Genomic DNA, 57,671 nt, shown 5'->3' with positions numbered 1-57,671 from the left:
TCTGAAAATACCTGTTCCGCCGCGTCCAGCAACTTATCGATTCGACGCTGCCCCCGCGCCTGCTGGGGCATACGACGAAGAGAGAGTTCCTTAGCCACGTGAGACCCTGCCTCCTAACGTCAATGTGTTCTATCCTCTTGACAACGTGAGTAAATGCTCATATTCTTAAGAGAGAAGAAGTGAGCTTCTACTCATATTTTAGCGCTCCTATTGTAGACCAGGTATGGGTAGCTTGTCTACGTTATAGGCAAGGAAAAGAGGACCGTTCTTATGCAGCAGTTCAACGCGCTTCCAGGCCCTAGGGGGCTTCCTCTCGTGGGCAATGCCCCTCAGCTTCAACGCAATCCACTCGCTTTTATGCGCTCTACGCATGCGCAGTATGGGCACCTTGTGCGCCTCTCCCTGGCTGGCACACCTGTCGTCTGCGCCTATGCGCCAGAGCATGTGCTCTACTGCCTGACAGAACATCCACGCGACTTTACCTCCCTTCAGAGCCAACAACGCAGCAATATGCGCGAGGTCCTGGGCGAGGGCTTGCTGACGACCGAGGGCGAGATCCATCGCCAGCAGCGTCGCCTGGTCCAGCCAGCCTTTCATCGCCAGCGCATCGATCAATATGCCGATGTGATGGTGCGCTATACCGAGCAGATGCTTGAGACCTGGCAACCGGGACAGGAGCTTGAGCTCGCCTCCGCCATGCAGCACCTGACCCTGCGTATCATCGTGCACACCCTTTTCAGTGTTGAAGAGCTCTCCCAGGCCAATCAGCTCAGCGAGGCCTTTACGGCGGTTATTGGGCGTCCGCCTCAGGGTCTGGGCAGGCCGCGCGTGCTCTCACGCTTCTCAGCCCAGACACGCGACTTCAATCGCGGCAAGAAGACATTGGACGACTTTGTGTACGGGCTTATTCAGCAGCGGCGCGCAACGGGTGGCGATAGGGGAGACATCCTCGATATGCTGCTCACTGCCCAGGAGGAGGGCCAGGGCATGAGCGATTCCCAGGTCCATGACCAGGTGATGACACTGGTGGCCGCAGGCCATGAGACGACCCAGAATAGCCTCTGCTGGACATTCTATCTTCTGGCTCAACACCCAGAGATTCGCCAGAAGCTCCTGCTGGAACTCCACACGGTACTCGTTGGACACACCCCAACCGTCGCCGACCTAGCACGCCTCCCCTACCTGGAATGGGTCATGAACGAATCCTGGCGCGTGCTACCTCCCGTCTGGCGCATGGGACGACGCGCCATCCACGACTTCACGCTCGGAGACTACCACCTGCCCGCAGGGACTATCGTCCTCTTGAGCCAGTGGGTCACCCATAACGACACGGAGATCTGGCACGATCCCCAGGAGTTCCGGCCCGAGCGCTGGGACCCTATCCAGGGCGAGAAGGTGCCACGCGGCGCCTACTTCCCCTTCGGCCTGGGACCACGCATCTGTATCGGCATGCCCTTCGCGCAGATGGAGACCAAACTCTTGCTGGCCACGATCCTGCAACGCTACACACCGGAACCTGTGCCAGACCACCCCATCGAACTGCTGCCGAGCGTCACCCTCCGCCCAAAGCATGGCATGCGCGTGACGCTCAATCCGACCAGTATCCAGGAGCAGATGATAAAAAGTGTGTAGGATCCATGCTGGCATGGACTCTTGCGCGCACCAGTTCAGGCTCAGCCGCCGGGAAAATCGCTGCGCTCGTAAGTCTATGCCAGCATAGACCCTACAGGTTATGAGGTTGCAGGTACTGTTGCAGATGGCTGCGTTCCCACGCGAACCAGCGTTTGAGCGCTGTCCGTAGCACAAAAATTGCTGCGAACATGGCTATCTGTCTCCATGACCGTAGCTCAATGGTTTTGAGCAGCGTTCCGGCCAGTTTAAAACTTAAGCCCGTAATGATGCCATCGGCCACTATCAGCCGCGCTACGGTCACCTGTCCGGTCTTGAAGAGAACCACAAGACTCTTAAGCAGATACGCGATGATGAGCAAAGCGCCAATAAACTCAATCATAGCTGCCCAGAGGCTAAACGTTACAAGATGGGTCAGGTTCATTGGGGCTTTCTCACCTCCGTTTTGAGCGGCACTGGCGGCTGTATATGAGTTGGCGGGCTGTGCCCCGGTGCTTGCGGATAACGTTGCGCTGCTCGATCTATTTCCTGCTGTAAGAAGTAGTTCAGGAGCGTACGTATCGTCGCGATGGCGGCGAGTTGACCAATTTCGGTCCAGGAAGGGGCAATGGCGGTACGCAGAATATCCGCACCCAATTCAAACTCCAGCGCCAGCGCCAACCAGCGGCCCAGTCCCAGGCGGATATACTCTGTGTATGGCTCCTGAACTCCTATCTGCTGGCCTGGTTTGTGTAAGATCAGGCGCAGAGCATGAAAGGTGGCTTGTAGAGCGGCAAAGGCAACAAGGAGACCAGCGATGGCCTCAACGCCTGAAGCAAGGTACCACGTCCAGATTTTAAACAGTTCTTCCATACACAAACACTACATTCTACAGTAGGCAAGGCAGCCCAGGCCTGCCTGCTACGCGCCTGGACTCCGTTTAGCCAAAGCCAGGAAAACAGGGCTGACTCTTCGATATTTACTGTGCGATCACCAGGTCGCTATAACTTACACGTTGACGGAAGACTCAGTAGTTCCAGATCTGGTAGGCGTTTGCGCATCTATAAAGCAATGTGAGGTATTTTACCGCCTTCAGCAACGGTTTGATATACAGCAAAGGTGATCAGATCATCCCTCTCCGCTGGGAGCACGTTACAGAGAACGCGGCGAGAAAGCCCCGGGGTCATTCATGCCGGGGACGAATCGCCGCCTCTGCTGGATGAGAGGAAAGAGAGCAGGGTCAGATACCTAGAACTTGCGTTCTTCCCGTTCCTCTGGTACAATAGACGTCAGTGGATCGAGATCACGTGTATGTTCGAAGAAGGGGCCACAATGCCGAAGAAGTGTCAGGGACAACACAAACAGAAGGAACAGCAGGAGAAGCGACCTGCGACCCCCACCTTTCTGCTGGAACTGCCCCTGGCCGTCGATGCAGAGCAAGCCGCCCGCCTGCGCGCTCATCTGGAAGCCGCTCGTCAGCTCTACAACGCCATCCTCTCCCAAGGACAACAGCGCCTGCGCCGCATGCGCGCTGACCCCGCCTGGCAAGAGGCCCGCGCCCTTCCTCGCACCCACAAAGCGGAACGAGCGGCAGCCTTCTCCGCCTTGCGCAAGGCGCATGGCTTCTCCGAAGCCGCCCTGCATGAAGCCGTCAAGGGGCTGCGCGTGGGCTGGATTGCCGCGCACATCGAGGCCGTGCTCGCCCAAACCCTGCCCACTCGCGCCTACCGCGCTCTCAACCGCGTCTGTCTGGGCAAGGGGAAACGGGTGCGTTTCAAGAGCCGAGGACGTGGCCTCTCCAGCATCGAGAATAAGCGCAACGATACCAGTCTCCGCTTTGTCCTGCAGCCCGCCTCTGAAGGCAACGCCGGCTATCTGCTCTGGAACGGAGACCAGTTGCCCGCCCTCATCAATTGGAAGGATGAGGTGGTGACCCATGGCTTGAGGCACCGCATCAAGTACGCTCGCCTCATCCAACGTCCCGCCAGCAGCCCCAGAGCGGCCGGAGCCGATGCACAGGGCTCTCGCTACGTCGTGCAGTTGGCCCTGGAGGGCAAGCCCCACCACAAACCCAAGCACACGATTGGCCAGGGCATCGTTGGGGCTGACCTGGGACCCTCGACCCTGGCGCTCGTTCCCCAGCAAGGGGAGGCGAGCTTGCAGGTGTTCTGCGCGGAACTGGCTCCTGATACCAAAGCCATTCGCCGTTTGCAGCGGCAGATGGATCGGCAGCGGCGAGCGGGCAATCCAGAGCACTACGACGAGAAGGGGCGCGTCAAGAAACAGGGGAAGAAGCGTCTGCCCTGGAAGAACAGCAAGCGCTACCAGGCGACCCGGCGGCGCAAGGCGACCAGAGAGCGCAAGCTGGCGGCGCACCGCAAGAGCCTGCACGGCCGCAAGGTGCACGAGGTGGTCGCGCTGGGCAGGACCATCATCCTCGAAAAGGTCTCCTACAAGGCATGGCAGAAACGTTTCGGCAAGAGCGTGGGACTGCGAGCACCAGGGATGTTTGTGGAACTCCTGAGACGCACCGTTGCAAGCACGGGCGGCACCCTGGTCGAGGTTCCCACACGCACGACGGCGCTGAGCCAATGGTGCCACGGCTGTGGCAGACGGGTCAAGAAGCCGCTTTCTCAGCGCTGGCATCACTGCGAATGCGGCGTAGGACCGGTGCAACGCGACCTGTATTCGGCCTTCCTTGCCGCCTATCTCGATCCAGCAGAACCCACTCCCTCGTGTGCCCGGTACCAAGCCGTATTGGGAGGGTGCGGAAGCGCGCCTGCGGGCAGCACACGAGCGTCTAGCACAACGCGCGAGAGAGGGGCAGTCCTTGCCCCGAAGCTTTGGCATCCCCAGAGCCGGAGCGCGTCTGTCCAAAAGTCCAGGGAAACCACCACAAGAGCCAGCTTTCCTGCATCAGTGGGAAGGACTGGAAGCGTGGAACGAATCCCTGGAACCCCCAGCGCTTTAGCGCGGGAAGCTTCAGGAGGCGTTTCAATCCAGATGCTACATGCTAAATATGGTCGAAAAGCTTCTCTTGATGAAGATACTCCCTCAAGTAGAAGGTACTCGGCTGGCTGTATTTCGTGCCACTCTGCCAGACGTTTTGTGCCCCAATCATAACGTTGGTAGCGTGCTATTTCATTGTGAGAGAGTGGTTCAAGCACTTGCTCAAGCAAACGAGGCCACCAGTTGAGCGGATTATCCCAACTTGCAAAATCATCAGTGTGAATAATTGGTGCGTTGCCTAATTTTTGTGACAACTGCTCAGCAAGCGAGCTTTTGCCAGCACCGCCTGGACCATCAAGGGCGATAATCTTTGTTGTCATACCATCTGGAGTCTGTGCAGTCTGAATTGCCTGTATGATGCTTATTTGTTTTTTCATAATTTTCCTTCTTGCTTGTTCCTGGTGTTACTGAACTAGAGGGAGGAAATATGTCGGGCCCCATTACCAATGTAAAAAAGCGTGTGACCGGTTCGCATCGCGAACCGGTCACACGCTTTTTTACATCTATTTCTCGAAGGGCTGAAGGTACTCTCTCTCTGCCTCCCACATCTCATCAAAGAGTTCGCTCAACTCAGCAGGAGAGCAGACAGCCGCGCTCAGTGGATCAAGCATCAGCGCATAGCGGGCCGCCTCCTTGTTCTTGCTGAGCAGGGCCTCACACATTAAGGAGTGAACGGCCATGTGGCTACGATTCAGAGCCGCAAGCTGCTCTGGCAGTGCACCAAAGTGGGTGGGCTGGACGCCATTGCGGTCGACGAGACACGCGACCTCGACACTGCCATCCGGCAGGTTATCAATGAGGCCAGTATTACGCACGTTTCCATAGATCACCTGGGGCCGGTTCAATGTCACGCCCTCAATGATGTATGAGCCATATTCATGGCTGCGATGGAAAGGTAGCTCGGCGCTACCATCAAGCATTTTCTGAATGCTTTCATCGTTCTTACGCCGCCACTCCGGCCAGTTGTTGGCATAGAAGCCGGTCTCGCCCAGATAGCCCGCGCGGCCATAGCGCTCAATCAGCTCTGGCCGCTTGCGGAAGTAGGGCACATACTCAGAGAAATGGCCGCTGCTCTCCGTGACAAAGGCGCCAAAGTAGCGCGTCATCTCGAAGCGCACGGGGTCCTTCTCATAGATCTCGCTCTGCTGAATGCGCTCCAGCAGCAGTGGATAAGCATCCTTCCCCTGGAAACGCAGCTCGGTAAACCAGGCATTATGGTTGATGCCCGCACACTTCCATTCCAGGTCCTCATATGGCACGTCCAAATAGTTCGCGAGCTGTTTGGAGCTTCCCTGCACACTATGGCAGAGACCCACTGTACGCATCGAAGTCGCCTTGAGAGCCGCGTAGGTCAGGATCGACATAGGATTGGTATAGTTCAAAACCCAGGCCTCGGGGCACAACTCTTCCGCGTCATGCAGAATATCCAACCAGGCGGGACCAGTGCGCAACGCTTTGAAGATGCCGCCGGGTCCGATGGTATCGCCGATGCACTGGTTGATCCCATACTTCATGGGAATATCGAAGTCATGGCGTACATTCGCCAGGCCTGCCACTTCAATCGTATTGACGATAAAATGGCTGCCGGGCAGCATTTCGCGCCGCTCGGTAGAGCTCTGCACACGCCAGTGCTTGCCACTCTGCGCCACCAGTTTCTCTGCGATATTGTGAGCCAGTTGCAGGCGCGTAGCATCGATATCAACTAGCGCAATCACACCCTCGTCCAGTCCCTCAATATGAAGAACATCTGTTATCAACTGACGCGCAAAAACGGCACTGCCCGCGCCAATAAAAGTAATCTTTGGTGAACGTATAGGCATAGTTGTTGCCATTTCCTTCCTTGGGAAAGCGTAGTGAATATTCATTGCCCCCACCTGGTACAAGAGCGGCCTCCCCACTCCGCTAAAGCGCACACGTGTGCGCAAATCACTAAAAAAGAGAGCCTAGACCGACGGGGCCGGACCCGTCGATTGGCGCGCAATGAGCTGGGTTGGCAGGACGAACGGAGCAAGATGTTGCTCGCCCTGAATCAAGCGCAACAGCAGTTGGATCGCGCTGCGTCCCATCGCGACGCGGTCCTGGCGCACCGTCGTCAAGCCAGGATCAATGTAGGACGCAAGCTCCAGGTCATCAAAACCGCTCAGGGAGACATCCCCTGGCACATGCAGGCCCCGCTCACGCAGCGCTCGCAAAATCCCGATGGCCATCAGATCACTCCCCGCGATTATCGCGGTAAAATCACGCCGCTCAGAGAGCAGCTGTGCTGCCGCTTCGTAGGCTTGCTGCATGTTCCAGCCCGACTGGCGTACCAGGCCGGGATCGAGGCTACGGCCCGCTGAGGCAAGAGCCTGTTGCGCACCAAAGAGACGCTCCATACCAAACATATTGCTCGACGGACCAACAAAGAAGGCCATACGCTTATGGCCCAACGCAAGCAGGTGTTCTGTAACCTGGCGCGCTCCGCTGACATGATCACCCTTTACATAGGTCGCGCCTGGTCCCTGACCCACAGCATCGATAAACACCGTTGGGATGTGAGCTTGAATCAGGGCTGGAATACGCGGGTCCGTGGAGCTAAGCGCTAGCATAACTGCACCTGCAACCTGCCGCGTTTGCAGCGCACGCACATAGCTCTCCGGAGTACGCCCCAGCGGACGCGAGGGCTGAAGCAGGTCATAACCGGCATTCGCCGCTTCCTCTTCGATATACTTCAGTACATCGAGGTAGAAGTAGTGCTTGGTTTCGCCCAGGCGCGAGAACGAAAGCCCTTCTTCTACGTGAAACAGACCTAACGCAATCGTACGTGAGCGCTGGCGCACCATACTCTGCGCCACCACGTTTGGTTCGTAGCCCAGCGAGGCCGCAGCCTCTAACACGCGCTGGCGCACCTCTTCACTGATACGACCCGACCCACTGAGCACGCGTGAGACCGTTGTTCGCGATACACCAGCCAGGCGCGCAACCTCATCACTGGTCACCATGCTCAACTCCTCCTGCTAATTGCGCACACGTGTGCATCGATATATGGCAATTATGTCTTTTTATAGGCCCGCTTGTCAAGGGATAAAAAGAAGGTATGCATGGGAAAATGGGCTCGAGCCCATTTTCCCATGCATACCTTCTTTTTATCAGACCGAACATAAGACCCCTATCTTGAGGCATGGGGATACAAGCGAGTCCTTTTGTGGCGGATAGGGTGGTTGGGAATATTCCCTCCTTGACACTTTCCACCCCTCATCCTATACTTAGAACACGTGTTTTGCACATACACAACGAAAAAGTGTTTCCCAGGTTGCAAGGGGAATTCGTGTCCTTGCGTAAAAATGCTTGCGTGCATGTGTCTCTGTGCCTCTCGAAAGGTCTTTAAGAGCCCACAAGCCGCCTTTCATCCAAGAGAGCAAACACGTTTTGGCTCGGACGGAGCCATCAGGAAGCTTTGGCTTGCTGAGAAGCCCCACGGCTTTAGCTGTGGGGAGTCGTCACCTAGCGACCCGCGACCTGGATCGTCTCTACCACTGGCACGATATCGTTCGCCAGGATCTCGAAGGCTTCGGGTTCATGCACATTGGCCAGGCTGAAGATGGCGTGATCAATGCCCAACTCGGCCAGTTTGCCAAATTGGTCGATGGCGGCCTGGGGACTCAGTGTACCATCGCGTCCATCTTTAGTAAGCGCCATCTGGTCGAGCGTTGTTTTCTCAATCTGCTCATAGGGGCGATTAAGGTTGGCACAATGCTCGCGCAGCACATTCAGCTTATGCTTGAGCGCCTCATCTCCCATGCGCGCGAAGAAGTTGCAGGCATCGCCGTATTGGGCGATCATACGTAGGGTCTTCTTCTCGCCAGTCCCGCCGATCAAGATGGGTGGATGTGGCTTCTGCACCGACTGCGGCGAGTTCAGCGGACGCGTAAGCTGATTATATTTGCCTTCAAAGGGTCTCTGATCGCCCGCCCACATCTGGTGCGCAATCTGCAACGTCTCTTCCAGGCGCTCAAAACGCTCCTTCAACGGTGGGAAGGGGACGCCTAGGCCCAGGTGCTCCTCTTCGTTCCAGGCCGCGCCAATGCCTAAATAGGCACGTCCCTGAGAGAGAACATCCAGGGTCGTCGCAGTCTTCACCAGAATGCCAGGATACCTGTAGGTGACACCAGTCACCATCGTTCCAAGCTTGATCCGCTTGGTGCGTCCAGCCGCGAAGGCCAGGGCGCTCCAGCCCTCTAGCATTTCGTTCTCTGCCGGGCCAACGAAACCAATCTGGAAAAAGTGGTCCATGACCCAGAAGCTATAAAGGCCCGCCGCGTCAGCGCGCTCCGCGATCTGACCAAAGGTCGCACCAAGCTCACTCTGCTCATTGGGCCATGTAAAATTAGGAACCTGTAAACCCAGGCGCATGTTATCTTCTCCTTAGTTTTATGCGTAACGCTTCCGACTCTTCTTGTGAAGAATCCTCAGCGCCGTAGGTGGCCAGCTATTTTGTATGGGTAGCTACAACCTTCATAATGAATGATATAACTATACTCGGTGCGCAAGCAAAGCGCACTGGCAAAATCAACAGCATTAAACTGGGAAAAATAGGCTGCCTGTATACCTGTTTATTTCTACAGGTAAGCCCTCATAATTCACTATAATGAAACGCCTAGGTAATGTATACAGTAATGTATACATAGGAGGACGCTTAGCATTTTGTTATGAATTCATGCTCGGAAGAAAGGTTGGCAGGAGCGGGGAAATGGTATACGATGCGATCATTATTGGCGCTCGTTGCGCAGGATCATCCATTGCCCTTTTGCTAGCACGCAAAGGGTATCGCGTTCTGCTGCTCGATAAAGCCAGATTTCCCAGCGACACCCTTTCCAGCCATTTTATCCATCCACGTGGACTCGTCTATCTTCAACGTTGGGGAGTTCTGGACACGTTACTTGCTACTGGCTGTCCTCAAGTACATGGGATCTCTCTAGACACGGGACGCTTCACTCTCTCTTCGACAGTTCTGCCTTTAGAGGGCATTAACTTTGGCCTCGCTCCTCGTAGATACGTTCTTGACACATTGCTGACCCAAAAGGCGATTGAGGCGGGTGCTGAGCTACGCGAGGCGTTCAGAGTCCAGGACGTGACAAGAAATGGAACACGCGTCACTGGCATAAAGGGTCATACAACTACAGGCACATCGGCGGTCGAAAAGGCCTCACTTGTCATTGGAGCAGATGGTCTGCACTCCCTGATTGCACGCGCGGTCGAGGCGCCAACCTACTATAGGTATCCAGCATTAACATGCATCTATTATGCTTATTGGAGTGGGCTAAAGGCAGATGAAACCTCTCTCCACTCGCGCCCCCAGTGCGTATTTTTGTCCTTCCCCACTCATGAGGGACTTGTACTCATAAGCGTTACCTGGCCGCGTCACCGTTTCCCCGAGGTGCGCTCCGACATTAAGAAACACTTTCTTGAGGCGCTGGCGCTCGCCCCCGCTTTTGCGGCATGCGTCCGCCAGGGAAAACAAGAGCAACGCTTTATGGGTACTGGTGATACAACCAACTTCTTCAAAAAGCCCTATGGTCCGGGCTGGGCATTATTGGGAGATGCTGGCTATCATAAAGATCCACTTCTCGGGCATGGCATAGCCGATGCCTTTGCAGACGCAGAACGGCTGACCCAGGCCATTGACAGCAGCTTTACAGGTCAACAACCTCTAGAAGAGGCTTTAGCTGGGTATGAGCAGCAACGCAATAGAGAGGCCCTTCCCCTCTATGAGCTAACCGTTCAACTCGCAACCCTGAATCTCACATCCGAGATACAACAGGTACAGGAGGCATTACAGGGAAATCCAGAGGCAACTCAGCTCTTCTTCGCGGTCCTGGAAGGCACTATTCCTGCTGCAACCTTCTTCGCGCCCGAACACATCCGGGCTATTCTTACCAGGGCATAAACGAATTTGAGCAGGCCTGAAATAGTTAGCTAGCGTCACACCAAGCACACCAGTGTCCTCGCGGGAGGAAATAAAAAATGGCAACCGTGGTATTTTTGAGTTTGCCTGCACAGGGGCATATCAATCCTACTCTTCCACTCGTTACTGAGCTGGTCCGCCATGGTGAACAGGTCATCTACTATACAAGTGATGAATTTCAAGCAGCAATTGAACTGGCAGGAGCGACATACCGTTCTTATGGCAAAGCTTTTCCACTCGACCTGGTACACAACCAGTACAAGTTTGAACACCATCCCTTGCTAGCAGTTGAAACGCTTTTGGAGACAAGTCTCTGGGTGCTGGCACACTTGCAAGCAGAGATACAGGCATCTTGCCCAGATTACCTCATTTATGACGCATGCTGCCTCTGGGGCAACTTCCTGGCACAACTTTTACATCTACCAGCCATCGCCTCGCTTTCAACCATGGCGGCCAATCAACGTATCCTGAATGAAATACACGCTTCCATTCATGAGAACGTCACGCAGACGCCGTCCAGAGAATATGAATATCTTCAGCGATGCCTGATACTACTCGCTATCCTATGCGACCACTATCACCTCAAGCCTCCTCAAGACATTTTTGCCATATTCCACAATTATGGGGACCTGACCCTTGTCTATACCTCCAGAGCATTTCAACTCGACGCAGACTCCTTCGACGAAGGCCGCTTTAAATTCGTTGGGCCCCTCATAGCGTCACGCTCTCAGGCTCCCCCATTCCCTTTCACCAATCTAAGCAGACAGCCACTCATCTATATTTCGCTAGGAACCATGTACAGTGACCGTGCCGCCTTCTTTCACACGTGCCTCGAGGCTTTAGCTGAGAGCCCCTGGCAAATAGTCATGGCTACTGGTCATAACCTTGATCCTGCCTCATTAGAACCACTGCCTTCTAATATCATCATGGAGAGATTTGTGCCACAACTCGAGGTACTTCAGCATAGTGCGCTATTTATTACCCATGGTGGCATGAACAGTGTTAGCGAGGCATTGTATTATCATGTGCCGATGGTGGTTATTCCCCAAAGTATGGACCAGCCATGGAACGCGGCACGCGTCGCTGAACTGGGGGCCGGCAAGGTGCTTACCAATGCCCAGGTCACTCCCGAGAGCTTACACCACAGTGTCGAAGAAATTCTAGCTAATCCCAGCTTCACGAGAGCAGCCACATCTATAGGAGAATCGCTTCGCCAGGCAGGAGGCGTGCAAAGAGCCATAACTGAGATTCTAGCTTTTAAACGTGCAAGAAACATTCCCTAACAAACTTTCGGGACCATGACTTTCGACATACTCCGAAATATGTCTTTCCATCCTTCCTCTCAATCACTGTATAAAGCTATACTTTTCTTGATCTCGACAATACACAAACCTTCAGCGTGCAAGGAGCCACTCATATATGGAAGAAGCACTCAAAACGTCACTAGAGACCTGGACTGGGAACACATCACAAAGTGGGATAGAGGTTGAGGCGCAGCATCTAGACAAGACCTTTGGCAAGCATCACGCGGTCAAAGATGTCTCGTTCACCATCGGCAAAGGTGAAATCTTCGGCCTGCTGGGTCCCAATGGAGCAGGCAAAAGCACAACCATCAATATGCTCTGCGGCTACCTCGAACCGACATCTGGCGAAGTCCTTATCAATGGCCGCGCTATTACCAAAGAGACACGGAAAGTAAAGCGTATGCTCGGTGTCGTGCCTCAAGAGATAGCTCTCTATAAAGACCTCACAGCCTTAGAGAATCTCCATTTCTTCGGCGAGATTTACGGTCTCTCCTCGCAGCAATGCCGACAGCGAGCCGATGAGCTATTGCGCTTCGTCGGCCTCTATGACAGGCACAAAGACCAGGTAAAGACCTTCTCTGGCGGCATGCAACGCCGAATCAATATCGCCATCGCACTCATGCACACACCCACCTTCTTGATGCTGGATGAGCCAACAGTGGGCGTTGACCCCCAGTCTCGGGAGCACATCTTCGCCCTCATTGAACGCCTGCGCGACCAGGGGACAACTATTCTCTATACCACCCACTACATGGAAGAGGCCGAACGGCTCTGTAACCGCATCGCCATTATGGATGAAGGTCAGATCATCGCCCTGGGCACGCTAGAAGAACTCCTGGCCCTGCGCCAGCAGAACCGCGAGATACAGCGGCCCCACGGACTCCAGGAATTGTTCATCCAGCTCACAGGAAAAACTCTGCGCGACTAAATTTCATGGAAGAGGAAAAGTATGAAAACGCTCTGGTCCATTGCCAAAAAAGACCTCTTGCAGGTCATGAAAGATAAAGGCTCTCTGGTGCTCCTGCTCCTGGTCCCCCTGATACTTATCACGACGGTCGGGCTTGCCTTTGGCAATCTCTATAGTAATAGCTCTACTCAGATCACAATTAAAGTGGCTATAAGCAACCAGGAGACAGCCTCTGACGCCTATCTTGGTAAAACGCTTGTAAACGCGCTTAAGATCAACACATCACAACTCCAGATCACTGTCAATGAATATCACACTTCAGCTCAAGTTATCGACCAGGTCAAAGCCCCGGATGGGGCGACAAATGTCGGTATCATCGTTCCAACCGGGGCAAGCCAGGCCTTGATAGGCGGCACGCCTCAGCATATCGCTGCCACAAAGCAGGTCCAATTCTATACTCTGCCTAACAATAACGATGCGCGTATTACGATTGTACGCAACATCGTAAATGAGGTCGTTCAAGCTCAACTGACGGGAAACGCAGCGGTAAATCAGGTCTATGCCGTCTGCAATCAGCCTGGCAACCACTGCACACCAGGCACTATTCATCCCATAAGCATCGCGGCAAGCGTTGTCAGCGCTAATCGGGGAAGCGACCAGGCTATTCAAACGCTCTCCGCGGGTGAAGCCACCAAAGTGAGCGCGTTCGACCAGTTGGTGCCTGGATACGCTGTCTTCTTCGCGCTCTTTGGCCTCAATGCTGTGGCGGCAACCATCTTGCAGGAGAAAGAGGATGGCACCTTCCGCCGCCTGCTGGTCGCTCCAATTCAGAAGTATGCCCTGTTGGGCGGCAAGTTGCTGGCACAGTTTCTCCTGACCCTGACTCAGCTTGTGGTACTCTTCGCGATTGGCTACTTTGTGTTCAAAATGCATATTGGCTCCTGGCCCTCGGTCATCCTCTTACTGGTTAGTACCAGCTTTGCCACGACGGGCCTGGGAACACTGCTCGTATCACTGGTACGCACCCGCCGCCAGGTCAACCCGATTGTCAGCCTGGTAACCCTGGTAACCTCCGCAATTGGCGGAGCCTGGTGGCCCCTCTTCATCGAACCCAAATGGATGCAACAGCTCGCCAAGATTGGCATTACGGCCTGGGCCATGGAGGGGCTGAACGGGAGCATGATCTTCGGCAAAGGCTTTATGGACATCCTGCCAGATATCCTGGGCCTGCTCGCCTATGGCGCGATCTGCTTCATTATCGCCCTACGCTTCTTCCGCTTCCAGGAGAAAGTCGCAACTGCGTAAGGAAAGGGTAAGGGTGTGAGAATGTGCCTGGGCAGCCGCAGGCTGCCCAGGCACATTCTCACACCCTTACCCTAGATTTGACAGCGCCGGCGTTTGCGCCATAATAAGGATAAAACACAACATCTGATTGCCAGGAGGAGAGCAGGCATGACTGAGACGATTCGTATCTTGCTTTGTGAAGATCAGACACTCATGCGCCAGGGGCTGCGCACTATTCTTGAACTGGAGCCTGGTATACAGGTAGTCGGAGAGGCCGGCGATGGCGAAGAGGCCGTCGGGCAATATGCGTCGCTACGCCACCAGGATAAGGGGCCTGACGTGGTCCTGATGGATATTGAGATGCCACGCATGAATGGGGTGCAGGCAACCGCTGCCATCGTCCAGAGCGATCCCCAGGCTAGCATCATTATCCTGACGACCTTCGACTATGAGGACTATGTCTTCGACGCCGTTAAAGCCGGGGCCATGGGCTACCTCCTCAAGGATGTTCCCGCCAACGAGCTGATGGCCACGATTCGCCAGGTCTATTCAGGAGTGCCATCGATCCAGCCCAAGATCGCCAGCAAGCTCCTCGTTGAGTTCGGGCGCAAAGAGCGGAGCGCCACGCCTGCCCGTCCCGCACAAGAAGAGACGCTGAGCCCACGTGAGATAGAGATCCTCAAACTCCTGGCTGAGGGGGCCAGCAACCGCAAGATCGCGGAGCAACTTGTCCTGGCCGAGGGGACCGTCAAAAATCATGTCTCGAATATCCTGAGCAAGCTCCACACCGGGAACCGCACTCAGGCCGCTCACCTTGCACGTGAACGTAAATTGCTCTAACTTGGGTAAAACATCAAAAAGGGGCGAGGTATACGCATGCAAAGGAAAACATCATTGAGCATTGATATAGCCAGGGATGACGCACGCTTTCAGCGGAACTTCAGCCGTATGCTGATTGGTTTTGCTATCTTCACATTTTTCTTCCTCACCACACTCACCTATACTATTTTAAAGACCGCGCCAGTCTACATGCACGATTGGCGTGGCCCAACTTGCATTCTACTCATGGTGATCGCTTTCTCGTTCTATATCTTCCCAATTCTAATATCAATCGATATAATTCCATTCAGTTATGGCTGGCCTCCACCCTTATTATATTCTATAATTATCTGGGGAAGCTTTTACACTATCATATTCCTGCTCACCCGAATCGATCAAAGCTTCTTTTTGAGCTTGTATATCCTTTTTGGACTGAGCTTCAGCCTGTTTACGTCGCGACGCTTGTTTCTCGCCATTGGTATTATGGCTCTCACAATCTTTGGTTATGAGGGGTTACTCACCTGGCCGTTCAACCAGATTGCGCTCTTCGGCATCGCAAGTCAGTGTCTGACCTTCTTTAGCATCACAGGCTTTAGCATCCTCATTCAAAACCTTATAGCCGAACGCTTTAAACGTAATCACCTTTTTCAACAACTGCAACTCGCGAATACCGATCTAGAGGAGGCGCATCGCCAATTAGCGCAATCAGTGGAGCAGGAACAGGAGCTGGCGATCCTACGCGAGCGCACACGGTTGGCTCGTGAAATGCATGATACTCTCGGTCATGCCCTCGTGCTTATCACAGTCAAGCTAGAGGCGGCCCAACGGCTCCGCGAGCGTGATCCCGAGCGCTGCGACCAGGAATTAGAGTCCACCAAAGAGATCACGCGCGAGAGCATGAGCGCGCTGCGAGCCTCCATCGCGAACCTGCGTACACCTGCCTTACAGCATAAGGGAATCAAGCAAGCACTCATCCACTCACTCGATGAACTGAGGCAACGCGCTGGCCTGGATGTTAGCCATACTCTTCAGGGAGAGCTTGATAGCCTGGCAGATACATTGAAAGAGACGCTCTGGAAAGTAAGCCAGGAGGCATTCGCCAATATTGAGAAGCACGCCCACGCACAGCACGTAACGCTCTCCCTCAGACAAGAAGAAGGGAACCTCATCTTGATCATCCAGGATGACGGCATCGGGCTACCAACTGCCTATTGCCAGCATCAAGAGGATGGTAGTCTGGCATGCCACAGTCCAGAAGGCCACTATGGCCTACGGGGCATGCTCGAACGCGTCGAGAGCGTCGGCGGCCGCCTCTCACTCCGCTCTGGCGAGAAACAGGGCACAACCATTGAAGTCACGCTCCCCCTGTAGGGTCCATGCTTGCATGGACTCTCTGTTTGTATGGACCCTCTCAGACCCACAGGCCGATTTCCTGACGCTGGGAGGTCGCTCCGCTCGCAGTCCAAGCCAGCTTGGACCCTACGCGCTCTCTGGCTTCTTTTCTCGCTCAATTAAAAAGAGGCATCCCGGATAGTGTATCCGAGATGCCTCTTTGCCTGCCCTCTATGAGGACTAGCGTTCCGACTTACTTGTACGAATTGGTGTTGGCACAAGAAGAATCGTTGGTCTTGTAGATGTTCGCCCAGTCATCTGGTGGGGTCATGTTCTGCGCGTTGTCTACCCAACCCTTCACGCAGGGCTTGAGCACATAGCTGACCGCTGACTGGTAAGTCGGCGCCCAGGCAACATCATTGATGAGCTTCTGCTCAATCTGGTTGTACTGTGCCATGCGACTGGTCTGGTCGACAATGGTATTGGCTTTGACCATCGCGTCCTGGTTGGCCTGCTGCGCCACAGCGGTTTTGTTGCTGCCCAGGCCATAGTTGACCTGGTTATTGCTTGATCCCTTGCCAAAGAGCAAGTCGGTCCAGTCCTGGGGATCGGGATAGTCGGCAACCCAGCCCGCGCTCCAGATCTGAAGGCCTTTGGCGCTGCCAACGGTCTGCGCCTCATCGTCGAGAAGCTTGTTAAAGTCTTCGTCGTTGATGGTGACATTGACGCCCAGGGCATCTTTCCACTGCTGCTGCACATACTGGAACTCGTTCTTGGCGGCGGCTGAACCACTAGTGGCAACCGTCAGAGAGACCTGCGGGAAGTTAGCGGTGGTGTAACCCTCTTCCTTCATACCTTCCTGGAACAGCTGCTTCGCTAGCGTCTTATCGCCCTTGGTGCTTGACACACCAGCAGGGCCAGTCAGATTCTGATCATAACCAGGCATGCCCTGAGGAACGATATGGTTGGTTGGCGCCACGCGATCTTTGTAGATGCTATGGGCAAGTGTATCGCGGTCGATAGAGAGCGCGAAGGCCTGGCGGATTTTGATATTATTGAAGGGTTTGGCCAGGTAGTTCATGCCATAGTAGTAAATGGCCAGGATGGGCGACTGGTGGTACTGCTGGTTAGGCATGGCACGTGCCTCATCCAGGTTGGGTCCGGGAACGCCCGAGAGATCGACCTGGTTGGACTTATACGCCTTGTAGACCGTCTGGGCATCTTTATAGAAGGGGAAGACAACCTTCTTCAGCTGCGGCTTGGCATTATAATAGTTCTCATTAGGTACAAAGCTGATCTGCTGACCGCTGATATGCTTCTCCAGCTTGAAGGGGCCAGAGGCGCCACCCTCATTCAGGTGAGCAGTCCATTTCTGATCGCCATACTTCTCGACGAAGCTCTTCTCCACAACGTAGGAGGTTGGATAAGTCAGCGCGTCCAGGAAATACTGAGCCTTCTGGCTGGTCACGATCTTCACAGTTGTGGGATCGGGAGCAAAGAGGCTATCGCCGATCAGGGTAGGCACCTTGCCAGCAAAGCGCTTATCCGAATCTTTGACCAGGGCCAGATACGAAGGCGCAACCGTCGACTTCAGCTCAGGCTTGAGCGCGCGGTCAATGCTATAGACCACGTCGTCGGCGGTGATGGGATTGCCATCGCTAAATTTAGTGCCCTGGCGCAGCTTAAAGGTCCAGGTCACGCCATCGGAGGCAACGGAATAAGACTCAGCCAGCTGAGGCTTGACCTTGAGGTTATCGTCCAGCTGTACAAGACCCGTGAACATCATCTGAATAGCTTGTGCAGATGCAGTATCCGTAGAGAGACCCGGGTCCAGGGTTGCGACATCAGATATGCCTCTTTGTGGATAGACAAAGATCTGCTTATCATCAGAGAGTTTAGTGCCTGTACTCGAACTACCTGTACTACCGCCACAGGCAGAGATGAGTACCGCAAGTAAAACAAACAAAGCGGGTAGGAAGCGGCCAGCCACTCGCTTGCGAGAAAACATAAGTCATTACTCCTTGTTTTAGAAACGCGAAAAACCTTTGCTCACTTATATTCTATAAATAGAAGCAGAACAAAAAACTATAAAGCACAATGAGCAATTATGCCCGATGGAAGGTGTCATAGTTTGATAGCGTCGGAGCTAAGAAGACTATGCTTATGTCTATCTTCGATGAATTAACAACAAGCATCAATCAACAAATACAGATATCTCGAAGAAGTTTGCTCTGATAGATCTATAGCTTGATAAGCGACAGAAGTAGAATCCCTTCTTGCGACCTCTGTAATATATTACGTAACCTCAATAAAAAATCTCACAGCAAATTGCTGTATTTTAAAAAATTCGCAATTTCTTGCAAATTCACTCAACAATAATGTTAAAATAAAGTATGTCTGACCGTTATCTTTCTTAATTAAATCGACTAAACGTGCTTATTCTTCAGGAAAGCCTTCTCACCTGCGGCGCACATCACCCATTACTCTCTTAAGGGAGTGGAAAATTAGTGCGAGTGGCGGTATGATGAAGGAAGTAACCTCGCTTAAAGACACAATGTGCAAGAGAGCGCGCCGCAGGCGCGAGGTATCACAAAAATCTCAGGCGAAAGGAACCCTCTATTTATGAGCGTTAAGCAACTTCTTCTCCCGGTGGCGGCTGAACACTTTCAGGTGCGACCCGATATTACCTTCTTGAACCATGGCAGCTTTGGCGCATGCCCTCGCCCCGTCTTCGCGACTTACCAGCAGTGGCAAAGCGCTTTGGAGGCAGATCCCGTTGAGTTTCTGGGTCGGCGCATAGATGATCTGTTACGCGAAGCCCGCCTACCATTGGCTGCTTACCTGGGAACACAGGCCGATCACCTGGTCTTTGTGCCCAATACAACGGCAGGCGTCAATATCGTCGCGCGCTCGCTTCAGCTTGGACCTGGAGATGAGGTGCTGGCGACCGATCACGAGTATGGAGCTTCAGATCGTACCTGGCGCTTTCTCTGCACCCAGAGAGGAATGAGTTATATCAATCAGCCAATCCCACTCCCGCTTGAGAGCGAAGAGGAGATGGTTGAGCAGTTCTGGCAGGGGGTAACACCTCGTACAAAGGTGATCTTTATCAGCCACATCACCTCACCCACGGCGCTGATCTTTCCCATGGCAAAGATCTGTCAGCGCGCCCGTGAGGCCGGTATCCTTACCGTCATCGATGGGGCACACGCGCCGGGACAGATTCCCCTGAACCTTGAAGAGATCGGCGCGGACTTCTACATTGGCAACTGCCATAAATGGCTCTGCGCGCCCAAGGGGTCCGCGTTCCTCTATGCCTCGCCCGAGCACCAGGCCCTCCTGCAGCCTCTAATCGTCAGCTGGGGCTACGAAAGCCTGAAACCTGGCATCTCAAGCTTTCAGGATTATTTTGGCTGGGTCGGCACGGATGATCCTGCGGCCTTCCTTAGCGTCCCCTCCGCCATCGCCTTTCAGCAAGAGCACAACTGGGACGCCGTACGCGCCGCCTGTCATGAGCTAGCGGCCTCGGCGCGCCAGGAGATTGCTTCTTTGCTTGGTACCCAGCTTATTTGTTCCGACACCTGGTGGAATCAGATGTGTACCATCCAGGTGCCCGATGGCGACTCTCTGGCGTTACAACGCACCCTGCGCGAGACATGGCACATCGAGATGCCCGTTGTCGTCTGGAATAACCATCGCTATATTCGCCTCTCCATCCAGGGCTACAACAGCCCCGCCGATGTAGAGCGCCTCCTGACTGCCCTTCACGCCATTTTTGTACAGTAAATTGTAGGGTCCAAGCTAGCTTGGACCCTACAATTGTTCAGGCCTACGCTTAAGCGAGCAGGGTGGTATCCAGTTCGGGATAGAGGGGATACTGTGAGAGGAGCCCATCGACGCGCTTGCGCGCCACGGCCTGCACGTTCTCATCCAGGACGTACTTGGCGAGACTGGCCTTGCCACTGGCGGTCACACTGGGCTTGGTGTGTGACAGCACGTATTTGATAATGCTCGCGATCTCGCGCATCTCTGTGCCCCCCATGCCCAGCGTGGTCAGGGCTGGCGTACCTAGACGCAAACCACTGGTATACCAGGGACCGTTGACGTCAAAGGGCAGCGAGTTGCGATTGAGCGTGACCTGGCAATCCCGGAGCGCCGCCTCAGCCTGGCGGCCTGTGAGACCAAAGCTCTGCGCCACATTGAGGAGCAGCAAGTGATTGTCGGTGCCACCGGTAGGTACCTGGAGGCCCTCATCGATGCACGCCTGGGCCAGGACCTGAGAATTCTCGACAATGGCATGCGCATAGGTCTCAAACTCTGGCTTGCTTGCCTCGCGGAAGGCGACTGCCTTGGCGGCCAGTACATGCGGGAGCGGACCGCCCAGGATCGCGGGACAACCCTTGTCGACCCACTCGGCGAACTCTTGCTTACACAGCACCAGGCCACCACGCGGGCCACGCAGGGTCTTATGCGTGGTACTAGTCACAACATGCGCGTAGGGAATGGGATTGTACTCACCGGTAAAGACCTTGCCCGCCACCAGGCCCGCGAAGTGTGCCATGTCTACCATCAGGATCGCGCCCACCTCATCGGCCATCTCGCGCATCTTGGCGAAGTTCAACTTACGTGGATAAGCGCTGTAGCCCGCCAGCAGGATCAGTGGACGCACCTCGTGTAGCTGCTTGCGCAACTGGTCCAGGTCAATCAGGCCACTCTCTTGATCCACGGTGTAGGAATAGACATCGAAGAGCGTGCTGGAAATATTATGCCGGTAGCCATGCGTCAGGTGCCCTCCGGAGTAGTAATCGAGCGCGAGCAGGCGCTGATTCTGCACGGTAGCTCGCACCTTATTCCAGTCCTCGCGGGAGGCCGTGGAGATATTCTCGATATTCAGGCTTTCAAGCAAGGGCTTCTGGGCTTTGCTTGAGAGGATGGCAAGGAAGGCCACCAGGTTGGCGTCAGCACCCGAATGAGGCTGGACATAGGCATGCTCAGCACCAAAGAGCGAACACGCCAGTTCTACCGCCTCAGCCTCAATGGCGTCGACATTATCACAGCCAGCATAGAAACGATGGTAAGGATGCCCTTCAGCATACTTATCGGTCAAGAGGTTGCCCATGGCAAACTGCGTCGCCAGGGAACTATAGTTCTCGCTGGCGATTAACTTCAGGTTCTGGCGCTGGTCCTGTAGCTCCTTTATGATGGATGCTGCGATGGTCGGCGAGACACTGTTGACCTGGTCGAGCGAGGCATAAAAAGCCGCGGCGGCTGAGTTGGGGGTGGCTCCATTGAGCGCTTGCAGATAGCGGACAAGAAACGTGGTTGGTGTTGCATTGATCGTCATAAATAGGTGCTCCTCCCTTTGCTATCAAGACATAACATAGGTGAAGCAGCCCAGGCGAGCGACTGTTTACTGCTTATTCCCAGGCTCCCTTGTGGTTCTTCCACTCTTATCGCCAGTTACCAGGGAACAGGAGATACTCTCCGTGCCTAACTATACCAGTCTGCATCATCTGAGTCAAGAATTTCTCGGAAAACGACCATACTCTCTTAAAGCGTGGCTAATGGTAGAGTGAACCAGAAGGTCGAACCCTCTCCTGGCTGGCTATCAACCCCTACCTCTCCCTCATGACTCTCAATGATCTCTCGGCAGATAAAGAGTCCCAGCCCCAGGCCTGTGCCAGAACCATACTGTACCTCGACGCCGGGCACGCGATAAAAGCGTTTCCAAACCTGCGCCTGCGCCTCTGGGGTAAGACCCGGCCCATGATCACGTACAGATACTCTCGCGCAAGTCTCCTCTTTGGCTAGCGTCACAAACACGGGCTGATGAGCCTCTGAGTACTTAAGCGCATTGGTCAGATAGTTGAGCAGCACCTGGCCAATCCGGTCTGCATCAGCCTCAACGAGTGGTGTGTCCTCATCTGGAAACGTAAGCTGTATACTCCGATCAGGTGCGGCTTGTCTCGAGTCTGCAACAGCATTGCAAACTATTTCCACCAGGTTACAGGGTTTCTTTACAATGATTAACTTCCTGGCCTGTATACGTGAGGCATCCAATAGTTCACTAATCATTCGCTCCTGCACCTGCGAGCGTTGGAGCGCATAATCAAGCGGGATCTGGATACGTTCAAGCGAGGTCTGGAGTTCTCGGGAGTCTTCCTGCTGCATAAACTTCTTCAGGCGCCGCAGCGCCAACTCCACATTGCCTTTAATCGTGGTCAACGGCGTTCTCAGCTCATGGCTGGCAATAGAGATAAACTCATCATAGTGCTTATTCAGCTCTTGTAGCGCCTGTTTTTTGGCGTTCTCTGTCGCCCACGATTCGAGCAAACGCACCTGTGCGATCACCAGAGCCGTTAATTTAGCGACAGCCTTGGCCAGGGCAATCTCTTCATCAGTATATGCGCACTCAACGCAAGGGAACTCCTCTTCCATCTTCGCAATGATAAAAAGGCCGATCAATTGTTCATGAAGCACCATGGGCGCCAGCAAGCGATAGCGAGCACTAAAGCTTAAGTGCGGTTTGACATAGGGCTGCTTTTGCAGGTCAAGCAAAACAACTTCGTTGGCATGCAGACGCGCAATGTTTTCAGTACTAATATAATCGGCAAGAGGAGCCTGCTCAGTTTCCGACCGTAGACGTTGCGTCTGCTCAGGTGTTAGATTGCCTGTACCAAGCAGGTGTTGTCGCTCGTCGGGACCTGACAAAGCAAAGACATCTACATACCTGCAATTCATGACTTGCGCAATGACATCGGCCAGAGCCTGACCCGCAACAAGGACCGGTGAAATTCCCTCAGCCACCTCTTCGCATGTGTGATCTTCCTGCCCTGGAATGGCGGCCAGTCTCTCTACCAGTGTCAGCAAGGAGGTAAATGCCTGAAGTGTACGGCACTCTTTCTGATACTTTGTACTTATATCGTGAAAGAGCATATAGCCGCCTATTAAATTCCCCTGCTGATTATAGAGTGGTGCACTGGTAATGTGGACGTGAATCTCTCCTTTCGCCAGTGTATGGATCGCGGTATCGCCCTGCTGAGCAGCTTGAAACTGTTCTTCTTCTGACAATTCGTGCTGGTCAGTGGCTGGTAGTTGGCACTCTGGATTATGTATGCTCAATGCATTGACAAACTGGCGGTATGTTTTTTTCCCCAGCACCTCTTCTGCTTGCACCCCAAAGAGCTGTAAGGCGGCAGCATTCGCATGTACAATCAAACCTTGCAGTGTGTGAACAAGTACTCCCTCATTTAATGAGGCAAATGCTGCTGCAAATAGCGTATCCAGCTCCATGTTTTCGCTTTGTTCATAGGTTCTTGTCAAGTCAATCACCTTCATTCTCTGTGTGAGGCACTTTGGCCTCATTGAAGGATGCAAGCCTGCCTGAAAACTCTCTCCCTTCTATGGTATGCACCTGGCAAAAAACTGTGCTCTTCTGGTTAGAATTGGTTTGATGCTAACGTGGCATGCACCAGTCGCTGTATCGCCGGTACAACCTCCTCTATAGGGCGCGCTGGCCCGGCCAGGGTGTCAAAACACTCAAAACTAAGCAATGTGTAGAGCATATTGACGATATCTTCGTGGGGCCGAAAAGCAGGAAGACTCTGCTGCTCACCAAAGCGCTGGACAAGTACATGCAAACCCTTGCGCCGCCGCTCGTCGCGCGCCCGGATAACTTGTTCAAATTCAGGGTCGAGCGCGGCCAACCCTCGTAACCTGCGCGTCACCAGGCGATCCGCCTGCCAGAAACGCGCAAAGACAGCGATATATGTATCCAGGGCCTCGAAGGGGTCCACCTGGCGAAAGGCGGAAGCTAACTGCTCCATCCCGCCTGAGGTCGCAAGCGAGTCACAAAGCGCTTCAAGCAGCCCCGTTTTAGAACCAAACTGATGATAGACTGTCATCCTGGCGACGTCTGCCTGGCGCGCAACCGCGTCAATGGAGAAACCAGATATGCCTTCATCTAACATCAGTAGCTCACGCGCAGCGATGAGAATACGGTTTCGCGTCTGTTCAGTTGCGGCCTGTCTCTGACCAAGACGATAAGGGCGCGGACTCATAGTTGTCTTGACACCTCTCATATTTTCATTGTATAGTCTGTATACCTAAATTAATTAAGCAGTTCGTCTACATAATATTCTTCGCGCAAGAGAGAGTAAAGGGAGGAGTGTATCAGCATGCCACGTCCATTTCGTTTCGGTGTCGTTGCCGCCTATACACAATCGCATAGTGCCTGGGTTGAAACTGCCCGCAAGGCCGAGACATTGGGATATGCCACGTTGCTCATACCAGATCGTGCCAATATTGGCAGTCTCGCGCCCCTCACGGCCCTGGCCACGGCCGCTGAGGCCACCACATCTCTGCATGTGGGGAGCTATGTCTTCTCCAATGAATATCGCCACCCCGTTATCCTCGCCCGGGAGGCGGCAACACTCGCCCTCCTCTCCGAGGGCCGCTTTGAGCTAGGGCTGGGAGCGGGCGTCGGCGAGGCCGAGGCCCGGCAACTAGGCATAGATTTTCCCAAGGCAGGCACACGGGTCGCACGCCTTGAAGAGACGCTTCAGATCACCAGGCGCCTCTTTGCGGAAGAGGTCGTCAACTTTACAGGCAAGCACTATACCCTGCGCGATGTTAAGGGCTTTATCGGCCCCATGCAGCAGGGACGCCCACCCCTTCTCGTCGCTGGAGCAGGCGAGCGTATGCTCAAACTGGCCGCCAGAGAGGCCGATATTATCGCCATTGGGTCCAAATTTACCGGGCGTGGACCTGATCCAGCTGATGCGACCCTGGAGCAGAAGTTGACCTGGATTCGCGAAGCCGCGGGAGAGCGTTTCTCCGAGCTTGAACTGAGCCAGACCATCTACTATATGCAGATTAGCGATAGTGTCAGCGAGCTTGCTCCATTGGTTGGAGGGCCACCCATACCTAAACAACCGTTTACAACAGAGCAGGCTGTCGCACATCTCCTTGAGCAGCGCGAGCGCTTTGGCTTCTCGTATCTCCAGGTCTACGAAGGCCAGATGGAGAACTTCGCGCCCGTCATAGCCCGCCTCGCCGGAAAATAATGGTGTATGGGGTGGTGCGTGCTGGCAATCGCAGGTTGCCAGCACGCACCACCCCATACCATGACCAGCAATAAAACCTATGCCTCGGCTGGCTGTACCACCTCGGTCATGGTCGAGCGCTTTTTCAAAGTGAGTATGCATCCTGCGCTCATACCCAGGAGGACGCTCCCAACCATCACCAGCCAGGTCGCGATTAGACCTGGCTTGAGCACCATCAGGTAGATACTACCTACAGCCATAGCATTCATGCCCAGAACCGAGGACCAGAGGATAGGGTCCTGTATCCTCCGTCGCAGGCTGGTGGGTACAGGACCCTCCGGCAGGGCCAGGGCCTCACGATGCAGAATCTTCAGCCGACGCGTGTTAATGAGCGGTCCCAGGCCAGCCAGGATCAGCAATCCCGCCAACGAGGCATTGATCCAGGCTGTAGACCAGCCCCAGGTCGTAAAGGTCATATGCATCCCCGCGCCCAGTGTGAGCACAAAAGAGAGGGCAAAGATGCGTAGAAGAACAGTGTGCATTCCACACCACACGCGTACCTGCTCAACGGTTCGCGAGCGCAGAATACCAATCATACTTGCCAGTTGCAGGCTCATCGCGATAAATAGGCCAGTTACCCCCAGAATATGCGCAAACAAAGCATATGAATATGTGGCCATCAGTACGGTACTCCTTCTCTAGAAGCAGTTTTTGGCAGGGAGAGCGTACACAAAAGCCCTACCCTCTCTTTAGCATAGCTAATGCACCTATAGCCGCATAGAAATGCTGAGATCACACATCAAAGTATCGGCCAGGGATTATGATTCACCGGGGGTATGGCTGACCTTGTTTGCTTCCACATGCCTGGGAGGCAGAGTCGCCCGCCAGGCTGGATAGGGGAGGCCTGCCAGGCGATTGATGACGAAGGCTTGGACTGTAAGCAGGATGACGGCTCCCATCAGCAAGACAAGCTGCCAGGACTTCGTCAAAATCCCCAGAGAGACAATCAGCGTCGTTGCCCCAGCAGGCGGGTGGGCCGAGTTACAGAGCACCATAAAGCCCGCCGTCAAGCCAAGCGAGAGGGCAGCGGCAATCACACGTGGCCACGTCACCCCCGTCGTCAGGGCTGGGCCCGCGGAGACCAGGCCGGTAATCAGCAGGCTAAAGTAGCCAGCCAGCGTTCCTATCAAATGTCCAATGATCGTATTGCGAGGAGAGGCGCTTGCCGCAGTTGGTGTATAGAAGAAGAGAAAGGCCGTGGGGCCAAGTGAGGGAAAAATAAAGGGAGAGCCTGTAAGTACCGCCAGGGCTGCCATCAGGCTAATGCTGACACACCCATTCACAAAACTAAAGAGCGCGAGCACAGCACGGTTCGAATGGTGCTGCAAGAGTACAGGGAGACGCACACGTGTAAGCAAGCCTGCGACGATATCCGCCATCTCATGGCCCATTGGCGGCCTGGAATGCAAGGGAAAGACTGGCCGCTCCTGAGAGTGTTTCTGTTCGTTTGTCTTATGTGGCATAACATCTCCCGCGCGATTCACGCTATTGTCTGATGGCAAAATCCTGCCTGCCGCTTAGCAGAAGGTGCTTTATGGCTCTTCGATACGGCGGCGCGGCCAGAAAACGACGATCAGGGCCAGCGCGAAACCCAGCACACTCGCCAGGGCCAGCCAGGCCAGGCTTGCAACGCGGCCAGAGAGCAATTCATATAACGCATCACTCACAAGCCAGAGTTGGGCAATGACAATGATAGCAACGATAAAAACCTGGCCCTGCACCAAGGCAATACGCCCCTGTAAGATGCGCAACATATCACTGATAGGATTGGCGGCACGATCAATACCGAGTGAGCGCTCACTGGCGCCTGTGGCCGAGGACATACACAGGCGGCCATTATAATCGCAATGGCGTGTGCCAAGCGCCACACGGGCAAACTTGCCCATGATATAGCACTTCTCGTTGGTCGTGGAGGACCCGCTAAAGACTGAGACGCAGTCTCTACCATGCTCGGCCTGCAAGGCTTGAAAACGCTGGGCAATGGTATCTAGCGCTTCATCCCAGCTTGCTGGCTCCAGGGGGCTATTTTTGCCATGGCGACCCATCAAAGGCCTGGTTAAGCGATCAGGATGGTGGGCTGTCTGATAGGCTGTCGAGCCTTTGGGGCAAAGCATCCCGTGATTCAGGGGAAAATCTTCGCGTGGCTCCACGCCAACAACCCGCCCACGAGCAACCTTGAGATACATACCACATTGGACGCCACAATAGCAGCAATGCGTGGGCACATAGCGATCAATAACCTCGTCCGAACGCCAGCGGTTCGGCGCATGGTCTCCAGTGTGAAAATCAAAGGTTTCGGGTTGATTCCTACGCAAATGGCGAAAAATATTCTTGTCAACGCTCATATGCTTTCCTCATTTCAAGACCCGCTCTGGCAAGCAGAATCAGCCATTACAAAAAACGGTTCCCCTCGTGGCCCAACGCCGCGAGATTGGCCTGCGCGCGCAGGACGCGTTTGCAAGTGGGGCAGAGATCCTGCCACCAGAGCGTATCCGTGGCCTGCTCCTCTACTACCGGTGCATCTGGATGAGTCGCTCGCTTCTCTGGACTGTCCATATGCAGGGTATAGTTCTCGCCAACCTCATACAGTGTCTTCTTTAAGTCCTGCACAAAGCGCACCAGAGCAAATTCCTCCTGGCAGCGCGCGCACTTCTGCATCGCGGTCCCTTCGCCTGTACGCCAGTATAGCTCGATCCCAACCGTAGCTGGGCGCTCAATAAGGTGGAAAAATTTGCCAAACGGGAGCGAGATCAGCCAGAGCACCACAACCGCTTCATGGACCAGGGAGATATACCAATAATATGCGCCTCCCAGCCAGGTACTATCAGCGGTAAGCGCCAGGCCAGTCACAGTGATAGTCAGCAGCAAGGCCAGGGGCATAATATCGAAGCGGAAGCGCTGCACTGCAATCAAGGCCAGATCATGGAAGCGACGATGAAAGGCTAGCACCAGGCCGACCAGCAAGATCAGCGCCGTTAAATCCAGCGCATGAAAAATGAGAAAGGCCAGGAACATATCGGCCGGTAAGGAGAAGAAAGGGAAACCAAAGACCCAGATCTGATAGAGGCTAGAGGCAGTCTGAGTAAAACGCAGCCAGCCAAAGGTCAAAGGGAAGGTAATCGCGCAGGAGAGGATGATTCCCCAGAAGATACACTGGTGTGTCAGCCAGCGATATAGGCCACGCCTACGAATAAATTGCTGCGCGAACAGGTCGAACAGGGCTCCTGGAATCAGCATCGCATAGCGCCGAAAATTGGCATAGGAGAGAAATAATTCCCAGCTACGCTTCCAGTAGCGGCCCGTCGGCGGGCGAAATAGCCAGAAAGAATATTTATACGTCACTGCCGCGACCGCGAAAATAGTTGCTACAGCATAACCAATGAGCGCGGCATCAAACCAGTGGAAGCCTCGCGAGCCAAACGCGATAAGAAGCCCTAGGACGACAGCCGCCAACACAACAAAGCAGACCGAACGCATCCGCAGGCTGATCGTCTTGCGTCGTCGCCGAAGGTCCACGGATTTCCGCACTGGCCCAGGAGAAAGGATGGAGGTCTGAGCCATACAAGCATATCCTTTCGCCCAAAGAGAGAGCTACTCTCATATATAGCAAACAGAACAATATGTATCGCTAAGCGATACATATTGACACGCATGATATCGCCTTCAGGATGACAATATGCCCCCAGAGTCATGCTTCTCGCCTGGGCGAACAGGCACCAAATGATCTCACCATGTAGGGTCCAAGCTAGCTTGGACTCCGAGGCCCGCAGGCCGATATCCAGCCATCAGAGCAGTCCATGCCAGGACCCTACAGCTCGCAGTCGACCCTACACATGGCGGCGTACCACCATTTGCACATGTTGATCTGGTCGCAAGGTAAGCGACTTGCTGGGATCAGGCTTGATCTCTTGTCCTGGCACCAGTTCGAAGGTGACACGTTGGGCGAGGGTTGAAAGAAGAAGTTGTCCTTCCATCATGGCAAAGTAGTTGCCAATACAGATGCGCGGACCTGCGCCAAAGGGGAGATAGGCATAGCGCGGAAGCTGCTTCTCGCGCTCAGGTGTGAAGCGCTCAGGGTCAAACTCAAAGGGGCGCGGGAAGTAGTCGGGACGGTTATGCATGACATAGGGCGCAATGAGAACCACATCACCCTTATGCACCTGGTAGCCATCAATCACGATGTCCTTTAGCGCGGCCCGCCCCATAGTATACGCCGGTGGATACATACGCAGCGTTTCCTTGAAGACTTGCTGGCTGCATGGCAGCTTTGTGAGATCCGCATAGGTAGCCACCCGCCCACCAAGTACGCTCCGCGCCTCCTCCTGAAGCTTGCGGTATTGCTCAGGATGCTGGGCCAGCAGATACCATGCCCAGGTCAGAGCCACAGCAGTCGTCTCATGCCCCGCGCCAAAAAGCGTCAGGCACTCGTCGATCAACTGCTCATTATCCATGGGCTTACCCTCGTCGTCACGCGCCCGCAACAGGATCGAGAGAAAGTCGTTGCCCTCCTCCGCGCTGGCACGCCGCTCCTCAATCATCTGTTGAATACGGCTTCGCAGCAGCGCAATCGCCTGGTGCGCACGCTTATTCTGTGGTGTCGGCCAGTTATATGGAGTTGGAAGCAGGCGCGCCAGACGGTGACCTACAAAATTGAGAGTCGTCGCCATTGCCGCGCCAAGCTCATCGGTCTCTGTAAACACATCCACATTGAAGAGCACCTTGCCAATAATGCTCATGGTGATGGTGGTCATCTCTTCGTCGATATTGATCCGTGCGCCGTCCTGCCAGCGCTGCTGTACCTGCTCGCCATAGTACACCATGTTATCGGCATAGCTGGCGATGTGGCGTGGCTGGAAGGACGGCGCCATAATCTTACGCTGGCGACGGTGAAAATCGCCTTCGCTGGTAAAAATGCCATTGCCAATCACCGGGCGAAGGACATTATGAATGGATTCGCCTTTATCGAAGTCGTAGGCGTGCTCCACCAGGATACTCTGCACATGCTCAGCGGAGAAAAAGGCTGGCAGGGCGAAGGGACCCATGTGAAATCCACTCACCGGCCCCTGCTCGCGCCACATGCGCATCAGCAGATTCAGGCGATCCCGCTGATACTTGAAGAGACTTCCCACAACGGGCGATTCTTTAATATAGGGGATAGACTTTACCGTAGTTTTCTCTTGAGTTTTCAGTTCTGTGACCATAGTCTCTCTGCCTCACTTCCTGGGTATTTATCAATCACTTCTCCCAGGATGCCCATATCATTCATACAATTATTGCTCTACATCTATTTAATCACAGCAATAGCACATGTGCTTTTACCCTCAAGCCTCTTCTACCTTCAGAGATTCTATGATCCAGTCTAGCAGTGTGAGGGCGTGAAGCATACGCTGCCGCGTCTCCCCGCCAAAGAAGCCTTGAAGGAGAGCTTCGAGACCAGGCAGCGTTTTCACAAGGTCCTTGAGATGCGGCCACACCGAACCATTGGGTGGCAAGGGTTTATCGTTCGCGGCCCACAGGCCAGTTATAAGCGGCCATGAGGCCGTACTTACCAGGTAGGCTCCCCTGGTCATATCACCTGCATTGAGAGCCGCACGCACCTTGATGCGTACACTCTCTAGTGCAATCGTTCAAAAGAAAGTAGGAAAGTAGCCGATATGAGAAGGTATGCAACCCATTTTCATTCGACCACTCACCGAACCCGAGCGAGCCCATATCGAGGCTCGCTTACGCTCCGGCTCAGCCTTTGTGCTACGCCGTTGCCAGATCCTTCTGGCTTCAGCCCGTGGAGAGCGAGCCATCGCCATTGCGCGGCAACTGGGCTGCGACGACCAGACGGTGCGCAATGTGATCAAAGACTTCAACGAGCAGGGGCTCGACGTGCTCAAGAAGGAGTCCTGTCGCCCTCATCGGCTACGCACCAGCATTGCCGACGAGAATCTGCCAGCCCTGCGCGATCTGCTGCATCGCAGCCCGCGCGATTTTGGGATCGCGCGCAATCTCTGGTCTCTCCCACTGGTGGCGCAGATCTGCTTGTCACAAGGACTCGTGGCTGCCCCGACCACTGCTGCCAGTGTCCGCCGTGCGCTCAAGCGCTTGGGGGTCAGTTGGAAACGCGCCCGCGCACTGGATCACCAGCCCCGATCCGCAGTATGCACGAAAAAAAAGGCTCGTGACCGCTTGATCGCGTACGCTCAACCCCGCTCTGATTGGGCCATTGGCTTCCTCGACGAGGTCTGGTGGAGCCGATTTGCTCTTCCACGCCTTTATGCCTGGCAAGACTCCGAGCACCCCGTCCGTTTGGTTGAGCAATCCTGGCAAAAGAATGATCCAGACCCAAAAGCATTGGCGTGCTATGGGGTTCTCTGGCAAAAGGGAACCACGGAGGAACCCGTGCGAGAGCAGATGTGGCTTCGTTTTGTCACAGGACGCCCGGTGAGTGAGATCACCATCCAGTTTCTGGACTGGTGTTGTCAGCAATTGGCCGCACAAGGCAAACGTCAGTGGCTCCTCATCTGGGACAACGCCTCCTGGCATGAAAGCCGCGAGAGTGCGCACCTGGATCAGAAAACACAACCTCGCGGTCAAACAAACGGGCGAAGGGGTACGGATTTTGCCTTTCCAACTGCCCACCAAAAGTCCCTGGCTCAATCCAATTGAGCCCAAGTGGGTCCATGGCAAACGCAATGTGGCCGAAACCAATGGGTTGCTTTCGGCTCATCACCTCGCTGAGCGGGTCTGTGCCTATTATGGGTGTGCATATGAGCCACATTTATCTCTTTCCGAAAAGGTTTCGTAATCTTGCACTAGCCAGTAAGCGCTCTCGCTCCGCTCCTTTTCTGGCGTTCGGTAGGCAGCAAATAACGCTCTGGCCTCGCTAACCAGTTGCACGATAACACCTTCCGGATCATAGAGAATACACCCATCCAGATAAGCATAGACCTCCATTGGATTTGTCGCCAGCTTCGCCCGGGCTGACTCCACATCAGCAGACCCTCGCTCAATCAGGATACCCTCACGCATCTCAGCCGCAAAACGCCGAGTATGGCCAGGAGCGAAATAGAGCCGCAAATCCAGATCAGAACCAGGCAAAGCATCACCCCGCGCAAAGGAAGCAATGAGAAGAATCCCCAACAGCCCCCTCTGCCCCCTGGCTTCGCTTACCACATCTTGAAGCAAACACCCATACAAAGCTCTGCTTTCGCCGTCCATTCCACCCTCCTACATACTGCGCTAAAGGTGGCGCTGTGCCAGCGTCTGAGGATCCACTTCAAAGCGCCAGATCGGTATGTCTCGCCATTCCCATGGTGCATTCACAATTTCCTCCAGAGTGGAGGTGCCGCACCAGTAGCGAATCCCATACATGGTCGCCCGGTGGCCAATTACGACGACTGTTTTCCCGTCATACTCACGCGCTACATTCTGGAGAAAGGCGCCCACGCGTTGAGCGGCCATGGAGGCACTCTCACCTCCTGGGAAAGGCTCTGTGATGCGCCGTGGGAACTCTTCCTCCACCTGCTCCCTGGGATACTGCGTCATCTCGCCATAGTCAAACTCGCGCAGGCGCGCATCGGGTATCACAGGCAAGCCACGCTCGCCAAAGAGAAGATGCGCCGTTACAACCGCGCGTTGCAGATCGGAACAGAAAACAGCGTCGATCTTCTCACTCGCATAGTGCTTTCCCAGTTCAACCGCCTGCTGCCTCCCCAATGTAGAGAGCGGCACATCCACGTGTCCCGATGCCCGTCCCGCCTCGTTGTCCACGCTCGTCGAATGAGGTGAATAAAAGAGCGTCAACATTTATGCTTCCTTCCTTGCCTTTCACAATTCTTTTGCATGCACGTTATAGCACAAATTGTAGGGGCCATGCGAGGCTTCCTCCTTTAGCGGATATTTTTATTGGCGCGGGAAAGGGAGAGCCCATTTCCAGACGCAGAAGACAAAGATTGCGCTTCCCAGGATGACAAACAGGTGGAAGATCTCGTGGAAGCCAAAGACACGTGGGAAGGGATTGGGCCAGCGCAGAGCATAGACAACCGCGCCCACTGTGTAGGAGACCCCACCGAGAATTAACGTCAAGACAAACGGCCAGGAGAGCACACTTAGAAAGGCGGGAAAGGCCAGGAGCGCGACCCAGCCCATGATGATGTAGAGCACAGTCCCTATCCAGCGCGGCAGACGCAGGGTATAGGGCACTACCGTAAAGGCCAGACCCAGAAACGCGAGTGTCCAGATCGTCACAAGCAGGGCGATACGTACCCAGCCGCTGAGAATATTGAAGCTGAGTGGAGTATAGGTACCCGCAATCAGGACAAAGATATTGGAGTGATCAATAGCACGAAGCACCTGGCGTGTACCAGGCTTCCAGGTTCCGATATGATAAAAGGCGCTTACGGTGTACAATTCCATCATACTCAAACCAAAGACGAGCAGCGAAATGAGGCGTGGCACATCCGAACGGCTGAGCCAGCAAAAGAGAAACGTTAAAACAAGGGCGGCAAAGGCTGCCAGCGCGTGTGACCAGCCTCGCAACAACGGTTTGATGACCTTTTGCACCTCTTGCTCCAACGATGATACTTGTTCCTGAACCATGTTATTAGCACATCCTTATGTTCTATCTTCTACGTATGTAATCCAATGTACAAGCTGTTGGTTTGCCCCCTCGCGCCTGCGGCACTCGGCCTGTTATGTGGTGTGGCTGCCAGGGCGCACCACACCACATAACCACTATCTTATTAGAGCAACTTCTCGTGGTGAGAGTTTCACGAGCGCGCGCAAGAGGAATAGGAGACCCGCACAAACACGCGGTTTTGGGTTGACATTCCCGCGTTTCTTGTATATAGTTTGACTGTCAATTGTTGGATGGTCAACAAATACGTGTTGTTAAATATAGCTCTCAAGGAACGCAGCGTTATGCCTGATCTGACCGAGCAAGTAACGAATGAAACACCGCCAATGTCGGCGGTAACAGAAATGACCGATAATATTACCTCCGCCCCCGGAGATTTACCTGTCCCTGAGATTGAAGCTCGCATTCTCGCTCAGCAGAACCAGTTTCGCCATGACAATATTCTCATTCCTTCTGCTCCCCAGGCGGGTCAAGCTGTGGAGATCTGGGCAACGAGTGGTGAAAATTATCCCCTGGAGCGTAGCGTCCTCTTTTATACCACAGATGGAAGTCTGCCAGATACCTCCTCAATGACCTTGCCACTGGAAAAGGTGCGAGTCGATTGGGAGACGCAGGTGGGCTACCTCACACGCTGGCGGGCCATTCTTCCCGCGCAGACTGCACACACCATTGTCCGCTACCGCATTGGCGGCTGGTATCGCCATTCATACCAGGAAGAGCCAGATGTCTGGGCGCAAGATGGGCAGGGGCACTGGTACCGCCAGCGGGGTCTGCTCGCCGTCACCACCTTTGCCTATACTGTTGAGGCGAAGGCGCCTCATTTTCCACAATGGACCCAGGATGGCATTATTTATCAGATCTTTGTGGATCGTTTTCGCACCAGCGAACCAGGTGGCGACTTCCCGCATAATCCTGATCTCCAGGCGCTGCATGGTGGAACGCTACAGGGTGTCATTGATGCTCTGCCCTATCTGGCGGATCTAGGTGTTACCTGCCTCTGGCTCTCACCAATTCACCAGGCCGAGACCTATCATCGTTATGATGGTATAGATTTTAATACCGTCGATCCCAGGCTGGGAACAAATGAGGATGTCAAAGAGCTGACGCAACGCGCCCATGCTCAGGGGATGCGTGTTATCCTGGATTTTGTTCCCAGTCACGTCTCCTGGCATCATCCCGCCTTCCTTGAGGCTCAGCAGAATCAGGATGCGGAATCTGCCGACTGGTTTACCTTCTACGCCTGGCCTGACAACTATCGTAGCTTCCTCGACATGGTTCCCTCGCTTCCCTCATTTAGCACCGAAAGTCGGGGTGCTCGCCGCTATATTTTTGAGAGTGCCATCACATGGTTAAAAGACTATGGAATAGACGGTTTTCGTCTCGATCACGCGATTGGGCATAGCATGGATTTCTGGACCGAGTTCCGCCAGGTCACACGCGCGGTCGCGCCTGAATCTATCACGGTAGGCGAGGTGACAGATACACCAGATAGCATGGCTCGCTTCCACGGTAAACTGGATGGGCTGCTCGATTTCCCCCTCGCCTCTGCCTTACGCCACACCTTTGGGATCAAAGATTGGAATGTCCAGAAGCTTGATACATTCCTCTATAGCTATGAGCAATTTATGATGCAGGCGCCAGAGCGTGTGAGCTTCCTGGATAACCATGACATGAACCGCTTCCTCTTTGTGGCCAACCAGGATACCCAACGCCTCAAAATGGCGGCTCTCTGCCAGTTTACCCTGACCGCAACACCTGTCATCTATTATGGAACTGAGGTTGGTATGTCTCATTCCGTAGATATTGGAGCGGTGGCTGGTGGTGATGCCCTCGCTCGTCAGGATATGCCCTGGACTACAGAACAATGGAACCAGGATCTGCTCTCCTTCTATCGCTCACTTATTCAGATAAGGAAGGCCTTCCCAGTTCTGCGGCAGGGAAAACGCCGTACCATGCACCTGAATGTAGCACAGAAAGCCTATGCCTATGCCCAAACATCAATCGATGCGGATGCGTTGATCTATGGCGATATCCTGGTGACCTTCAACCTGAGTAATACACAACAGACTTTGCTTCTCCCCAAACCTGGCAAGGCCCGCGAATATACATGCCTCCTGGCAACGTGTGGACGGGCAAACGCACGCCTCACTGCGCAAGGTATCGAGATTACCCTGCCAGCACAGAGTGGGGCTGCATTCACCCCTGTCGTGTAGGGTCCAGGCTGGCTTGGGCTCGCCCAGCCCCCAGGTCGATACTTAGGTGCGGGAAGGTCGCTTCACTCGGAGTCCAAGCCAGCCTGGACCCTACATGTTATTACAACTCGTTTAGTATGTTGGAGGTTTGACGGCGACATGCCCGGTCAGTACTGCTACCTGGTTGACGTGGAGCAGTAGAGTAGGATCCATTGCCCCGCTTATCTGTAAGACTGCGCCCTGATGGATATCTTTGAGGCTGCCTAACGCGATGGGCGTCGATGTGGGAAGCCATTGCATGCGAATGATTTGTCCTGTGCGTGTGTAGGAGAGGTCGTTCTGGCGTATAAGTAGGGTCGCATAGATAAAATAGTCAAAATTATCGTACTTTGGCCTGCGGTCGATGACCTGGGTCTTCGTCACCTCGCAATAGATTTTGACAGGCATATCAGGAGTGACGCTGGCGGTAGGGGTAGGCATCGTCTTCATCTGGGTTGGTGTGGCGGTCGGCGTAACAAAGATTGCCAGGGGACCCATCTGGGTTGTACCATCGATGAGTGCTTGCTGCGTGCGATTCCAGGGTACATACAGTACCCAGGCAAGCAGTGCAACCATCCCAATCAGAATACAGATACTCACTAGCGGTTGCCACCACCTATGTTGCGGACTTTTCACGCTATTTTACTTCCTCTCAATACCTCTGGCAAGTAGATTTTGTCTCCCCATATATTCGCCCATTGACTACTCTCTCTGGTGCCGGAATATAGCACAGGCAGAACGAAAATGCAACCAGGTTGAGAGAAGAGACAGCGTTGTGCAGCTTTTTTGTCGCTTTATAATGCAAGTGACCACCGCTTTAGAGCTATGCCAGACTCATCATAGGCATCTAGAGTCGCGTATATGCGCTTAATAAGTATATCGTTGTACGATACGTAACGCGTCTATGCGCAAAGGAGAAGATCTATGAATTCTGCTACAGTGACCGTCTTATGGGTCACGTCGCTCCTCATGATCCTTTGTACACTCGTCTTTACCTACCGCTCATTTCGCGCGCGTACCGAAATCAAACACTTTTACTACCTCACCGCCCTGATTACGTTGATCGCGGCCACCCTATATATGACCATGGCGAGCGGTTATGGTGGCATCGGACAGAACGGGAGAGTCATCCTCTTTGGTCGCTACATTGACTGGGTAATTACTACGCCGCTCCTGCTCATGAACCTGGCCTTGATTGCCTTACCACGTAATTTCCCCAGCCGCTTTGCTGTCATCGGCACCATGATTGCTGCTGATGTATACATGATTGTTTCAGGACTGGGTGCCTCGCTTATTCGCAGCAACTTCCGCTGGGCGTTCTTTGCTGTAAGCTGTGCGGGCTTCCTGGCCGTACTCTACTTTATTGTAGTCAAACTTACTCCAGAAGCAAACGTACGCAGTGAACCAGTGCAGCGCCACTATAGCACACTGTCGATTATGCTCATCGCGCTCTGGGTCTGTTACCCCATCGTCTGGATCCTGGGTACCGAGGGCTTCGGCGTCATCTCTCTCTTGCCTGAAGTCGTTCTGTATGCGGTTCTTGACATCCTGGCCAAAGGTGCCTTCGGCTTTGTCCTTCTGAGCAAGCCGAGTGTCCTCCTCGAGGCGGATCAGGAGACCGCTCCTATCAATAGTGTAGCCGCACAGTGGTAAAGAACATATTATGTGCAGGCGCTACTCACTATAGAAAAGAGAGAGGACTTTGCCCTCTCTCTTTTCTATAGTGAGTAGCGCCTGCGATGCTCAAAGGGATGCGAAGAGAGAGACCTCACACCAGTCGATGGCCACCATCTACAGGCAAAACAGTCGCAGTTGTAAACTCGTTTTCCATCAGGAAGATGGCTGCGTGACCGATGTCCGAGGGGCGACCAATACGGCCTGCTGGCAGACGCTGCGCCATCTGCTCAAAACGGGCAGACTTGTTGGCTGCTAGGGCCGATGTTTCCCAGATTGGTGTATCAATCCAGCCGGGGGAGATGGTATTGACGCGTACTGGCGCCAGGCCAATGGCCAGGGCATAGGTAAACGAGAAGAGCCCACCATTGACTGCTGCCACAAGCGCGGCTGTTGCCATTGGGCGCTCAGCAGCGATTCCAGCCGTAAAGGTAATCGAGCCATGTCCGTTGATCTGTCGCGAGGCATATTTCGAGAGCAGTAGCGCCGCGATAAGCTTTGCGTCGATAGTCTTGCGCGCAGCCTCTAGATCAAAGTCACGAATTGGCTGGTAAGCGAGATGAGAGGCAGCCGAGACAAAAAGATGATCGAAGCTCCCGGCAACCTCAAACAGGTGGCGCACCTCATCTTCACGCGTGACATCGGCTGAGATCGACTTTACACGCTCCCCACCCGCCAGGTCCTCAGTAGCCTGGGCCAGTCGCTCTGGAGAACGTCCCACGATGACCACTTTAGCCCCTTTCGCCAGGGCAGCCTGAGCGACGCCAAATCCCATACCAGAGCTCCCCCCCACCACAATGATTGTATTTCCGCTGATATCCATATTGTTGTCTCCTTGATATATCGTCCTGGGTCAGTAAACCTCGTCCTCAACCCAGCGAAAGTGTATAATGAAAAGTATTCTTGAACCAGACGAGCGTTTATCATAGGAGTGGGACTCCTATGGAACATCAACAGCTAAAGGGAGCAGTCATGGCAAGCCAGCAGGAGCAATTACGCGTACAGGAACTCGGAGATTTTTTGCGCACCAGAAGGGGACGGATTGCTCCTGAACTGGTTGGCTTGCCACGTGGGGAGAGGCGGAGGACGCCCGGCTTGAGACGCGCAGAGGTGGCGCAACTGGCGGGCGTAAGCGTGGATTGGTATACCTGGCTAGAACAGGGACGCCCAATCAGCGTTTCAATTCAGGTGCTCGAAAGTCTGGTTCAAGCCCTCCAACTGGATGCTAACGAGCGCGAGCATCTCTTCTTTCTGGCTCATCAGCAGCCACCTCCAGAGGGAACTCCACTGCGCGAGACGGTCAGCGCGACCTTGCAGCATTTTCTTGATCATCTTGACCTCAGTCCAGCCTTCGCTATCGGGCCGCGCTGGGATATTGTTGCCTGGAATGATGCTGCACGCGTTGTGCTGTACGATTTTCCTCATATGACGTCACGTGAGCGCAACGTTCTCTGGCTCACCTTTGCCTCTGCCTCTCATCGCCAACGAATAGTAGATTGGGACAAACACGCACGCCGCATTCTGGCACAATTTCGGACGAGCTATGGACGTTTTCCCGGCGATCCATGGATGACGGAATTAATTGCCGCTTTGCAAACCATTAGCCCCGAATTTCGCGCTTGGTGGTCCGATCACGAGGTGCTACGAGGGCCAGAGGGTCAAAAGGTGCTCAAACATCCCCAGGCGGGTATCCTGGCTTTTGAGCATCTCATGTTTCAGATGTACGATGAGCCAGATTTGAAGGTGGTTGTGTATACGCCCATCAAAGAAGGGGAGACAGGGGAGAAAATTCGTCAGCTACTGGCGCAAGGGCACGGGACCCGTGGAAGCGGCGCGTCCCTAGACCAGTAACAAGATCAGTCCTCTTTTTAGTGGGAAAGTTCCTGTACACGCTCCTCAATCGCGCTTGCAAGGGCGGTGGCGTCTTCATAGTCCTTCCGGTAGAGCGGCGTACCCAGGCGCAGTGTCACCTGCCAGCGCCGCTTGCCAGGCGTATAGCAAAAGCCTGTGGGAACAATGGCAACCCTCGCCTGCTCGTCCCGCTCCGCCAGTTCCACCAGGCGCACAAAGCCCGCCCGGAAGGGGAGAAAAGAGACGCCACGATCTTTAGGATTAGGATCGGGATCGACATTTGGGTAGGCCTCGGGGAAGATTACCAGTCCCTTTCCATGGCGCAGGAGCAGCATCGCGTCCTTGACTGCGTTTCTCAGATATTTCTTCACCTCGTCAACTCGGAAAATACTCTCTCCTTCCTGACCATCTGTGGTTACGAAGAGTCGTTCGGTACGTAAGACCGTTGGCCAGCTGAGGGTGGTACATGCCCACTCCATGAGCGCGCGTTGCCAGCGCGTGCGTATCCAATCCAGCGCCACAAAAATATGCATGCGCCTGGGGATACAGCGCAAGAGGATGCAGCCATCATACAGGTGATGATAGTGCCTGGCTGCGATCAGGAGTGGCCCCTTCTCTGGAAGGTTCTCAAGCCCCTCCACCGTTATCCTGGTTCCTGCGGTGGTGATAAGCCAGCAACCTATTTGGAGGACATACTGCGAGATAGCCCGAATGACACGCACAACAAATGGGGGCCGGTCAGGGGCGTGCCCGCTCTGTTTCTCTTTCTTAGAACGCTGACGCACAAGCATAACAGGGGTCAGGCCAAGCACAATTCCTAACTCGGGAGCGACTGTTATAGAGTACCACAATGAACTCATAGAGAACCTCTGCGTATGACGGTCCGACCACGCCAGGTATGCTTACGTCTCAAAGCCATCCTGCCCAGTTGCATGGCTACCAGCAGGTCACACAACGGCGAGAACCAGTATGACCACGGACGCCTTGGATAAGCACGCGCCGTTCCCACCAGGACTCCCAGGCGCATCGCTACCAGGACTCCATTTGCCGTTAGTATACGCCAATCGCGCGTGCGGAGGAAGAGGAGGCAAAGTAAGAGTGGGAGAGGTAGAGCCTGCACCAGGAGAATTTCCAACCAGCCAAGAGCTGTCTGCGTCCCCGAGAAATGATCGTGCAGGGGGAGCGAGCGTGTCCAATTCTGCCAGGCCTCACGCCAGTTCTCATACATCTTTACTGATACCAGGTCGTCTGCCTCATAGAAGCCAACGCGATACCCATCGCGTACCAGCATCCGCGCCATAGTAACATCTTCACTGACCGAGAAACGAGTGCTGGCAAATCCATCATAGCGCGCCAGGGCTGTGCGTCTGAAGAGAAAGCACTGGCCGTTAGCCTGAACGTCTTGCACACGTTGGAATTCTCTCCCGGGGGCGCCAAAGCGGTAGACCAGCGTCGTCAGCAGAGCGGGATGTACAAGCCCTTCGCCAATGCTTCCCAATTCCTGTTGCGTCGCCACGCTCAGCCCATCGAGCTGGGCCGACCTGGCATGCTCCAGTAACGTTGAGGCAAGTAGCGGCTTTGTGCGAGCATCCGCATCTATAATTAATACCCAGTTATTGGTTGTAGGTACTACAGCTTTCCAGCCTGTTTGCAGCCCCCAGACCTTGCCGTTCCAATCCTCGGGAATGGGGCTGGCGTCAATAAGGCGGATACGCGTGTCGCGCTGGGCATAGGCAGTCACAAGTTGTTGTGTGCCATCGGTCGAACCTCCATCGACAACCAGGATCTCGCAAACCTCGCTTCCCTGCACCATTAGCCCTTCCAGGCAAGGTGCCAGGCGTGTATATTCATTCAGGACAGGCACAATAACGGCTACCTGTTCTCCAGTTGCCTGTGCTGTCTCCCGCGCCTGAAGACGTTTCCCGCCGCCTCCCTTTGCCATACGCCATACCACGCGGACCGCAAAAAATAGTTGCACAGACGTTATCAGTTGAAAGGGATATCCTTTGCCCAACGTTGGTTTCCTCTATTCCTCACTGTGATCTTATTCCGAAACCCAACGTCACTCGCATGCCTAGCGCTTCCCCATTCGGGGACAGGCGCGCTCAGGTTTTCGGATAAGTAGTGGATAAGTAGTATATATGTCACTTCCCTCTCTATGACGCCGCTACTGGTGTACGCGGCTACTTTTGGGATAGAGCAATTGTTGGGCGACCTGTATTCCGTGTTCGAGCGCACGATGGACGCGACCACCAACGAAGCCATCACCGCAGAAAGCCAGTCCCGCTGGCAGGGTAAGCGCGTGCAACTGCTCGCTATCGGCTTTCTGGTCAGGCAGGGCATAGCGCCAGCGCTGGACATCGCTAAAGATGGGGGTTGCTAACCCCTCTTCCTGCACCAGTTGCGCCACCATGGCTGCGCTCTCTCGCACCAACTCCGAGTCCTCTCTCTCCCATTGCTCACGGCTATAATCAGGGGCCATCTGGGCAATAAGGAGTCCCGCGCCCGAGGGAACGCGCTCTTGCGCTTTCTCATGTTCCCAGGCTAGCCAGGAGATAGGGTGGGCCTTGTCGATATTGACCAGGGCATAGTATGGGCGCCGTTGTGGCATAGGACGATACCCAAGCATAATGGAGAGCAGTGGTCGGTAAGTTGCTGCACCCAGTTGGGCCACTATGGCCCCCTGCAAGCCAGGCTCTAATTGACTCTTCTCTAGCAGTTCTTGGGCCTGGGGAAGGGGAAATGTTATGAGAAGCCTGGAGAAAGGGCCTTGCTCTGCTCCGTGTTCAGGTGTAAGCCACCAGCCCTGAGGGGTCTTCCGGATATGATCGATACGTGTCTCCAGATGAATGTCGAGTCCCCTGGCCATCTGTTTGGCCAACGTAGCCAGGCCGCTGCGATAGGTCCACTTCTCCTCGGCGTTTTGCTCGGCGTCGCCCTCCTGGATCTCTCCCTGCCCGTTGAAGACCCAGACTGGTTTCTCGATATCGATAAGATCAGGGGTACGAAAGCGCCCCGTAATCCAGGAGATCGAGGCAGGTGCTCCCGGCTTGATGTACTGTGCGCCATGATCGTAGATAAAGCCCTCGCGGCTGCGTGTCGCGGCACGCCCACCCACGTCCCGGCTCTTCTCAAAGAGCGTCACCTGCCAGCCCGCATCCTGCAAAACATGCGCTGCCGCCAGCCCGCTACATCCCGCCCCCAGCACGGCTATCGTCGTCATAAGCTTCTCCCTTCAATGCTCACCTACCTGGCTTAACAAAATATGTACATACAGCTCTATTGTATCGCACGGTCAGGTGCAACAAGAAGCGCGAGGCCAGTGGCCTCGCGCTTCTTGTTGCACCTGACTCTTTACTGAGCGCGGGCTGAACCGAGCATTTCACGCAACTGGGCCTCGTCCTGACTTGAAAGTGAGGTCTGGATGACCTGGAACTGGATATCTTTAATTTGAGGTATGATCTTGTCCATGACCGCCTCACGTGTCAACAAGAAGAGCGCGGCCTCTCCAGGTTGAATCGCGTTGGAGACCTGCTTGATAAAATTATCGTCAATGCCGATATCGGCCATTTTTCCGGAGAGGGCACCCGCCCCGGCTCCTATCGCCATACCAACCAATGGATTAAGAAAGAGCATGCCAACCAGCAGTCCCCAGAAGGCACCTCCCATCGCTCCAGCGCCCACCAGGTTGTGCGCCTGGCGGATCTTGGGACGCCCATCGGCTCTGCGCGTGACCAGAGCGGCATCATCACATTTAATTAACTTCTGGGTCTGTAGTTGGGTTATGACATCAAGCATACGCTGGGCAGTTGCTTCATCAATAAACTTGAGCACGAAAAGATTTTCCTTGGAACCTCCTGCTGGGGCTTGCATAGCGCTTTATCTCCTTGTGTGTCGCTTTTTAGGGTAGAGGATATTCCCTCTACCTTCTCCACTATAATGAGCATCTCCCCATATGCCATCACATATTAGGAGTATTTCTCCTGCCCCTTTGGAGTGATCTCTTCAGCACAGGTAGGGTGCGTGTTTGGTAAGGCAGTACAATAGAAGTATCCCAACGTAAACGTTTGCCATAAAGGCTGGAACTTTCCTCAGTAAGGAGCGATTCCGCAATGCCTATGCGTGTTTCTTCAGAGAGCGAGGCAACAACTATCGATCTCTGGCGCAAACGATTCTTCGTTTCAGTGACGCTCTTAACCTGGCTGGTTATAGTTGGTATTCTTGCGCGCTTTATTGGACTTATCGCGGGTCCCATCATCTTGCTCACGCTTGCGGGGCTTATCGCCTATATCATTCATCCTCTGGTGAAAATCCTGGAGCGTGTGTTGCCCCGGCCCCTGGCGATTGCCGTGGTCTTTCTGGCGCTGCTGCTACTCCTGGTCTCTCTCCTGTATTTTGTGATACTCGCAGCCATTCAGCAGCTCGCCTCCCTTGTCACTTCGTTACAGACCTTTGTGCAGCATCCCACCTTTCAGAAGCAGCTCCAGCCGATCTTTCACTTTCTGACCCAGATCGGCTCCTCTCCACAGCAGTTAGTGAGCGCGCTCCAGCAGGTCGCGGGCTATCTACAGGGCGCCGTTTTTAATATTCTTCCCTTTATCAGCAACCTGTTCGCGATCATCATCAACGTCATTATCTTAACCTCATTCTGTCTGTACTTCTTAATCGATGGATCACGGGCAGTACACTGGTTCAGGCAAAACACGCCGCAGCGCTTCAAAGCAAAGATAAACTTCTTTATCAATACGCTTGAACGCTCGTTTGGAGGCTATGTCCGGGGGCAGATCATATTGGCCGTCATTATTACGCTGATTACTGCGGTTGGGGCCTCGTTTATTGGTGTCCCCTTTATCATCCTGTTGGCAATCATCGTCTTTGTCTTTGAGTTCGTACCTATTATTGGGGCCTATATTTCGGGTACGATTGGCGTGCTTTTTGCCCTCGCGAACGGCTGGCATACGGCACTGATCATGGCCATTTTCGTGACGATCATCAACGGCGTTCTGGAGGGACAGATCCTGGCTCCTCGTATCCTGGGGCATGCTATCGGCCTGCACCCTATCATCTCTATCTTTGCCTTGCTCATAGGTAGCAGCCTCTTCGGAATTATTGGCGCGGTTCTGGCGGCGCCCATAGCCGGTCTCTGCCAGGCCTTGATCCAGGCCTGCTGGTCAAATTGGCGCACCACCCATCCCGAAGAATTTTCTCCTGAAACCCCAGAGGAGACTTAAATGAGAGGCTACTTTCTCTCTGCCTCTATACGTGCTACCTCGACGCGTGCTCGCTGTACCTCGCGCACGATGAAGTATGTTGCTGTAGCCCAGGCCACTGATGCAACCACTGATGCCAGGGGAACCGTAAGCGCCAGCAGTTCGCCCACACTATGTCTTTGCTGATCCTGAATATATGTCTCTCTTGAGGATTTGCTATCAACACTGCTATTTTTCATGCTCGCTTGCTCTCTTTCTTATGTTATCTCTGCTCAGAGCGGCTTCTCGCCTAAACCGATCACGCCTGGCATCTCCAAGCACAACCTTATCGTACCTGATCGGTATCGGGTCTGGCAAGATATCCTTTGAGGCAAGCTTACAAGCCAAAATCTGCTACAATTTTGTTGTAAAAAGCCCGGCAATATGCTATTATGAGCGAGTTCAAGGCGTTTTGATAAAAGAAAGGGGCACGATTCATGAAAAACACATTCTGCTATACGAGGTTGTGCAGCCTTTCCGCGATAAGAGCGTAAGTAATACCCGCGTTAGACATCCATATATTCGTTTGTCCACATCTGATAACTCGGCACGTCTCATCACCTTTGTTCCTCGCGGAAGCACTTCTACAAAAGGCATTCAGCTATTTTTAGCTATGCAGCTTTAGCCTTATTCAGCACATCCTCTCTATACAAACCTTCTTCCTGGCACTTATCCGGGTCGTTGCATGCCCAAAAGTACTTGAAAGTAAAAGATCAACTTTTTGAGAAGAGGAATCACACTTTATGATACAGCATCAAGCACAAGATGTAATTAAAGCTGAGATCGCTCCAGCAGATCATGCCGACGTTAAGGCTTTGCTGGATCTCTGTGCTCAGCATGATGGCCTGGCTTTGGCAGTCAATGTAGATAACCTGACGCATGAACCTGGCAATGGCTTCCTCTACTACAGAGGAGGGCAGCTTATTGGGGTCGCTTTTCTCTTTGGCGAGTGGACCATTGAGGTTATTGGCGCGATCCATCCTGCATATCGTCGCCAGGGCGTAGGGCGGCGCCTGTTAGACGCGATCAAAAACTACTGTCGGAAGCAGGCCAAAGAAGGATTGACCATTATTGGCGTGGGTGGATGGGAGGCTGGCAAGGCCTTTATTCATGCTGCTGGAGGAACCTATACCCTTTCAGAGTACCATATGGAACTGGCCACTACTGACATTAAGCGACCAGCGGTGTGGCGTGATGGCCTTACTCTGCGCCAGGCAACTCCTACTCAAGCCGCACAGGTAAGTGGGATTGCCATTCAGGCCTTTGGCGATGCCGAAGAGGAGGTTGCTCCATGGGTGGCAAAAGCTATTCTTAAACCCGCGCGCCGTTTCTTTCTAGTTACCCTAGACTCTAGTAAGGCAGTAGGCTGTATCAGCACAGTCGCTGAAGGAGACGGACAGGTAGATATTACTGCCTTTGGTATCCTCCCGTCTTTCCAGGGAAAGGGCCTGGGGCGCCAGGTTCTCACTATGACAGTGGAGATGCTACTGGCTGAAGGCTCGCAGCGCATCGGGCTCGATGTGGAGACCGAGAATAGCCACGCCCTTGGCCTCTACCAGTCCTGCGGCTTCCAACAAACACGCGTTGATCACTACTACCAACTGCAGCTATGATTTTAATCAACAAATTTTTCATATCTTTTGTGTCTAGTTTCTAGCTGCCCCTAAGCCCTTTGAGGCTATAGGACCCCCCCTCCTATGATCAGTTCAAGTTTGCTAATTGAAAGGATTCTGTCTAATGTCTTCTCAGCCCACACTACACATCGCTGTAGATAACGATATCCAACTTCGCCTGCTTGAGCTTCATCATGCGCAGGTCTACAATGACCTGATCAACCGCAACAGAGAGGCTCTGGTAGCCTGGATGCCCTGGGCAGCGTATGAAAATTCTCTTGAGCAAACGCAGAGCTTTCTCCAATACAAGCTGCGCCAGTTTGCTGATGGCAAAGGCGCTCAGTTCGGTCTCTGGTATCAGGATCAGCTTGTAGGTGCGCTGGGACTCAACGACCTTGATAGAGAGGATAGCAAGGTCGAGATTGGGTACTGGATCGATACCTCTATGCAGGGCAAGGGGCTTGTGACTAGGGCCAGCCGTGCTCTTATCGCCTATGCCTTCCATGAGTATGGCTTAAATAAGATCGAGATTCACTGCGCGACTGCTAATAAGCGCAGTCGCGCAGTTGCGGAACGCCTGGGATTTCTCCACGAAGGCACAATTCGCCAAGCCCAGCGACTAGGTGACCACTTCGTTGATATGGCTATTTATGGCATGCTAGCAAGCGATTGGAGAGAGGGGTGCTAAGCATCTCCACTTTCGGGCGTCAGGCGCGGTATCTCTGGCGCCCGCCCACGTTTGTAGACCATCAGAGTGCGCTTAAAAGTAATTACAACCTTGCCATCCTGGTTATAGCCCGTGGTCTTTACAGCGATAATCCCAACATCCGGGCGTGAGCGTGACTCACGCTTCTCCAGCACCTCTGATTGTGAGTAGATGGTATCGCCCTCAAATACAGGATGTGGCAGACGAACTTCATCCCAGCCCAGGTTGGCAAAGACATTTTGCGAGATATCCGTCACGCTCTGGCCTGTCACAAGTGCCAGGGTAAAGGTCGAATCAACAAGCGGCTTGCCAAAGGCTGTCTGCGCCGCGTAGTGATGATCAAAGTGAATAGGAGCAGTGTTCTGCGTCAGGAGGGAGAACCACATGTTGTCAGTCGTGGTCACGGTTCTTCCAAGCGGATGCTGGTAGATATCGCCTATCTCAAAGTCCTCAAAAAAGCGACCACGCCAGCCTTCTTTTGTTGCCATGAAGTAGTCCTTTCTTAAAAGAGCCTTCGCGCCTGCGGCGCTCAGGCAGTAAGGGTGTATAGGTGAAAAACGGCTTTGCCGTTTTTCACCTATACACCCTTACCCAGTTTGGCTATTTGTGTGTTTTATCCCTTACACGGTTTGGGACCTGGCGAGCTATTCGCGTGGGAGATCGTTGCGCGTGAGAATTTCCTGCTTGATACGCTCAGCGAGGGCGCTCACGGAGAGCGTTCCCAGGTTGACGCCGCTGCGATGGCGTACGTTGACCTCACCGTTCTCGGCCTCTTTATCACCGAGGACGAGCATGTACGGGACCTTCTGGAGTTGCGCGTTGCGGATCTTCTTCTGCATGGATTCACGCGCCTCGTCAACCTCTACGCGAATCGACTCGCGCGCTGAGGAGAGACGTACATCCAGCAGGGACTGTTTCACCTGGTAGGCGTAGTCGAGATGGCGATCCGCGATGGGAATGATCATGGCCTGCACTGGTGAGAGCCACGTGGGGAAGGCACCCGCGTAATGCTCGATCAAGACCGACATGAAGCGCTCAACGGAACCCAACACGGCGCGGTGCAGCATGACCGGGCGCGCGGCATGACCATCAGGTCCCATGTACTCCAGGTTGAAGCGCTCAGGCAGATTAAAGTCGAGCTGGATCGTCGCGAGCTGCCACGTGCGCTCAAGGGCGTCCAGGGCCGTGAAGTCGATCTTAGGACCATAGAACGCGGCCTCACCCACCTCTTCTACCCATTCGATGCCCTTCATGCGCAGGACGGCGCGCAACTGCTCCTGGGCGCTATTCCAGAGTTCGGGCGTGCCCAGGTATTTCTCAGGATGCTCCTCGTCCCAGAGCGAGAGGCGCACCGCGAGCGTCATACCAAAGGGCTTGTAGAAGTTCTCGATGATCGAGTAGATACGCAATACCTCTTCCTGCACCTGGTCAGGCGTACAGAAGACGTGCGCGTCATCCTGCGTGATCGCTCGTACACGCGAGAGACCATGCAGCGTTCCCGGCAGCTCATCACGATAAACCGTCGTGACCTCGCTCAGGCGAATGGGCAGCTCACGATAGCTGCGCATGCGGCTGGCGTAGATCTGCGTGTGGTGCGGGCAGTTCATGGGCTTCATACAAAAGTCTTCGCCGCTCTTGCCACTCACATGGAAGATGTCTTCCTGGAACTTCTCCCAGTGTCCCGACGTCTTGTAGAGATCGTTCTTCGTGATGTGCGGAATATGCACACGCTGGTAGCCCAGGGGCTCCTGCAAGGACTGCACAAACTCCTCCAGCAGGTCGCGCACCAGCGTTCCCTTGGGCGTGAAGAGGGGTAGACCACCACCGACGAGATCAGAGAAGGCAAACAGGTCTAGCTCCTGGCCCAATCTGCGATGATCGCGCTTCTTCGACTCTTCGAGCAGCCAGAGGTAGTGATCCAGCTCTTCTTTCGTATTGAAGGCCGTACCATATAAGCGCTGGAGTTGCGGATTGTTTTCATTGCCACGCCAGTATGCGCCCGCGATGCTCATGAGCTTGAAGACGCCGATGTGCGTCGTATCCTCGACGTGTGGTCCACGGCAGAGGTCCAGGAAGTGACCCGTCTGGTAGAAGGAGACGACCGTGCTTCCCTCCTGGCCCTCGCTCAAGCCTATGGCCTCGGCGTCGCCCGTTTCCTGCACAACCGCCGTGCTACCACGCTCCTTGAGCAAATTCAAGAGTTCTACTTTGTATGGCTGATTGCGTTTGCTCATCTCTTCGATGGCTTCATCGATGCCAACCTCAATACGATCATAGCCCAGTTTTTTATTCTTGAGCTCGCGCATCTTTTGCTCGATGCGCCCCAGGTCCTTGGGCGTCAAAGCCTCGGGAAGCTCAATATCGTAGTAGAAACCATTCTTAATCGCGGGACCCACACCAAATTTGGCCTCGGGCCAGAGCAATTGGACGGCGGCGGCCATCAAGTGCGCCGTTGAGTGGCGCATACGATCCAGGTCCTGCTGCGCCTGCTCTTTCTCTGCTGCAAGAGACGTGCTCATTCTCTATTCCTCTATCTTTGTTGTGTTTATTGTCTGCCAATGAATGCGTTACAAAAGTGGGCGAGAAAGCCCTGTGCCTTCCAGGCTGGGATGAATAGCCCGATAGTCATAAGAAAACCATGGCTCCTTGAAAAAACGTTCGCTCCCCAGTACACTTTGTGCAATGGTTTCTCTTCAGTGCTTCTTCCTTCGGGAAGGGGAACGTGCGGAGCTGCGCGTGGGTAGCACTGAAGCTCTTTTCCAACGTGCGAAAGACGAACACCTGTTCCGAAGCGAGGGTATCCCCATCGCCAGAGCACGTCTACCCGCAAGTCTTGGTGACCCTTGACTAGAGCTGTCTGTTCCACACGAGCAGGCAGAAGCGTTGAGGCAGATCAAGAACCCCTCTGATTCATCGGAGGGAGTCTCAGTTAGTGCAATCGTCAACTCTCTGCTTTTATACACTGGCACGAGAGGGCGCTAAAAAGATGCGCGGCGACCAACCAGTCCCGCTGCCGACGGTGAGTCGGCAGCGGCGATCCTCCTGCTGCTGAGAGCCCTGTCTCATGGTGCGTTCCTCCCAACAAAAAAACTCTTTCTCCCTCAATACAGGGACGAAAGAGTCACTCTTCCGTGGTTCCACCCACGTTCACTGGTTCGCTCTCACTAAACTATTCTTGCGAGAACCAGCCTTAAAGCCCGTTAACGGGGGCCTCCCGCTCTCGACTTTACGACGAGAGATAGCTTCTTGAGTGGTATCCATCGTGTGCGCATAGGACAAATTACAGCCAGGATTGTCCCTCTCTGAAAACGCGGGAAGACGATGACATTGTCTCAAGCAGTGCCTGCCTTACGGCTACGATTATACCATAGTCGCGAGAAAATGCAAGAACACGCCGGCGCCCTTAAGCTTGACATTCTCTCTTACAAAACTCTATAATACAGCACAATACTTTATATTGTTAATCTATTTAGTATACATTTTTCACAGCCCACATATATAGGCTCATACGGCTTCGTAGAAGCCGTTGTCCTTCAGGAGGATGCGTTCATGGCTACTCTTCCTTCGGCGCCGACATCCACAAGTGCTCCACGTGTTGACACCAATTTTGGCAAATTTTCTCAGGGCAGCACAGTGCTCCTTACGGCTCTGGCCTTCCTCTTTAATCTTCCTGTGCTAGTGCTGATTGCAACCATCATCATGGCCTGGAGCGCGATCTCGCCCTCTACCAGCCCTTATCGCCTGCTCTACCGGGGAGTAGTTGTGCCACTGGGCCTGCTCAAGCCACGCGTCGTCGAGGATGATCCTGCCCCTCATCGTTTTGCCCAGGGCATTGGCGCGGTGTTCCTCTTGCTCTCAAGTATCTTCCTCTTCTTAACGCACCTGAGCCTGCTCGGCTGGATTTTTGATTTGATCGTTCTGGTCCTGGCTGGCATTAACCTGACGGTTGGCTTCTGTATGGGATGCTTCGTCTATTATCATCTGGGCCGCTGGGGCATCCTCCCCCGCGTGCGCTATGAAGGCAACTTCCACTGGCGAGGAGTGTAGAGAAATATGTCTGACGTTGCACTACGCCTGGGTATCCTCTTGCTTGTAGGCATCGGTGCCTGGCTCCTGGTCTGGGTAGGCAAACGCTTTGTAGCGACACAGCGGGAGAGAGCACTGCATGCCGCACCTCTCTTTCCGCAAACACCGGTTGATGAGAAGAGCATGACCCCTGTCCGTATTCTGGCCTTTAGTAGCCCCGATTGCCACCAATGTCATCAACTTCAGGCTCCGGCGCTCCAGCGCCTCCTGGCAGCACGGGGAGAACAGGTCTCGGTGGTAGAGGTAGACGCCACCAGCGAGCATGAGCTTACCCAAACCTATCATGTACTGACCGTCCCCAGTACCGTCGTTCTAGACGCAAACGGAAAAGCGCACGCCGTTAATTATGGTTTTACGCCTACACCACGTCTTCTCAAGCAAGTTGATGATCTGTTGGCTACCAGAACATTTTCCCAGTCATCCCCATCATTTTTCCTTTCAACAAGCGTCGTTTGAGCAACATGGTTCTCTTCGATCAGTAAGTTGACAATATCTCTCAGCTTCCGATGCCTATTGCTGGTGAGAGGTGTGTGCAACGTGAGCTGATTGAACATGCTGCTAGAGCAGGTGCTGACTCCTCTCACCATTAATGTCTTCAGTTAACACAAACATGTATTGGCAGGAAAAGCAAAGATAGTGAGTATATAGGGTGCTTGGTGCAAAGTGGCCTGAAAGTGTCCTGCTCCTGTCCTGGTAGGATCTTCCTTTTCCTCGTACACTTCTAATACAGAAACCAGCGTTTCCTCGCCAGCGAAGAAGCAGAGGGCTTTTCGTAGACCATCTCCATGCCACACATGATGCCATTCATTTGCCTGAGCGCACACTAGCCACTGTTCAGAGTTAGCAAATGCTTTGACGACATGCCAAGTGAAGGCATCCCTTCCAGGGTGGAAGTGGCTGCTGTCAGAAGCAGAAGAGTATGACGGCGAATACCCTGCTCTACGATAGAAGGGATAGATAGAGCGTTATGGCAGGCCATGTTGATCATCAGATCGACCAGTATCACCTTATGCGTCTTCTAGAACAACGTGCTACGAGCGAAATCTACCTTGCACAGCTTCGTAATCAAGAAACACCTGTCGCCATACATTTGTTTCACAGCACTATCGAGAATGAAGATGCTCGCGAGCGTTTTCGGGCAGAGATAGAGCCCCTGATACGCTTGAAGCATCCTCATCTGCTATCGATTTATGACTATGGAGAAAAGGAGCACATTCCATACCTGGTCGTGGCTACTATGGCCGGAGAAACATTGCGTCAGCGCTATCCCCTGGAAAGCAAGGTTGAGCTCGCCGTTGTGCTCGATACTGTAAGCCAGGTTGCCAGCGCCCTCCAGTACATGCATGAGCATGGTTTGGTCCACCACGATATTCGCCCTGAACAGATATGGATTGACACAAACGATACTATGCTTCTTCGTCCACCGGAACTGACATCGCTCACGATGACAACGCAATTTCAAGAGCAAAGCAACCTGATAGAAATGGTTGCGTATCTGGCACCTGAACAGCGCCAGGGGCGCCCTGAACCAGCAAGTGACCAATATTCCCTGGCAGTTATTGCTTATGAGTTGCTGAGTGGCCATTTGCCTTTCCAGGGATCATTTATGGAGGTGATAAAGCAACAGGAGAGCGCTCCCCCACCTCCGCTTGATGCCTCACCTGACCTGCCACCTGGGATAAACGCGGTGCTCTCGCGAGCACTCAGCAAAAATCCAGCGGCACGCTTCCCCTCTATGCTGAGTTTTGTCGCTGCCTTGCAAGATGCTGCCGATGGCAAGGAAATCCAGGCGGTGACCTCTGGCGCGCTTGTTTCGAGCTACCAGGGACAAACCGGAGTTGGAGCGCCCCATACAGGCTCGGGATACGATCCAGCATCGCAGTCTCGCCAGTTCGAGGCAGGTACGGCAGCCTCGGGAAAACCCATGGTCTTGCCAGTCGTGCGTGGCCCTTTCCAGATCCGGGATCTGCGGGTAGTAGGTGTGTACTGTGCAATTGCCTTGCTCCTGCAAGGCCTGGTCTACCTGAGACTCTATAATGGCTTAAATGACTTTGTTACCAATATGAATGCTCAGGATCCAGCAGCCTTCTCAAACCTGTTAGCAGAGTATGCAGGAGCGATGATTGGCTTTGAGGTCATCACAGCTATACTCTCCTTCTTGACAAGCTACATGACCGGCCCGGTGTTTGGAGCATGGCGTGGGACTATTATCAATCTGATCTATTACACCGGTTCCACGCTTGGGTTACTGGCCGTGTTTCTTCTAATCGATCCCGCAAACCAGAGCGCCTCGGATCCCACGAATCTTGCGCCTGGCACAATCAAATTTTACCTGAAGATACCCTCTCCAGCACAGGTGCTCATTCCCCTGGCGATCTCGCTCCTGGGATCGATGGCCTTTGCCTTTGTGGTAGGCAAAGTGTATGAGCGGCGCAAGAAGCGCAACCTGTTCATTTCCTGGGGTATCTATACCCTGGCGGTCCTGGGTATGATTCTCTGGACTAATATTGCTTATGCCCTTGCTGCGCCACTGCTAGGAAATTTACAGCAAACCCTGACCATTGGAGTTATTGGCCAGACTCCCTGGATCTCGCTGATCATCGTACCACCATTGATGGTAGGCCTGGAAGCCATTATCCAGGCTATCGTGCTTAGTCATCAACGGCGCAGGCAAGCTTCGATCCAGTCTGTATAACTTCTTCACTAAACCCAACTTCATTGGCGTGACCAGGGCTAACGTGCTCAGGGTTTCGCAGAGGCAATCAGAGGCACGACTCATGATCGACGACAATCTGAATGACCTGCCAGACCTGCATGCCTTTCGTTTATTGCAGCGAATAGGGAGAGGCGGTTTTGCAGATGTCTACCTTGCCAGGCAGGAGCACCTGGATATGCTGGTCGCTATCAAGCTATTGCATAACCGCCTGGATGGCGAGGACAAGCTTGATAGCTTTCGTCAGGAAGCACGCTTGATTGCTCAGCTTGAGCATCCCCATATCGTACGTGTGCTTGACTTTGGGATTGTGGAACATACCCCTTACCTGGTAATGAACTATGCATCAGGAGGGACGCTGCGACAACGCGTCCCCAGAGGTAGTTGCGTACCCCTGCCACAGGTTGTCGAGTATGTAAGCCAGGTTGCCGATGCGCTCCAGTGCGCTCACCAGCATCACGTTGTGCACCGTGATGTGAAGCCAGAGAACATTCTCTTTGGGCGTCATGGGCAATTGCTCTTGAGTGATTTTGGCATTGCGATCATGGTTCAGGATCCCTCATCTGAAGGCCACCATGTAGCAGGCACAGCAGCTTATATGGCCCCTGAACAGGTGCAGAGGCGACCGGAGCCAGCAAGCGATCAGTATGCGCTGGCTGTCATAGCCTATGAATGGCTCTGCGGGGAACGACCATTTCAGGGATCATCAACGCAGACGATGCTGCAACATCTATCAGCTCCCCCACCATCGTTTCCTCCATCTCTTGCGATACCACAAGAGGTGGAGCACGTCATACACAAAGCGTTGGCGAAGGAGCCCACAGAACGTTTTACTTCGGTACTTGAGTTCGCGCAGGCTCTCCGAAAAGCGAGCGCCTTGCCTGCCTCCGCCTTTGTTGCTGTGCCTGATCAGTACCAACAGGATCAGCAAATTGCTCATCTGGAAACTACTGTATCCGACGTGAACGTCGCCGCTTTGACCGGCGCACTCTATCTCTCACCTGGTGAAGAGAGGCCAGAACATACCGCTATTTTCCCTCTCCAGCGAGAGGCGTTCGGGCGTGGTGGCGTTCTCGTAACCCTGGTGGCCTGTGTCTTCCCACTGTTGCTTCTGCTCCCAACGTTGATTGGAGATGGTGCTCTCTACTCATACCTGAACGAGAATCAGTTGCCCTCACTCTGTCTTCTCGCCTGGCTTCTGCTTATCGGTCCGGTATTGGGAAGCAGACGCGCGCCACTGGTGGTCGCGTTTGTCTATAGCCTTGTTTTGACGCCACTGCTGTTACAAGGGCGCATTCCCCTCTTCACCGCTCTAGGTACGACGCTGGCACAGATTGTCATAACCGCCGGAGCAGGGGCCTGGCAGGAGCGCAAAATAGCGTATCAGTTTCTGTCATCATTGCTGCTTACCCTTGTAAGTATGGTCGCTTCAATCTCGCTCAATTCATTCATTTTTCGGCAACCGCTTTATTGTCCGTTTATCAGTATCTCAATATCTCATCCAACATCATTAACAATTCTACCAATTGCAGCGTCGCTGCTGGCCGCGAGCCTGGAGTGGATAGTGTCTACCTCTATGCCATCATTGCGCCGCTTGCCATTGCCACAAGTGAAGGCTCAGCAGCATCGAAGTGACATCCATGATCAGCGGACACAATAGCTGCTGAGAGTCTGCTTATCTGGAGAGAAGGAAGAATGGTCAACTATAAAGAACATCTTGGTAACTATCGCCTGCTCAAACTACTGGGTGAGAGCAAACTTGCCCGGGTGTACCTGGCTGAGCACATACATCTGGGCACCCAGGCCGTGATCAAAGTATTGCATGCGCAGGAATTGCAAAAGGAGCACAGAGAGCTTTTTGAGCAAGAGGCTTATATCTTGGCTCGCCTGGAGCATCCCCATATCATGCGCATACTAAATTTTGATCTTGATGAGGGAACACCCTTCCTGGTTATGTCCTATGCTCCAGGAGGCTCGCTCCAAATGCGTCACCCCTCTGGCACTCGCGTACCTCTGACCCAGGTGAATAACTATGTTCAGCAGATAGCGGCAGCGTTGCAATACGCACATGAACAAAAGATTATCCATCGGAATGTCAAACCCAAAAATCTTCTGATAGGGGCGCATGGGGAAATTCTTCTGACTGACTTTAGCATTGCCTCGCAGAGTCGGAGTATGACCGGTGGAATTGTCGGTACACCAACCTATGCTGCCCCTGAGCAGATGTACCAGCAAGCCGTAGCCGCCAGCGACCAGTATGCGCTCGGCATTATCGTCTATGAGTGGCTATGTGGACACGTCCCCTTTCAAGGTACCTTCGCGGAAATACTCTCCCAGCATTATTCTGCGCCCGTGCCTTCTCTTCGTCAGCAGACAGGGCTCTCATCAGCCGTTGAACACGTTGTGCTAAGAGCGCTGGAGAAGGAGCCAGAGCAGCGTTTCCCCTCGCTCCAGGCATTTGCGAAGGCGTTTCAGGACGCGGTCGATCAGCAGGAACGGGCCGCGAGAAGGATCAGCGAAGGGAAAGGGGATGAGCCATCTTCGGCGGAGCAGACCGCGATGGTGCTGAGAGATACCGATGAAGAAGATACGGACGAAAGTGAACAATCACCCGCTTATACACCTTCTCAGCCTCTCGTTGAGGACAATATAAAGCATTTCCCGCTCTTTCGCGGTGCACCCCGCTGGCGTGACATACTGGTCATCCCAGGATATATAGTGAGCCTTGCGCTACTCATCCTGCTGGCCTATGTATTGAGACCACCCACATCTTCAGGTGCGGCTACACCGGGTGGGGCTCTCTCTCCCGAGGGTTTAAATGTCGTCTTGTTTATTTTTCTCTTATGGGTATTCGTTGGCACCTGGATGTTACTAGCTGGTGCCATGCTTGGCTGGTGGCGGGGATGCTGTGCCATGTTTCTCACGGGTTTGCTGCTCTACATCTTGTATCCCCAGGCGTTGGGACCCATCCTGGTGTTTACAAGTACCACGCTATTGTGTGCCTGCTTAAGCGGTGTTTTATTGGAATATCGTCAATATCGTCGGCAGCGCAGCTTCCTGGCGAGTTGGGGCATTCTGAGCCTGGCCTTTGTTCTCTCCTCTTCGTGGATGATGTTCCTCTTGGAAATCGTGGGGGGACCTTTTCTCTCTCCCACACTTCGTATAGGGGAGGGCGGCTGGATGTTTATGAATGGGCCAATTGCTGCCCTGGTTATGTCTGCCATAGACTGCGCGCACTGTCTTGGCGGCGGCCTCTTTCTGGCACCACTGGTTGCCGGGATTGAGGTTGGATTGGCGCAGTTAGACAACTTCAGAAAGGTAAGAATGATAGAAAATGAATAGTATATCATCGGCTATGGCTATGCGATTTGATCCATCGCAGCGGTGGAAGAGCTTGAGTGTCCTATGGTCTGTCGTGCAGGTCTTTCTTTTCGGCGTGAGTATCCTTCTCTTGTTGCTTATGGTGAGTTTCAATCTGCAAATTCTTCCTGAGCGAGGGCAGATAGAATTCGCCTTCATAGTCATTGTCGTCCCCATACTCCTGATTCTTAGTATTGTTCAGGCTCAACGCTCATATTACCAGGGCGTCTCACGCCGCCAGCAGATCCTCA

Annotated in this window: 50 protein-coding genes, 1 pseudogene and 1 riboswitch (2 of these 52 cut by a window edge); of the genes and pseudogenes, 23 read left to right on the top strand and 28 right to left on the bottom strand. The window is 53.9% G+C overall.

Translation table 11 applies throughout. The annotated features are described in order from the left end of the window. Positions 1 to 98, bottom strand: partial view of a TetR/AcrR family transcriptional regulator gene (locus KRAC_RS51560; protein ID WP_007920950.1) — the 5' end (the start) only. The gene continues 478 nt to the left of window position 1, outside the view; 98 of the gene's 576 nt are visible here — the first part of the coding sequence; its start codon is at positions 96 to 98; its stop codon lies off the left edge, out of view. 172 nt (positions 99 to 270) lie between these two features. On the opposite strand from KRAC_RS51560, the gene KRAC_RS51555 reads away from it, so the two are divergent. After that, on the top strand, positions 271 to 1,632 hold the full coding sequence (locus KRAC_RS51555) for a cytochrome P450 (RefSeq protein ID WP_007920946.1): 1,362 nt from the start codon (positions 271 to 273) through the stop codon (positions 1,630 to 1,632). Between the two features lie 91 nt (positions 1,633 to 1,723). On the opposite strand, the gene KRAC_RS51550 is transcribed toward KRAC_RS51555, so the two are convergent. Next, positions 1,724 to 2,053 (bottom strand): DUF1622 domain-containing protein, encoded by a 330-nt coding sequence (locus KRAC_RS51550; protein WP_007920944.1) that lies wholly within the window; start codon positions 2,051 to 2,053, stop codon positions 1,724 to 1,726. Then, complete coding sequence (locus KRAC_RS51545; protein ID WP_007920942.1) at positions 2,050 to 2,481, bottom strand: DUF1622 domain-containing protein; 432 nt, start codon at positions 2,479 to 2,481, stop codon at positions 2,050 to 2,052. The genes KRAC_RS51550 and KRAC_RS51545 overlap by 4 nt, the downstream gene beginning before the upstream one ends. Positions 2,482 to 2,940: 459 nt before the next feature. Between KRAC_RS51545 and KRAC_RS51540 the strand changes: the two are divergent. After that, positions 2,941 to 4,579 (top strand): annotated as a pseudogene (locus tag KRAC_RS51540) (nuclease/transposase family protein). A gap of 541 nt (positions 4,580 to 5,120) precedes the next feature. Here the strand turns inward: KRAC_RS51540 and melA are convergent. From melA to KRAC_RS51525, 3 genes are all read right to left on the bottom strand, one after another. Beyond that, entirely contained in the window at positions 5,121 to 6,437 is a 1,317-nt protein-coding gene (gene melA / locus KRAC_RS51535; RefSeq protein ID WP_040447521.1) for an alpha-galactosidase, read from the bottom strand. Positions 6,438 to 6,560: 123 nt separating this feature from the next. After that, on the bottom strand, positions 6,561 to 7,598 hold the full coding sequence (locus KRAC_RS51530; protein ID WP_007920938.1) for a LacI family DNA-binding transcriptional regulator: 1,038 nt from the start codon (positions 7,596 to 7,598) through the stop codon (positions 6,561 to 6,563). 502 nt (positions 7,599 to 8,100) lie between these two features. Next, on the bottom strand, positions 8,101 to 9,009 hold the full coding sequence (locus tag KRAC_RS51525; protein ID WP_007920936.1) for an LLM class F420-dependent oxidoreductase: 909 nt from the start codon (positions 9,007 to 9,009) through the stop codon (positions 8,101 to 8,103). A gap of 337 nt (positions 9,010 to 9,346) precedes the next feature. Between KRAC_RS51525 and KRAC_RS51520 the strand changes: the two genes are divergently transcribed. The 6 genes from KRAC_RS51520 (at position 9,347) to KRAC_RS51495 (ending at position 16,246) form a co-directional block, all read left to right on the top strand. Further along, positions 9,347 to 10,543 (top strand): NAD(P)/FAD-dependent oxidoreductase, encoded by a 1,197-nt coding sequence (locus KRAC_RS51520; protein ID WP_007920933.1) that lies wholly within the window; start codon positions 9,347 to 9,349, stop codon positions 10,541 to 10,543. A gap of 77 nt (positions 10,544 to 10,620) precedes the next feature. Beyond that, positions 10,621 to 11,844 (top strand): macrolide family glycosyltransferase, encoded by a 1,224-nt coding sequence (locus KRAC_RS51515; protein WP_007920931.1) that lies wholly within the window; start codon positions 10,621 to 10,623, stop codon positions 11,842 to 11,844. A gap of 136 nt (positions 11,845 to 11,980) precedes the next feature. Next, positions 11,981 to 12,793, top strand: coding sequence for an ABC transporter ATP-binding protein (locus KRAC_RS51510; RefSeq protein WP_007920930.1), 813 nt, complete (start codon positions 11,981 to 11,983; stop codon positions 12,791 to 12,793). Between the two features lie 21 nt (positions 12,794 to 12,814). Next, a complete protein-coding gene (locus KRAC_RS64265; RefSeq protein WP_007920928.1) occupies positions 12,815 to 14,077 on the top strand; it encodes an ABC transporter permease in 1,263 nt (420 codons plus the stop codon). Between the two features lie 147 nt (positions 14,078 to 14,224). Beyond that, on the top strand, positions 14,225 to 14,896 hold the full coding sequence (locus tag KRAC_RS51500) for a response regulator (protein WP_007920926.1): 672 nt from the start codon (positions 14,225 to 14,227) through the stop codon (positions 14,894 to 14,896). A 54-nt stretch (positions 14,897 to 14,950) separates the two neighbouring features. Next, on the top strand, positions 14,951 to 16,246 hold the full coding sequence (locus tag KRAC_RS51495) for a sensor histidine kinase (protein WP_040447520.1): 1,296 nt from the start codon (positions 14,951 to 14,953) through the stop codon (positions 16,244 to 16,246). A gap of 214 nt (positions 16,247 to 16,460) precedes the next feature. Here the strand turns inward: KRAC_RS51495 and KRAC_RS51490 are convergent, their stop codons facing one another. Then, entirely contained in the window at positions 16,461 to 18,215 is a 1,755-nt protein-coding gene (locus tag KRAC_RS51490) for a peptide ABC transporter substrate-binding protein (RefSeq protein WP_007920922.1), read from the bottom strand. A gap of 614 nt (positions 18,216 to 18,829) precedes the next feature. On the opposite strand from KRAC_RS51490, the gene KRAC_RS51485 reads away from it, so the two are divergent. Further along, positions 18,830 to 19,993 (top strand): aminotransferase class V-fold PLP-dependent enzyme, encoded by a 1,164-nt coding sequence (locus KRAC_RS51485; protein ID WP_007920921.1) that lies wholly within the window; start codon positions 18,830 to 18,832, stop codon positions 19,991 to 19,993. Between the two features lie 49 nt (positions 19,994 to 20,042). Here KRAC_RS51485 and KRAC_RS51480 read toward each other — a convergent pair whose 3' ends face one another. The 3 genes from KRAC_RS51480 to KRAC_RS51470 all read right to left on the bottom strand — a co-directional run bounded on the left by KRAC_RS51480 (position 20,043) and on the right by KRAC_RS51470 (position 24,267). Further along, positions 20,043 to 21,551: a glycine hydroxymethyltransferase gene (locus KRAC_RS51480; RefSeq protein WP_007920920.1), complete on the bottom strand. Its 1,509-nt coding sequence runs from the start codon at positions 21,549 to 21,551 to the stop codon at positions 20,043 to 20,045. A 41-nt stretch (positions 21,552 to 21,592) separates the two neighbouring features. Further along, positions 21,593 to 21,681: riboswitch (ZMP/ZTP riboswitch) on the bottom strand. A 76-nt stretch (positions 21,682 to 21,757) separates the two neighbouring features. Beyond that, a complete protein-coding gene (locus KRAC_RS64260; RefSeq protein ID WP_169461053.1) occupies positions 21,758 to 23,530 on the bottom strand; it encodes a PAS domain-containing sensor histidine kinase in 1,773 nt (590 codons plus the stop codon). Positions 23,531 to 23,646: 116 nt separating this feature from the next. Then, positions 23,647 to 24,267 (bottom strand): TetR/AcrR family transcriptional regulator, encoded by a 621-nt coding sequence (locus KRAC_RS51470; protein WP_007920916.1) that lies wholly within the window; start codon positions 24,265 to 24,267, stop codon positions 23,647 to 23,649. 117 nt (positions 24,268 to 24,384) lie between these two features. Between KRAC_RS51470 and KRAC_RS51465 the strand changes: the two genes are divergently transcribed. After that, on the top strand, positions 24,385 to 25,272 hold the full coding sequence (locus tag KRAC_RS51465; RefSeq protein WP_007920914.1) for a TIGR03621 family F420-dependent LLM class oxidoreductase: 888 nt from the start codon (positions 24,385 to 24,387) through the stop codon (positions 25,270 to 25,272). A gap of 77 nt (positions 25,273 to 25,349) precedes the next feature. Here KRAC_RS51465 and KRAC_RS51460 read toward each other — a convergent pair whose 3' ends face one another. From KRAC_RS51460 to KRAC_RS51435, 6 genes are all read right to left on the bottom strand, one after another. Then, positions 25,350 to 25,931 (bottom strand): hypothetical protein, encoded by a 582-nt coding sequence (locus KRAC_RS51460; protein WP_007920912.1) that lies wholly within the window; start codon positions 25,929 to 25,931, stop codon positions 25,350 to 25,352. 138 nt (positions 25,932 to 26,069) lie between these two features. Continuing rightward, positions 26,070 to 26,774, bottom strand: a complete 705-nt coding sequence (locus tag KRAC_RS51455; protein ID WP_007920911.1) for an HPP family protein — start codon at positions 26,772 to 26,774, stop codon at positions 26,070 to 26,072. 69 nt (positions 26,775 to 26,843) lie between these two features. Beyond that, on the bottom strand, positions 26,844 to 27,656 hold the full coding sequence (locus tag KRAC_RS51450; protein WP_007920910.1) for a molybdopterin-dependent oxidoreductase: 813 nt from the start codon (positions 27,654 to 27,656) through the stop codon (positions 26,844 to 26,846). A 46-nt stretch (positions 27,657 to 27,702) separates the two neighbouring features. Beyond that, positions 27,703 to 28,872 (bottom strand): hypothetical protein, encoded by a 1,170-nt coding sequence (locus tag KRAC_RS51445; RefSeq protein ID WP_007920909.1) that lies wholly within the window; start codon positions 28,870 to 28,872, stop codon positions 27,703 to 27,705. 266 nt (positions 28,873 to 29,138) lie between these two features. Then, positions 29,139 to 30,512, bottom strand: a complete 1,374-nt coding sequence (locus KRAC_RS51440; RefSeq protein WP_007920908.1) for a cytochrome P450 — start codon at positions 30,510 to 30,512, stop codon at positions 29,139 to 29,141. Positions 30,513 to 30,632: 120 nt separating this feature from the next. Continuing rightward, entirely contained in the window at positions 30,633 to 30,908 is a 276-nt protein-coding gene (locus KRAC_RS51435) for a hypothetical protein (protein WP_157508070.1), read from the bottom strand. A gap of 67 nt (positions 30,909 to 30,975) precedes the next feature. On the opposite strand from KRAC_RS51435, the gene KRAC_RS77495 reads away from it, so the two are divergent. Further along, positions 30,976 to 31,968, top strand: coding sequence for a helix-turn-helix domain-containing protein (locus KRAC_RS77495; RefSeq protein WP_007904354.1), 993 nt, complete (start codon positions 30,976 to 30,978; stop codon positions 31,966 to 31,968). An 87-nt stretch (positions 31,969 to 32,055) separates the two neighbouring features. Here KRAC_RS77495 and KRAC_RS51420 read toward each other — a convergent pair whose 3' ends face one another. The 3 genes from KRAC_RS51420 to trhA form a co-directional block, all read right to left on the bottom strand. Beyond that, positions 32,056 to 32,520: a nucleotidyltransferase family protein gene (locus tag KRAC_RS51420; protein WP_052569296.1), complete on the bottom strand. Its 465-nt coding sequence runs from the start codon at positions 32,518 to 32,520 to the stop codon at positions 32,056 to 32,058. A gap of 21 nt (positions 32,521 to 32,541) precedes the next feature. Then, positions 32,542 to 33,108, bottom strand: a complete 567-nt coding sequence (locus tag KRAC_RS51415) for a histidine phosphatase family protein (protein WP_007920903.1) — start codon at positions 33,106 to 33,108, stop codon at positions 32,542 to 32,544. Positions 33,109 to 33,204: 96 nt separating this feature from the next. Continuing rightward, positions 33,205 to 33,900, bottom strand: a complete 696-nt coding sequence (gene trhA / locus KRAC_RS51410; RefSeq protein WP_007920901.1) for a PAQR family membrane homeostasis protein TrhA — start codon at positions 33,898 to 33,900, stop codon at positions 33,205 to 33,207. A gap of 321 nt (positions 33,901 to 34,221) precedes the next feature. On the opposite strand from trhA, the gene KRAC_RS51405 reads away from it, so the two are divergent. Beyond that, positions 34,222 to 36,150, top strand: coding sequence for an alpha-amylase family glycosyl hydrolase (locus tag KRAC_RS51405; RefSeq protein ID WP_007920900.1), 1,929 nt, complete (start codon positions 34,222 to 34,224; stop codon positions 36,148 to 36,150). A 111-nt stretch (positions 36,151 to 36,261) separates the two neighbouring features. Here KRAC_RS51405 and KRAC_RS51400 read toward each other — a convergent pair whose 3' ends face one another. Beyond that, positions 36,262 to 36,804, bottom strand: a complete 543-nt coding sequence (locus tag KRAC_RS51400; RefSeq protein ID WP_007920899.1) for a hypothetical protein — start codon at positions 36,802 to 36,804, stop codon at positions 36,262 to 36,264. 288 nt (positions 36,805 to 37,092) lie between these two features. Here KRAC_RS51400 and KRAC_RS51395 point away from each other — a divergent pair, with 288 nt between their 5' ends. After that, positions 37,093 to 37,821, top strand: a complete 729-nt coding sequence (locus KRAC_RS51395; RefSeq protein ID WP_007920898.1) for a bacteriorhodopsin — start codon at positions 37,093 to 37,095, stop codon at positions 37,819 to 37,821. 115 nt (positions 37,822 to 37,936) lie between these two features. Here the strand turns inward: KRAC_RS51395 and KRAC_RS51390 are convergent, their stop codons facing one another. Next, the gene (locus tag KRAC_RS51390; protein ID WP_007920897.1) at positions 37,937 to 38,665 is read right to left on the bottom strand and encodes an SDR family oxidoreductase; all 729 of its coding nucleotides are present in this window, start codon (positions 38,663 to 38,665) and stop codon (positions 37,937 to 37,939) included. A gap of 119 nt (positions 38,666 to 38,784) precedes the next feature. On the opposite strand from KRAC_RS51390, the gene KRAC_RS51385 reads away from it, so the two are divergent. Continuing rightward, entirely contained in the window at positions 38,785 to 39,693 is a 909-nt protein-coding gene (locus KRAC_RS51385; RefSeq protein WP_007920896.1) for a helix-turn-helix transcriptional regulator, read from the top strand. Positions 39,694 to 39,710: 17 nt separating this feature from the next. Here the strand turns inward: KRAC_RS51385 and KRAC_RS51380 are convergent, their stop codons facing one another. The 4 genes from KRAC_RS51380 to KRAC_RS51365 all read right to left on the bottom strand — a co-directional run bounded on the left by KRAC_RS51380 (position 39,711) and on the right by KRAC_RS51365 (position 43,566). Continuing rightward, positions 39,711 to 40,553: a lysophospholipid acyltransferase family protein gene (locus KRAC_RS51380; RefSeq protein WP_007920895.1), complete on the bottom strand. Its 843-nt coding sequence runs from the start codon at positions 40,551 to 40,553 to the stop codon at positions 39,711 to 39,713. Next, on the bottom strand, positions 40,550 to 41,671 hold the full coding sequence (locus KRAC_RS51375; RefSeq protein WP_211221495.1) for a glycosyltransferase family 2 protein: 1,122 nt from the start codon (positions 41,669 to 41,671) through the stop codon (positions 40,550 to 40,552). The genes KRAC_RS51380 and KRAC_RS51375 overlap by 4 nt, the downstream gene beginning before the upstream one ends. A 189-nt stretch (positions 41,672 to 41,860) precedes the next feature. After that, positions 41,861 to 42,916, bottom strand: coding sequence for an NAD(P)/FAD-dependent oxidoreductase (locus KRAC_RS51370; RefSeq protein WP_007920893.1), 1,056 nt, complete (start codon positions 42,914 to 42,916; stop codon positions 41,861 to 41,863). A 131-nt stretch (positions 42,917 to 43,047) separates the two neighbouring features. Beyond that, positions 43,048 to 43,566, bottom strand: a complete 519-nt coding sequence (locus KRAC_RS51365) for a DUF1269 domain-containing protein (protein ID WP_007920892.1) — start codon at positions 43,564 to 43,566, stop codon at positions 43,048 to 43,050. 239 nt (positions 43,567 to 43,805) lie between these two features. On the opposite strand from KRAC_RS51365, the gene KRAC_RS51360 reads away from it, so the two are divergent. Further along, positions 43,806 to 44,924, top strand: a complete 1,119-nt coding sequence (locus tag KRAC_RS51360) for an AI-2E family transporter (protein ID WP_007920891.1) — start codon at positions 43,806 to 43,808, stop codon at positions 44,922 to 44,924. Positions 44,925 to 44,932: 8 nt separating this feature from the next. On the opposite strand, the gene KRAC_RS51355 is transcribed toward KRAC_RS51360, so the two are convergent. Continuing rightward, a complete protein-coding gene (locus tag KRAC_RS51355; protein WP_040447517.1) occupies positions 44,933 to 45,142 on the bottom strand; it encodes a hypothetical protein in 210 nt (69 codons plus the stop codon). Positions 45,143 to 45,685: 543 nt separating this feature from the next. Between KRAC_RS51355 and KRAC_RS51350 the strand changes: the two genes are divergently transcribed. Both KRAC_RS51350 and KRAC_RS51345 read left to right on the top strand, forming a co-directional pair. Beyond that, positions 45,686 to 46,555: a GNAT family N-acetyltransferase gene (locus KRAC_RS51350; RefSeq protein ID WP_007920888.1), complete on the top strand. Its 870-nt coding sequence runs from the start codon at positions 45,686 to 45,688 to the stop codon at positions 46,553 to 46,555. Between the two features lie 124 nt (positions 46,556 to 46,679). Beyond that, on the top strand, positions 46,680 to 47,243 hold the full coding sequence (locus KRAC_RS51345; RefSeq protein ID WP_007920886.1) for a GNAT family N-acetyltransferase: 564 nt from the start codon (positions 46,680 to 46,682) through the stop codon (positions 47,241 to 47,243). Here KRAC_RS51345 and KRAC_RS51340 read toward each other — a convergent pair. Further along, on the bottom strand, positions 47,240 to 47,749 hold the full coding sequence (locus KRAC_RS51340) for a MaoC family dehydratase (protein WP_007920883.1): 510 nt from the start codon (positions 47,747 to 47,749) through the stop codon (positions 47,240 to 47,242). The genes KRAC_RS51345 and KRAC_RS51340 overlap by 4 nt on opposite strands. 156 nt (positions 47,750 to 47,905) lie before the next feature. Next, entirely contained in the window at positions 47,906 to 49,780 is a 1,875-nt protein-coding gene (gene thrS, locus KRAC_RS51335; RefSeq protein ID WP_007920882.1) for a threonine--tRNA ligase, read from the bottom strand. A 1,030-nt stretch (positions 49,781 to 50,810) separates the two neighbouring features. On the opposite strand from thrS, the gene KRAC_RS51330 reads away from it, so the two are divergent. The 6 genes from KRAC_RS51330 to KRAC_RS51300 all read left to right on the top strand — a co-directional run. Next, a complete protein-coding gene (locus tag KRAC_RS51330) occupies positions 50,811 to 51,308 on the top strand; it encodes a DUF4395 domain-containing protein (protein ID WP_007920880.1) in 498 nt (165 codons plus the stop codon). 6 nt (positions 51,309 to 51,314) lie between these two features. Continuing rightward, entirely contained in the window at positions 51,315 to 51,803 is a 489-nt protein-coding gene (locus KRAC_RS51325) for a thioredoxin family protein (RefSeq protein WP_007920874.1), read from the top strand. Positions 51,804 to 52,314: 511 nt separating this feature from the next. Continuing rightward, entirely contained in the window at positions 52,315 to 54,042 is a 1,728-nt protein-coding gene (locus KRAC_RS51315) for a serine/threonine protein kinase (RefSeq protein WP_007920872.1), read from the top strand. 82 nt (positions 54,043 to 54,124) lie between these two features. Then, positions 54,125 to 55,720, top strand: a complete 1,596-nt coding sequence (locus KRAC_RS64255; RefSeq protein ID WP_007920870.1) for a serine/threonine protein kinase — start codon at positions 54,125 to 54,127, stop codon at positions 55,718 to 55,720. 35 nt (positions 55,721 to 55,755) lie between these two features. Next, complete coding sequence (locus tag KRAC_RS64250; protein ID WP_007920868.1) at positions 55,756 to 57,402, top strand: serine/threonine protein kinase; 1,647 nt, start codon at positions 55,756 to 55,758, stop codon at positions 57,400 to 57,402. Next, a protein-coding gene (locus tag KRAC_RS51300) for a hypothetical protein (protein ID WP_007920866.1) crosses the window boundary here: on the top strand, positions 57,395 to 57,671 show its 5' portion. Its footprint extends 635 nt past the window's final position; only the first 277 of its 912 coding nucleotides appear in the window; its start codon is at positions 57,395 to 57,397; its stop codon lies off the right edge, out of view. The genes KRAC_RS64250 and KRAC_RS51300 overlap by 8 nt, the downstream gene beginning before the upstream one ends.

Origin of the sequence: Ktedonobacter racemifer DSM 44963 (assembly GCF_000178855.1) — a bacterium.
Lineage (GTDB): Bacteria > Chloroflexota > Ktedonobacteria > Ktedonobacterales > Ktedonobacteraceae > Ktedonobacter > Ktedonobacter racemifer.
The sequence above is the reverse complement of the archived record's forward strand: the minus strand, read 5'-3'. Positions and strand labels throughout refer to the sequence as shown.

Excerpts from the sequence above, each read along its gene's own strand:
- KRAC_RS51355 (WP_040447517.1), bottom strand. The coding sequence starts at position 45,142 with ATGAAAAATAGCAGTGTTGATAGCAAATCCTCAAGAGAGACATATATT.
- KRAC_RS51420 (WP_052569296.1), bottom strand. The coding sequence starts at position 32,520 with ATGGACGGCGAAAGCAGAGCTTTGTATGGGTGTTTGCTTCAAGATGTG.
- KRAC_RS51520 (WP_007920933.1), top strand. The coding sequence starts at position 9,347 with ATGGTATACGATGCGATCATTATTGGCGCTCGTTGCGCAGGATCATCC.
- KRAC_RS51550 (WP_007920944.1), bottom strand. The coding sequence starts at position 2,053 with ATGAACCTGACCCATCTTGTAACGTTTAGCCTCTGGGCAGCTATGATT.
- KRAC_RS64250 (WP_007920868.1), top strand. The coding sequence starts at position 55,756 with ATGGTCAACTATAAAGAACATCTTGGTAACTATCGCCTGCTCAAACTA.
- KRAC_RS64265 (WP_007920928.1), top strand. The coding sequence starts at position 12,815 with ATGAAAACGCTCTGGTCCATTGCCAAAAAAGACCTCTTGCAGGTCATG.
- KRAC_RS51370 (WP_007920893.1), bottom strand. The coding sequence starts at position 42,916 with ATGACGACGATAGCCGTGCTGGGGGCGGGATGTAGCGGGCTGGCGGCA.
- thrS (WP_007920882.1), bottom strand. The coding sequence starts at position 49,780 with ATGAGCACGTCTCTTGCAGCAGAGAAAGAGCAGGCGCAGCAGGACCTG.
- KRAC_RS51460 (WP_007920912.1), bottom strand. The coding sequence starts at position 25,931 with ATGGCCACATATTCATATGCTTTGTTTGCGCATATTCTGGGGGTAACT.
- KRAC_RS64255 (WP_007920870.1), top strand. The coding sequence starts at position 54,125 with ATGATCGACGACAATCTGAATGACCTGCCAGACCTGCATGCCTTTCGT.
- KRAC_RS51490 (WP_007920922.1), bottom strand. The coding sequence starts at position 18,215 with ATGTTTTCTCGCAAGCGAGTGGCTGGCCGCTTCCTACCCGCTTTGTTT.
- KRAC_RS51330 (WP_007920880.1), top strand. The coding sequence starts at position 50,811 with ATGGCTACTCTTCCTTCGGCGCCGACATCCACAAGTGCTCCACGTGTT.
- KRAC_RS51345 (WP_007920886.1), top strand. The coding sequence starts at position 46,680 with ATGTCTTCTCAGCCCACACTACACATCGCTGTAGATAACGATATCCAA.
- KRAC_RS51325 (WP_007920874.1), top strand. The coding sequence starts at position 51,315 with ATGTCTGACGTTGCACTACGCCTGGGTATCCTCTTGCTTGTAGGCATC.
- KRAC_RS51415 (WP_007920903.1), bottom strand. The coding sequence starts at position 33,108 with ATGTTGACGCTCTTTTATTCACCTCATTCGACGAGCGTGGACAACGAG.
- KRAC_RS51385 (WP_007920896.1), top strand. The coding sequence starts at position 38,785 with ATGGAACATCAACAGCTAAAGGGAGCAGTCATGGCAAGCCAGCAGGAG.
- KRAC_RS51395 (WP_007920898.1), top strand. The coding sequence starts at position 37,093 with ATGAATTCTGCTACAGTGACCGTCTTATGGGTCACGTCGCTCCTCATG.
- KRAC_RS51485 (WP_007920921.1), top strand. The coding sequence starts at position 18,830 with ATGAGCGTTAAGCAACTTCTTCTCCCGGTGGCGGCTGAACACTTTCAG.
- KRAC_RS51340 (WP_007920883.1), bottom strand. The coding sequence starts at position 47,749 with ATGGCAACAAAAGAAGGCTGGCGTGGTCGCTTTTTTGAGGACTTTGAG.
- trhA (WP_007920901.1), bottom strand. The coding sequence starts at position 33,900 with ATGGTTCAGGAACAAGTATCATCGTTGGAGCAAGAGGTGCAAAAGGTC.
- KRAC_RS51500 (WP_007920926.1), top strand. The coding sequence starts at position 14,225 with ATGACTGAGACGATTCGTATCTTGCTTTGTGAAGATCAGACACTCATG.
- KRAC_RS51440 (WP_007920908.1), bottom strand. The coding sequence starts at position 30,512 with ATGGTCACAGAACTGAAAACTCAAGAGAAAACTACGGTAAAGTCTATC.
- KRAC_RS51365 (WP_007920892.1), bottom strand. The coding sequence starts at position 43,566 with ATGCAAGCCCCAGCAGGAGGTTCCAAGGAAAATCTTTTCGTGCTCAAG.
- KRAC_RS51510 (WP_007920930.1), top strand. The coding sequence starts at position 11,981 with ATGGAAGAAGCACTCAAAACGTCACTAGAGACCTGGACTGGGAACACA.
- KRAC_RS51445 (WP_007920909.1), bottom strand. The coding sequence starts at position 28,872 with ATGGCTCAGACCTCCATCCTTTCTCCTGGGCCAGTGCGGAAATCCGTG.
- KRAC_RS51315 (WP_007920872.1), top strand. The coding sequence starts at position 52,315 with ATGGCAGGCCATGTTGATCATCAGATCGACCAGTATCACCTTATGCGT.
- KRAC_RS51450 (WP_007920910.1), bottom strand. The coding sequence starts at position 27,656 with ATGAGCGTTGACAAGAATATTTTTCGCCATTTGCGTAGGAATCAACCC.
- KRAC_RS77495 (WP_007904354.1), top strand. The coding sequence starts at position 30,976 with ATGCAACCCATTTTCATTCGACCACTCACCGAACCCGAGCGAGCCCAT.
- KRAC_RS51390 (WP_007920897.1), bottom strand. The coding sequence starts at position 38,665 with ATGGATATCAGCGGAAATACAATCATTGTGGTGGGGGGGAGCTCTGGT.
- KRAC_RS51525 (WP_007920936.1), bottom strand. The coding sequence starts at position 9,009 with ATGCGCCTGGGTTTACAGGTTCCTAATTTTACATGGCCCAATGAGCAG.
- KRAC_RS51405 (WP_007920900.1), top strand. The coding sequence starts at position 34,222 with ATGCCTGATCTGACCGAGCAAGTAACGAATGAAACACCGCCAATGTCG.
- melA (WP_040447521.1), bottom strand. The coding sequence starts at position 6,437 with ATGCCTATACGTTCACCAAAGATTACTTTTATTGGCGCGGGCAGTGCC.
- KRAC_RS51480 (WP_007920920.1), bottom strand. The coding sequence starts at position 21,551 with ATGACGATCAATGCAACACCAACCACGTTTCTTGTCCGCTATCTGCAA.
- KRAC_RS51545 (WP_007920942.1), bottom strand. The coding sequence starts at position 2,481 with ATGGAAGAACTGTTTAAAATCTGGACGTGGTACCTTGCTTCAGGCGTT.
- KRAC_RS51350 (WP_007920888.1), top strand. The coding sequence starts at position 45,686 with ATGATACAGCATCAAGCACAAGATGTAATTAAAGCTGAGATCGCTCCA.
- KRAC_RS51380 (WP_007920895.1), bottom strand. The coding sequence starts at position 40,553 with ATGAGTTCATTGTGGTACTCTATAACAGTCGCTCCCGAGTTAGGAATT.
- KRAC_RS51530 (WP_007920938.1), bottom strand. The coding sequence starts at position 7,598 with ATGGTGACCAGTGATGAGGTTGCGCGCCTGGCTGGTGTATCGCGAACA.
- KRAC_RS51515 (WP_007920931.1), top strand. The coding sequence starts at position 10,621 with ATGGCAACCGTGGTATTTTTGAGTTTGCCTGCACAGGGGCATATCAAT.
- KRAC_RS51455 (WP_007920911.1), bottom strand. The coding sequence starts at position 26,774 with ATGCCACATAAGACAAACGAACAGAAACACTCTCAGGAGCGGCCAGTC.
- KRAC_RS51555 (WP_007920946.1), top strand. The coding sequence starts at position 271 with ATGCAGCAGTTCAACGCGCTTCCAGGCCCTAGGGGGCTTCCTCTCGTG.
- KRAC_RS51470 (WP_007920916.1), bottom strand. The coding sequence starts at position 24,267 with ATGAGTCCGCGCCCTTATCGTCTTGGTCAGAGACAGGCCGCAACTGAA.
- KRAC_RS51360 (WP_007920891.1), top strand. The coding sequence starts at position 43,806 with ATGCCTATGCGTGTTTCTTCAGAGAGCGAGGCAACAACTATCGATCTC.
- KRAC_RS51465 (WP_007920914.1), top strand. The coding sequence starts at position 24,385 with ATGCCACGTCCATTTCGTTTCGGTGTCGTTGCCGCCTATACACAATCG.